Source organism: Flavonifractor sp. An9 (assembly GCF_002161245.1).
Lineage (GTDB): Bacteria > Bacillota > Clostridia > Oscillospirales > Oscillospiraceae > Flavonifractor > Flavonifractor avicola.
The window spans coordinates 1-55,605 of sequence record NZ_NFHC01000015.1 but is presented as its reverse complement, the minus strand read 5'-3'; the positions used below and the strand labels follow the sequence as shown (position 1 = coordinate 55,605).

The following is a 55,605-nucleotide window of genomic DNA, read 5'->3' as shown; positions in this document are numbered from 1 at the left end:
TGGGCTGGAACGAGGCTAGTCAGACCATCGTAGTGGTGCCTACCGTACCTGATCTGTCCGGCTGCGGGGACCCCACCTATTACCGCCGCGCTGAGATCCTGAAGGCCTACCGGAACAAGTATCCCACCGACGCCTTTATCATCTATCCGGACAAGAGAAGCTACATCGGGATCAACGCCTACGACTGGCTGGAGGATGAAAGCCTGTACGTCTATGTGTCCCAGGAGGAGGAACTGAAGGCCTTTACCGACTTCTTCCTTAACCGCTTTGCCACCAAGTGAGGCGTCCCATGCCCCTGATGGAGATTGGCACCATTGTATTGGTGCTTTTGGTTATCGTTATTTTGGGAAATCTGTGGTTTCACTTTGTGGAAGCCATTCTGGAGCGGATCAGGCGGCTGTTTCACCGGAAAGAGGAGCCGCCGGCGTGGCATCCCCTTCCACCAGAGCAGGAGGACCGGGAGGATCGCTGATATCCACAAAAGCCCAATCAATAAAACACCCCCTGACCTGCCCCAGTTCAACGGGCAGGTCAGGGGGTGTTTGTGCAGCGTCAGAATACCGGAATATGAGCCTCCATCATGATGGCTCTCCTCCCTCCAGTTCATCCAGACAATGGAGGCAAAACCATCCCGGACCCGGCTTGCTGGCCGGGTCCGGGATAGCTGGTACGGAGGGGTGGGGCAAAGGTCAGGAGCAGCAGCCCTTCAGCTGAGGATGGCAGTCGCCGCCGGGGGTGGGGCTGCTGGGGGGGAAGAACTCGTTGACGGGGAACTTCACATGGCGGAAGATCTCGCAGGGGTCCTCCTCGCCGCCGCCGCAGGCGCACTCCTTCTCAGGCATACAGTAGTCATACACCGGCATAAGCAGCTGGGAATCCCGCTCCAGCCGGATGATGGAGAACTGGCCCAGGGTGACATAGATCCGCTTGCCCTGGCTGCCGCAGCACAGCTCGCTGTTGAAGCAGCCGCAGATGCAGGGGGGCACGTCGGACAGCTCGCAGTCGCAGGGATGGCACTCGCATACATCCACCAGCTTCATGTTGAGGACGATGGGGTCTACCACCTCCACCACGGCGGTGGGCAGGTTGCTCTGGCGGAGCATCTGCTCATCCAGACCTTCCAGCGAGGTCTGAGAGGAGAAGATCTTGGCGGTGCCTTCACTGCCGAACAGGATCACCCGCTTGTCAAAGACGCACAGGCCGCTGACCTCCACGGGCCGGGCGGCGCCCACAAAGGCGTCGGCGGTGACCCGGTAGAAGTAGCGCACGTCAACGGTGTAAAAGCCCCGGTTGAATCCAACCGGCTCCACATCGATGTACACATAGAGCAGCTCGGCCTTGCCGGCCTTGATGCTGACGGCGCGCTCAATGGCCGCCTGGGAACTCTGGGTGGGATAGAAACGCAGATCTTCGATACAATCCTTATCCTTGCAGGAATCGTAGATCTTTTTCGTGTGTATGCATACGGCCTCCCGGATGCAGGCCGCATCCTGGACCGGACCGGGCATCATCTTGTCGGGCATTGCAATACCTCCTAGCAGATATTGGAGGGACAGTTCCCTTCCGCTCCATTCTATGTTTGCCCGGCCGGTTGGTGCGGAGCAAAAGGCCCGCCGTTTACACGCGGCGGGCCTGTACCTTATTTCTTTCTGCGCAGAAGGTCGGTGAGGATCAGGACGGTACAGCAGGTCAGGAGTACCACCCCAATAAGGATGGCGCAGTTGCAGAAAAACTCCTCCGGCATAACCAGGATGATCTGGTCGGTGGCGGAATCGAAGATCCAGTTGTCCTTGCCGGGGAAGAAAATGGCGTGGAAGATCACAAAGGCCCGGTTAAAATCCAGAGCGGCCAGTCCGGCCAGTATCAGCACAAGCCCACCGGCGGTTACGCCGGCCCAAAAGCCGGGGCCGTGCCCCAGCAGCGGTTTGTAGACCCATTGTTTTCCAAGCCGGAGAATCAAAAGGAGCAGGCAGGCGGCGGCGCTGATGCCCAGTACCCAGAAGTCCAGCAGGAACAGCTCCCGTACATCGGCAAAATGACTGTAGCCGGATTGGGACCAGGCCAGCTGACCGGTGCCGAAGGGCTTGCCAAAGACGCAGAAATCCAGTACCTCATCATAGGCCTCACGGATGGTTTCCTCCGACCAGCCGGTACGTTCAGGCAGATCCAGCATATCGATCTGGATGTAGTAGAACGGACGGAACAGAATGGGGACCGCGATGGAAAAACTGAGAATCAGCAGGGCCAGCAGCAGAGCGGCCAGAGCGGTAACTGCTTTGGGCAGCCGCATGGGATCACTTCCTTTTGACAGACAGAGAGATCAAAACCTGGGAGGGCAGATAGAACAGCCACATCCCCACCCGGGCAAATTCCACCAGGGGACCGCCTGCCGCCGGGAACCAGGCGGACAGGTTTTGCAGCCCCACGCAGAGATCGCAGCCCACAAAGAGAAACAGCCCCAGGGAAAAGCCCCGGAAGGGGGTGCCCAGGCTGAGACTTTCCAGGGCATTGCAAACAAGCTGAGAGAAATAGAAGAGGGAGAGAGCAGTCAGACCGTCCAGTGCCCCCAGCCGCCAGGCTGTTATCAGGGCGGCAACAGCCAACAATCCCCGCAGGGTCAGCCGCAGAGGCAGCTTTTCCGGCCGCAGTTTGGCGATGCGGGTCAAATAGAGCAGCTGCACGACGCAGAAGCAGGCTACCCCTATCAGATACCAATGGTCCAGTACCAGCAGGAACAGGTCGGCCAACAGGGTAAAGCCCAGGGCAGTTTTCATCAGCAGACCGTCCCGCCCCTGTCCAGTCCGGAGGACAAAACAGAAGCACAGCAGGATGGAGAGATATTTGATTGGAATATCCCATCCGCTGTCCGGCCGGAACAGGTCCAGACAGAGAAAGATCAGGTAGAGACAGCCCTCCAACAGCGGAAACCATAGGATACGCTTCATTTCTTAAAGCGCTCCAGCAGCTTCTGCTCCCAGCGGTCGCCGTATTTCATACAGATCAGGAAGACGGACAGTCCCGCAGCGCCCAACAGGGCCATGGCCCAGTAGGGAATGGCCAGCACTGAGCCGCCCACCAGACAGGACACCAGCAGGCCCCAGGGCCGGGCAACCAGCACCAGAACGCAGAACCGCTTCAGGGGGATATCGGTGAGACCGGCCAGGATACACAGCAGATCGTCGGGGAAAAAGGGAAAGAGGAAGGCCAGGAAAAGAAACACATCCCGCTTGCGGCGGATGATGTCCAGATATTTTTCCGACACCTTCTGACTGACCAGCCTATCCACGAACCGCTGGCCCAGCACCCGGGCCAGCCAAAATACCACGACCGATCCCACAACAACTGCTGCCCAAGTAAGGAGAAAGGCGGGCCAGGTGCCGAACAGCAGAGCGCCGGCCAGAGCGGTAACATTGCTGGGGATGGGAGCCACCACCACGCCAAGCAGCTGGATCACAAAATAGAACAGATGAGAAAAGGGTGCAAAACGGGCGATATAGGCCCGCATGGCGTCCAGCGAGCCCAGCGAGGAGAAAAAGCCGGTTTTCCAGAGTAGCAGTCCGCTGCAGCCCAGCAGGAGGATGGCCAGCAGCAGGGCCGGAAGCCATTTTCGGGAATTCTTCAAAGCGCGTCGCCTCGTCTTTCTGTGTTCTGTTCTATAGGCTACCATATGTTACGGCAGACTGTCATTAAAATTTCTTAAATTTTCCCGCAAAACGCAAAAATCCACACCCGAAGGTGTGGTTCTTGTCCGTTGGTGGAAAGGACTTATCGCTCGCTGGAGACAACTTGCTCATTGCTGCCAAAAATCAGCTCATCCACATCATTGTACATAATATTGCTTCACCTCCCTGTCTGTTGTTTGATCTGTGCTTAGTATACGCGCAAGTCTGGTAAAGAACAAGAGGAGGGAGGTAAAGCTTTAATCAAGTTTGGGGATGGATTTGGTCAAAAGCTCCGGAGAGGGATACCTCTCCGGAGCCGAAAACCGTTACATCCGCTTTTTCCGCAGCAGGAAGGTGATGGCAAACCACAGGGCCAGGTACAAAGTGATGGAGGCGCCTGCGGAGGAACTGAGCTCATAGGAGGTCATGAGTCCTGCGATTCCGGCCACCACCGCGGCCAGAATGGAGATCAGATGGAACTGGCGCATATTGCGGGCCAGATTGCGGGCGGCGGCGGCAGGCAGGACCAGCAGGGAGTTGATGACCAACAGGCCTACCCAGGTCATGGACACGGTGACCACCACGGCAATGGCCATGGAGAAGATGGCCTCCTGCCAGAACACCTTGACGCCCCGGCTGTCGGCCAGGGTGGGGTGGATGGAGGAGAGCATCAGGCCGTTGAAGGAGCACAGCCACAGTACCACCACGACCAGCAGGATGACCGCCAGCAGGGCAATCTTTCCCGGTTCCACACTGAGGATATCACCGATGAGCAGACTGTTGAACTTGGTAAAGCTGCCGCTGTCAAAGGTGGCGATAAAGATGCCCAAAGCCACGGCGGTGGAGGAGAACACACCAATCACCGTATCGCTGGCCATGTTGGACTTACGCTGGACGTAGGTAAAGAGCAGGGCAAAGGCGGCGGCCAGCAGAATGGCGGCCCACATGGGGTCGGCCATACCGCACAGAGTGCCGATGGCGATGCCGGTAAAGGCGGAGTGGCCCAGAGCGTCGGAGAAGAAGCTCATTCGGTTGGTGACCACCATGGTGGACAGCAGGCCGAACAGGGGAGAGATCACCAGCACCGCCAGCAGGGCATTTTTCATGAAGTACATGGTGCCGGGGGCTGCCCACTCGAAGGGGAGCAGCTCCACCAGGGAATACCACAGTTCCATCAGGTGCGCCCCCCTTTCCCCAGTGCCAGATGAAAGACCTCCTGAAATTCGGGAGAAGAGAGAACCTCGTCGGGCGGCCCCACTTTGAGCACCTGGCTTTTCAGCAGAATCACCTTGTCGGCGTACTGGTCCAGGGTGGCAAAGTCGTGGGTGGACAGCAGAATGGACAGGTCAAACCGGGTGCGGATTTCGTCCAGCATATCCAGCAGCTGCTTCTCGCCGTCCACGTCCACGCCGGAGAGAGGCTCGTCCAGGATCAGGATATGGGGCAGGGGCTCCAGCGCCAGAGCCAGCAGCACCCGCTGAAGCTCGCCGCCGGACAGGGCTCCCATCCGCCGGTCCAGCAACCCTTCGCCGTGGACCCGTGCCAGACACTGGGATACCCGCTCCCGCAGCTTTTTGGGGGAGGGCAGGAATACCGGCCACTTGGAGATGGCGGCGGAGAAGAAATCAAATACGCTTACCGGGTCCCCACGGTCGAAGCTGGGGGACTGGGGCACATAGCCGATAAGGGGCCGGGTCTTATCGCCGCCGGCTCGCTGAAACTCAATGACGCCGGAGTGAGGGATCTGCCCCAGAATGGTGCGGAACAGGGAACTCTTACCCGCTCCGTTAGGGCCGATGAGGGCCACGATCTCCCCGCAGTGGAGGTGGAAAGATACGTCGTGGAGGACCTCTTCATTGCCAAAGTTGACCCCCAGGTCGGCCACCTTCAGGCAGCAGGAACCGGCGCAGCCGGGGCCGGAAGTTCCGTGTTTGTGTACGCTCATCCAAACGCCTCCACAATGGTATCAATGTTCTTCTGCATGGCATCCAAATAGGGCTGGATGCCCGTGCCTTTGCCGCTCATGATCATATCCAGCTGATAGACCTGACAGCCCACCTCCCGGGCGATGGTGTCAGCGGAGGCAGTAGAACCATTGACCTCGGTAAAGATGGGCATGGTCCCCAGGTCGTATTTCTGGGCAAGCTTGATGGCGTCCACGATCTCAGCCAGCTCCTGGGCGGAGGCGGTAGAACCTTCTTCTTCTTCAATGGCCTTAAAGATGGTCAGGCCCATGGCGTTGGCAAAGTATTGGAAGCCGTCGTGGAAGGTGACAATGGAGCGGCCCTTGTAGGGCGCCAGCGCCTCTCGCCAGCTGAGGTCCGCCTCCGTCAGCGCGGTCTGTGCAGCGCTTTCATTCTGGGCGTAAAGGTCCCCGTTGGCGCTGTCCAATTCGGTCAGAGACTGGGAGATCTGACTCAACATGAGACTGGCATAGGTGGCGTCCATCCAGATATGGGGATCATATTCGGCGTCGTGGTCATGGCCCTCATGGCCCTGGGCAGGCAGCAGATCCATCCCCTCTGAGCAGTCGATGACCTGAGCGGAGGAGGTGGACAGGGCGTCGTCCATAAAATCTTCCAGTCCGGCGCCGTTCATGACGATGACGTCGGCCCCCTCAATGGCCTTCATGTCGGCCACGGTGAGGGTGTAGTCGTGGAGGCAGGAGGTCTGCTGGTTCACCAGCAGGCTTACTTCTACACCCTCCGCGCCCTCCGTCACTGCGGTGGTGAAGAGGTAGACCGGGTAGGTGGTGGCCACGATATGGAGGGTGTTTTCATCCTGGGGCTGGGAGGCGGCGGGCTGTCCGCAGGCGGAGAGCAGCAGGCCAAAAGCGCACAGGGGCGCAAGCAGTTTTTTCATGTGGTTCCCCTTACAGTTGAGTAGTTTTATTATAACATCTTATTATATCGCTTTTTTCTGCCGGTGTAAAATAAAATCTTTATGGACGATTTCAAAAAAGAAACATAACAGCGTTAAAATTACTCTGTTAAGTTAATGCCGGGTGTGATATGATGGAAGTAACAGGCACCGGCGGTTTTTGAGGAACTTGTCGGAGTACATCCAAAGGAAAAGGAGTCCACAGGATGGATTATTACGCGTTTTATACCGGACAGTGCTTTGACGCATACCGCTATCTGGGGGCCCATCGGTCGGGAGAGAAGTGGGTGTTCCGCACCTTTGCACCCTCCGCTGCGGGGGTGGTGCTCCTTCATGGAGGCCGGGAGCTGCCCATGGAGCGAATCCACGACGGCAATTTTTATGAGGTGCGGGCAGAGGGCGTCCAGCCGGGGGACTGTTATCAGTACCGCATCTACCGCCGGGATGGGGGCTATACCGACCACTGCGACCCCTACGGTTACGGCATGGAGCTGCGGCCGGACCATTGCTCGGTGGTGCGGGATCTGGGGACGTATACCTTCCAGGATGAGAAGTGGATGGCGGGACGGACCGACCGTCGGGAGGACCCGCTGAATATCTACGAGCTTCACCTGGGCTCCTGGCGGCGGAAACCGGACGGGAGCTGGTACCGCTATGACGAATTAGCCCAGCCTCTCATCGACTATGTGAGGGAGTGCGGCTATAACTATGTGGAGTTCCTTCCTATCAGCGAGCATCCCTGCGATGAGAGCTGGGGCTACCAGATCACCGGCTTTTACGCTCCCACCAGCCGGTACGGCACCGCAAGGGAGCTGATGATGCTCATTGACCGGCTCCACCAGGCGGAGATCGGGGTCATTTTGGACTTTGTACCCGCCCATTTCGCGGTGGACGACTACGGCCTGGCCAAGTACGATGGTACCGCCCTCTATGAGTACCCCCACCGGGATGTGGAGGTCAGTGAGTGGGGGAGCCACAATTTCATGCACTCCCGGGGGGAGGTGCGCTCCTTCCTCCAGTCCTGCGCCCAGTACTGGCTGGAGGAGTTCCACTTTGACGGCCTGCGGATGGACGCCATCAGCCGGATTCTATACTGGCAGGGGGATGAGGCCCGTGGAGTGAACGGGGACGGCGTAGCCTTCCTGCGTACCATGAACCAGGGGCTGAAGCGCCTGTGTCCCGGCTGCATTCTGGCGGCGGAGGACTCCACCAACTTCCCCAAGGTCACCGCTCCGGCGGAGCAGGGGGGACTGGGCTTCGACTACAAGTGGGACATGGGGTGGATGCACGACACCTTGTCCTATTTCCAGACGCCGCCCGATCAACGGCCTGCCCGGTGCCACCAGCTTACTTTCTCCATGCACTATTTTTCACAGGAGCGCTACCTGCTCCCCCTGTCCCACGACGAGGTGGTCCACGGCAAGGCCACCATTTTGCAGAAGATGTATGGTGATTATGACGGCAAGTTCCCCCAGGCCAGGGCGCTATACCTTTATATGATGGTCCATCCGGGAAAGAAGCTTAACTTCATGGGCAACGAGATCGGCCATTTCCGGGAGTGGGACGAAAAGCGGGAGCAGGACTGGCTGCTGCGGGACTTTCCCATTCACGACGCATTCTACCACTACATGGCGGAACTAAACCACATCTATCTGGACTACCCCGCCTTGTCCCGGTGGGACTATCGGCCTGAGGGTTTTGCCTGGCTGGACTGCGGCCGGGAGGACCCCTGTGTTTTTGCCATCCAGCGTCAGGGAGACGGGGAGCGGCTGGTTGCCCTCTTTAACTTGAGTGACCAGGCCCGGCAGTACCAACTGCCCGCTACGGCAGGAGTAAAGCTGCGTCTCCATACCGATTGGCAGCGCTTCGGCGGTTCTACGCCGGAGGAAGAACAGCATAAACCCACCGGCGGTGTGCTGACGGTATGCCTGCCGCCCTATTCCGGACAGCTATATTGCATGGAATCATACAAATATTCATAAATAAATGAATATTATACACAATACCCAAAATAATACCCAAGGAGCAAGGGAAAAATACGCATATTTATGCGATATAACACTTGCAATTTTATTTAGGCTGTGGTACACTGTGTCCAACATAAACAAACGGAGGTTTTTACCATGGCTGACATTAAAAAAGTGGTACTCGCCTATTCCGGCGGTCTGGATACATCCATCATCATCCCCTGGCTGAAGGAGAACTACGGTAATCCCGAGATCATCGCCGTGGCCGGCGACGTGGGCCAGAACGACGAGCTGGAGGGCCTGGAGGAGAAGGCCATCAAGACCGGCGCTTCCAAGCTGTACGTGATGGACCTGGTGGACGAGATGGTGGACGACGTCATCATCCCCTCCATGCAGATGGGCGCCAAGTACGAGGACTATCTGCTGGGCACCGCCTTTGCCCGGCCCGTCATCGCCAAGGGTCTGGTGGACATCGCCAAGAAGGAAGGGGCCGACGCCATCGCCCACGGCTGCACCGGCAAGGGCAACGACCAGATCCGCTTCGAGCTGGCCATCAAGCGCTTCGCTCCTGAGATGAAGATCATCGCCCCCTGGCGTGAGTGGGACATCAAGAGCCGGAACGAGGAGATCGACTACGCCGAGGCCCACAACGTGCCTCTGAAGATCAACCGTGAGACCAGCTACTCCAAGGATAAGAACCTGTGGCACCTGTCCCACGAGGGCCTGGATCTGGAGGACCCCGCCAGCGAGCCTCAGTACGACAAGCCCGGCTTCCTGGAGATGGGCGTGTCCCCCGTGAAGGCCCCCGACGCCCCCACCTATGTGACCATCGACTTTGAGAAGGGCTGGCCTGTGGCCGTGGACGGCGAGAAGATGAAGGCCTCCGACATCATCCGCAAGCTGAACAAGCTGGGCGGCGAGAACGGCATCGGCCTGCTGGACATCGTGGAGAACCGGATGACCGGCATGAAGGACCGCGGCGTGTACGAAACCCCCGGCGGCGCCATCCTGTACCGGGCCCACGAGGTGCTGGAGATGATCACCATCGACAAGGACACCGCCCACATGAAGAGCAAGCTGGCAGTGGACTTTGCCGACCTGGTATACAACGGCAAGTGGTTCACCCCCCTGCGGGAGGCCCTGTCCGCCTTCGCTACCGAGACCCAGAAGCACGTTACCGGCCAGGTGAAGCTGAAGCTGTACAAGGGCAACATCATCACCTCCGGCGTTACCTCTCCCGAGACCCTCTACTCTGAGGACATCGTTACCTTCCAGGAGAGCGACTACAACCAGAACGATGCCACCGGCTTCATCAACCTGTGGGGCCTGCCTGATACCGTCCTCGCCCTCCGCGACCAGGGCAAGCTGAACAAATAAGAGGCGTCGTTCTGGTCCCCGGCGAAGCCGGGGCGGCGCGGGTGCGCCGCACAAGCGTTTTCGCCCCGCGAAAACCTTGGCGCAAGGGCGAATTCAGTTCGCCCGCGCAAGTGAGATCAAAGGGGTCCCCGGCGGCCCTGCCGCTGGGGAGACGACGCCACCGGCTTCATCAACCTGTGGGGCCTGCCGGATACCGTGCTGGCTCTCCGGGACCAGGGCAAGCTGAATAAGTAATTTGACATTTTCTGCGGGCGGCCGCAGGCCGTTCCTACCATTACCGTAGGGGCGGCCTGTGGTCGCCCGCAATCCAGATAGGGAGCGATCAATTATGAAATTATGGGCCGGACGGTTCCAGAAAGAGACCGATACACTGGTCAACGACTTTAACTCTTCCATCACCTTTGACGCCCGGATGTACAAAGAGGATATCGCCGGCTCCATTGCCCATGCCACCATGCTGGGCAAGCAGGGCATCATTGAGGAGCATGAGGCGGAAAAGATCATCGAGGGTCTGAAGGTCATCCTGGCGGATATCGATGCCGGGCAGGTGGAGTTCTCTCTGGAGAACGAGGACATCCACATGAACATTGAGACCATGCTCACCCAGCGCATCGGGGATACCGGTAAGCGGCTGCACACCGGCCGGTCCCGTAACGACCAGGTGGCGGTGGATTTCCGGCTGTATGTCAAGCAGGAGATCCCCAAGATCATCGACATGGTGCTGGATCTGGAGAAGGTGCTCATCAAGAAGGCGGAGGCAAACCTGGAGACCGCCATGCCGGGCTACACCCATATGCAGCGGGCTCAACCCACCACCTTCGCCCACTACATGATGGCCTACGCCAATATGCTCCGCCGGGACGTGACCCGGTTGGAGGATTGCCTGGAGCGGATGGACGAGTGCCCCCTGGGTGCCGGTGCCCTGGCCACCTCCACCTATCCGGTGGACCGGTTCCAGACTGCTGCCGCCCTGGGCTTCCAGAAGCCCACCGACAACTCCATGGACTCGGTGTCCGACCGTGACTTTGCCATTGAGTTCCTGTCCGCCTGCTCCATTATGATGATGCACCTGTCCCGGTTCTCCGAGGAGATCATCCTGTGGTGTTCCTGGGAGTTCAAGTATGTGGAGCTGGACGACGCCTATTCCACCGGCTCCTCCATCATGCCCCAGAAGAAAAACCCCGACGTGGCCGAGCTGGTCCGGGGCAAGACCGGCCGAGTTTATGGCTCCCTCATCACCCTGCTCACTGTTATGAAGGGCCTGCCCCTGGCCTACAACAAGGATATGCAGGAGGATAAGGAGCCGGTGTTCGACGCCATCGACACCGTGGAGATGTGCCTGCCTGTCTTTACCGCCATGCTGGACACCCTCACCGTCCTGCCCAAGAATATGAGAAACGCGGCCTCCGGCGGCTTCATCAACGCCACCGACTGCGCCGACTACCTGACCAAGAAGGGAATGCCCTTCCGGGAGGCTTACATGATCGTGGGCCGGCTGGTCAACCTGTGCATCAAGGCAGGCGAGACTTTGGATACCCTGCCTCTGAAGGACTTCCGTTCCATCTCCAACCTGTTTGACGCCGATGTGTACCAGGCCCTGGAGCTCAAGACCTGCGTCAACGGACGTAAGGTCTACGGCGGCCCCGCCAAGGAGGCTGTGGAGCAGCAGATTGCCAACATCAAGGACTTTGTGAAGGAGCGAACCCATGGTTAATTGTGCCGCCGCAGACCGCCGCGCCAAGTGGCGCGTACAAGCGTTTTGCCAAGGGCAAAACCTTGGCGCAGGCGGAATTCACTTCCGCCGAGCATGGAACGAAAATAGGGGCCCCCACGGGGCCAGCCCCGTGGGGAACTACGGCGGCCCCGCCAAGGAGGCTGTGGAGCAGCAGATCGCCAACATCAAGGCCTTTGTGGAGGAGAGAACCCATGAGTAAGCCCAAGGTATTTATCGACGGCCAGGAGGGTACCACCGGTCTCCAGATCCATCAGCGGCTGGCAGACCGGGATGACATCGAACTGCTGGTGATCGACAGTGACAAGCGAAAAGACTTGACAGAAAGAAAGCGCCTGATCAATGAGGCAGACCTGGTTTTCCTCTGCCTGCCTGACGCTGCGGCGGTGGAGTCGGTGGGTCTCATTGAGAACTCCCGCACCCGGGTTATCGATGCATCCACCGCTCACCGCACAGCTCCCGGCTGGGTATATGGTTTCCCGGAATTGTACAAAAATCCGAAGGAAATCATCGGAAATGCCCGATTCGTGGCCAATCCGGGTTGCCATGCCACCGGCTTCCTGGCTTCGGCAGCTCCGCTGGTCTCCATGCGTATCCTGCCCAAGGACTACCCTATGACCTGCTTTTCCCTCACCGGATACTCCGGCGGCGGCAAGAAGATGATCGCCCAGTATGAGGAGGGGGAGAAAGGGAAAGAGCTTTACAGTCCGAGAGTGTATGGAACCACCCTTCGGCACAAGCATCTGCCCGAAATGCAGAAGATTTCCGGCCTGGATACCCCGCCGGTCTTTACCCCCGTGGTGGACGACTACTACAAAGGCATGGCTACCACCATCTTCCTCCACAACCGCTACCTGGTGGGCCAGCCCACCGCCAAAGAACTGAGCCTGATTCTGATGGCCTACTATGCCGGCCAGCCCCTGGTGACGGTGGCCCCCTATTCTGAGGAGCCGGCCTATCTGGCGGCCAATACCCTGGCGGGCACCGACAAGCTGGAGCTCACCGTCAGCGGCCACGAGGGACAGTCCATCGTTACAGCACGGTTCGACAACCTGGGCAAGGGCGCTTCCGGCGCGGCAGTGCAGAACATGAATCTGATGCTGGGCTTCGATATGACAGCCGGCCTGGCGCTGTGAGAAACGCAACGGCGGGGGCAAGCCCTCGCCCTCCTGTAGGGGCCGATGCCCACATCGGCCCGCGATTCCAATTTGAGGAGTGAACGATATGAAACAGATCCCCGGCGGCGTGACCGCCCCCAAGGGTTTTACCGCGTCCGGTGTCCACTGCGGCGTGAAGAAGGGCAAGGGGGACGGCAATCAGCCCCCCATGAGCAAGATGCCTGAGGTGCTGGAGGGCAAGAAGGACCTGGCCCTCATCGTATCTGAGCAGCCCTGTGTGGCGGCTGCTGTGTACACCATGAACCGGGTGAAGGCCGCTCCCCTCTATGTCACCATGGACCACCTGGAGAACGGCGAGGCCCAGGCTATCGTGGCTAACTCCGGCAACGCCAACGCCTGCGCCCCTAACAGCCACGAGCACGCCGAGACCATGTGCCAGCTGGCCGCCCAGGCCACCGGCCTGAAGGCCTCCGACTTTGTGGTGGCTTCCACCGGCGTCATCGGTCAGGAGCTGAACATCGATGCCATTGCCAAGGGCCTGCCCGCTGCCGCCGCCGCCCTGTCCAAGGACGGCTCCGACGCCGCGGCCAACGCCATTATGACCACCGACACCGTGAAGAAGGAACTGTCTGTTACCTGCTCCGTGGGCGGAAAGACCGTGACCATCGGTGCCATTGCCAAGGGCTCCGGCATGATCCACCCCAACATGGGCACCATGCTGTGTTTTGTTACCACCGACTGCGCCATTACCCACGAGATGCTCACCGATGCTATCCATGAGATCGTTCCCCGCACCTTCAACCGGGTGACGGTGGACGGGGACACCTCCACCAATGATATGTGCGTGGTGCTGGCCAACGGCATGGGGGGCAACGAGCTGGTGGAGTGGAAGGACGACAACTATACCGTCTTCTACAAGACCCTCTACTATGTATTTGAACAGCTGGCCCGCAACATCGCCGCCGACGGCGAGGGCGCCAGCAAGCTGATTACCTGCACCGTGGCCAATGCCCGCAGCGAGGAGAGCGCCGAGCGCCTGGCCAAGGCGGTGGTGGGTTCCTCCCTGGTGAAGGCCGCCATGTTTGGCTCCGACGCCAACTGGGGCCGTGTGCTGTGCGCCATGGGCTACTCCAAGGCCCCCTTCCGCCCTGAGTTTGTAGATGTGAAGTTCTCCTCTGCCGTGGGGGAGATCCTGGTGTGTGAGAAGGGCGCCGGGGTGGACTTCGACGAGGAGAACGCCAAGAGCATCCTGTCCCAGGACGAGGTGGTCATCCATGTGGACCTCCACGAAGGCGAGCATGAGGCCACCTGCTGGGGCTGTGATCTGACCTACGACTACGTCAAGATCAACGGCGACTATCGCACCTGACCAAAGGCAATATGGAGGCGATTCCCATGTCATTCAGCGAGGTGGACCGGGCCAAGGTACTGGCCGAGGCCCTGCCCTACATTCAAAAATACTACGGCAAAACCGTAGTGGTGAAATACGGCGGCAACGCCATGATCTCCGACGAGCTGCGCCAGGCCGTCATCTCCGACATCATCTTGCTCCACCTGGTGGGCATTCGGGTGGTGGTGGTCCACGGCGGCGGTCCGGAGATCACCGAGATGCTGAACAAGATCGGCAAAGAGTCTAAGTTTGTGGACGGACTGCGCTACACTGATGAGGAGACCATGGAAGTGGTCCAGCAGGTGCTGTGCGGCAAGGTGAACAAGAACCTGGTGGCCACCCTGAACCGGATGGGCGGCAAGGCTGTGGGCCTGTGCGGCATGGACGCCGGGATGTTCCAGGCCAAAAAGCTGGACGAGAAATACGGCCTAGTGGGTGAGATTACTGCCGTGGAGCCCCAGATGGTGGAGGACGCCCTGAAGGACGGCTATATCCCGGTGGTGTCCACCGTGGCTCAGGGCATTGACGGCGAGAACTCCTATAACATCAACGCCGACACCGCCGCCGCTAAGCTGGCCACCGCCCTGAAGGCGGAGAAGCTGATCCTGCTCACCGATGTGCGGGGCCTGATGATGGACCCGAAGAACGACAATACACTGCTGCCGGTGGTGCGGCTGTCCCAGGTGCCGGGCCTGGTGCAGGACGGCGTCATCAAAGGCGGCATGATCCCCAAGGTGGAGTGCTGCGTGGAGGCGGTGCGCTCCGGCGTGGAGAACGCCATCATTCTGGATGGCCGCATCCCCCACTCCATCCTCATTGAGCTGCTGTCCGATGAGGGCATCGGCACCATGCTGATGTGAGGTGATAGTATGGACCATAAAGAATTGGTGGAACTGGACCACCAGTATATGATGCAGACCTACGGCCGGTTCGATGTAGACATCGACCACGGCCAGGGGGCTACCCTGTACGACCTGGCAGGGAAGGAGTACATCGACTTCTCCTCCGGTATCGGCGTCAACTCCATTGGTTACGCCAATCCCAAGTGGGTGGAGGCCATCACCAACCAGGCCATGAAGCTGGGTCATATCTCCAATCTGTTTTACTCCCAGCCCTACGCCAAGCTGGCCCAGCAGCTGTGTGAGCGCTCCGGCATGGCGGCCGCCTTCTTCGGCAACTCGGGCGCCGAGGCCAACGAGGGCATGATCAAGCTGGCCCGGAAATATTCTTTTGACAAGTACGGCAAGGGACGGGGCACCATCATCACCCTGAAGAACTCCTTCCACGGCCGTACCATTACCACCCTGACCGCCACCGGCCAGGATGTATTCCACCAGTATTTCTTCCCCTTCAACGACGGCTTCCGGTATGCCCTGGCGGGTGATATGGATTCCCTCCAGGAGGTGGCAGGCCACGACGTGTGCGCCGTCATGCTGGAGCTGGTGCAGGGCGAAGGCGGCGTGCTCCCCATGGACCCGGAGTACGTCCACGACCTGGCGGTGCTGTGCGCCGAGCGGGACTGGCTGCTGCTGGTGGATGAGGTGCAGACCGGCGTGGGCCGCACCGGCACCCTGTTTGCCTTCCAGCAGTACGGCATCATTCCCGATGCGGTGTCCTTCGCCAAGGGTATCGCCGGCGGCCTGCCTATGGGCGGCTTCCTGGCCAACGAGCGCTGCCGGGATGTGCTGGGCCCCGGCACCCACGCCTCCACTTTCGGCGGCAACCCCATCTGCGCCGCCGCCGCTCAGGTGGTACTGGACACCCTGGACGAGGACGCTCTGGCCCAGGTGAAGGAGAAGGGCCACTACATCCGCACCCGTATCGAGCATATGGGCCTGTCCAGCCTGGGAGAGACCCGTGGCCTGGGCATGATGATTGGCGTGGAGGTGAAGGGGGAGGAGAGCAACAAGGTGCTGGCCGCCCGGCTGATCCGCAACGGCCTGCTGGTGCTCACCGCCGGCTCCGCCTTGCGGCTGCTGCCCCCGCTGACCATCTCCATGGCGGAGATCGACAAGGGCCTTGCCATTATGAAGGAGACCCTGCTGTAAGCAAACCGAAACAATGAGGTGAATACGATGAAAAAAGACCTGCTCAAGCTGCTGGACCTGACCAAGGCCGATATCGTGAAGATTCTGGATACTGCCGACCAGATGAAATACAACCAGAAGCATGGCCTGACCCACCACTATCTGGAGGGCAAGACCCTGGCCATGATCTTTGAGAAGAACTCCACCCGTACCCGTGTGTCCTTTGAGACCGGTATGTTCCAGCTGGGCGGCCACGCCCTCTTCCTCTCCGGCAAGGAGAGCCAGATTGGCCGGGGCGAGCCCATCGAGGACACTGCCCGGGTGCTCAGCCGCTACTGCGACGGCATCATGATCCGCACCTTCGGCCAGGCCGAGGTGGAGACTCTGGCCAAGTATTCCTCTATCCCCGTGATCAACGGCCTCACCGACTTTGCCCACCCCTGCCAGGTGCTGGCCGACCTGATGACCATCCGTGAGCACAAGTCCCGGCTGGAAGGCCTGAAGCTGTGCTACATCGGCGACGGCAACAACATGGCAAACTCCCTCATTGTGGGCGGCCTGAAGGTGGGCATGGAGGTGTCCGTGGCCTGCCCTGAGGGCTATGATCCCGATCCCCAGGTGCTGGAATTTGCCCAGAACTGCGGCGGCAAGTTTACCCTGTGCCGGGACCCCAAGGAGGCGGCTGCCGGAGCCGACGCCCTGTTCACCGACGTGTGGGCATCCATGGGCCAGGAGGGCGAGGCCCAGAAGCGCCGGGCTGTCTTTGAGGGCATCTACCAGATCAATGACGAGCTGATGGCAGTGGCCAACCCCGGCTGCATGGTGCAGCACTGCCTGCCTGCCCACCGGGGCGAGGAGATCACCGCTGAGGTCTTTGAGGCCCACGCCGGTGAGATTTTTGACGAGGCGGAGAACCGCCTCCATGCCCAGAAGGCGGTCATGTACCTGCTGATGAAGGGCGACAACTGAAGTGTCTGAACAGACCGGCCCCGATGGTACGGGGCCGGTCTGCCTTTTCTTACGCACCAGTATGTTTTCCTTGACGGAGGAGCGGTTCGGTGTTATAGTATTCTGGTAGTCTAAATGTACGGCCTGAACTCACATTTTTGTAGTCATCGTCGCTTCTGCAGACGATGCCCCAAAGATGTGAGTTTTCTTGTCATTTAGCGCGAAATTTTTTGCAGGAGGTACCATCATTATGTATCACGGTACTGTCAAGTGGTTCAACGAGACCAAGGGCTTCGGCTTCATCTCCAACGACGAGGGCGGCGACGACGTGTTCGTGCACTTCTCCGCCATCGTGTGTGACGGCTTCAAGACCCTTCAGGAGGGTCAGAAGGTGACCTACGACGTGGAGCCCGATCCCAAGAACGCTGACAAGCTGCGCGCTGTCAACGTGGTGGCCGCTTGATCGTAAGGATATAAAGCCACACAAAGCAGACCGACAAAACCTGTCGGTCTGCTTTTTTTCATTTCCGTTGACAAGCCGGGGAAAGAATGGTACATTTTATAGGATGAAACAGCGGAAATGAACTGAAACGCCGGTTTGCCAAGGATGGCTGAGCCGGCGCGTTTTCGTTGCTAAGCGGAAGGATGAAGGAGTGAAGGTCCATGAAAACGGATATCGAGATCGCTCAGGCCTGTGAAATGAAGCACATCCGGGACATCGCCGCCCTGGCCGGGGTGGACGAGGAGTACCTGGAGTACTACGGCAAGTACAAGGCCAAGATCGACCTGAAGCTGCTGTCTGATCGGGAAGGCAGGCCCGACGGCAAGCTGGTGCTGGTCACCGCTATCAACCCTACCCCCGCGGGCGAGGGCAAAACCACCACCACTGTGGGTCTGGCCGACGGGATGCGCCGGCTGGGCAAAAACACCGTGGTGGCCCTGCGGGAGCCCTCCCTGGGTCCTGTGTTCGGCGTCAAGGGCGGCGCTGCCGGCGGCGGCTACGCCCAGGTGGTGCCCATGGAGGATATCAACCTCCACTTTACCGGCGATTTCCATGCCATCGGCGCGGCCAACAACCTGCTGGCCGCTATGCTGGACAACCACATCCAGCAGGGCAATGAGCTGGACATCGACGTCAAGCGCATTACCTGGAAGCGGTGCGTGGATATGAACGACCGCCAGCTGCGCAACATCGTGTGCGGTCTGGGTGGCCGGATGCAGGGTGTGCCCCGTGAGGACGGCTTCGATATCACCGTGGCCTCTGAGATCATGGCGGTGCTCTGTCTGGCCACCGGGCTGGGCGACCTGAAGGCCCGGCTGGGCCGCATGGTGGTGGGCTATTCCCGCTCCGGCGCTCCCATCACCGCCCACGACCTGAAGGCCGAGGGCGCTATGGCCGCCCTGCTGAAAGATGCCATCAAGCCCAACCTGGTCCAGACTCTGGAGGGTACTCCCGCCTTCATCCACGGCGGTCCCTTCGCCAACATCGCCCACGGCTGCAACTCTGTCATGGCCACCCGGGTGGCCCTCAAGATGGGAGACTACGCCATCACCGAGGCTGGCTTCGGCGCTGACCTGGGTGCGGAGAAGTTCCTGGACATCAAGTGCCGTCTGGCCGGACTGAAGCCCTCCGCTGTGGTGGTGGTGGCCACTGTCCGTGCCCTGAAGCATCACGGCGGCGTGGCCAAGGCCGATCTGAACAACGAAAACCTGGAGGCGCTGGAGAAGGGCCTGCCCAACCTGCTGCGCCATGTGGAGAACATTACCACCGTGTACGGTCTGCCCTGCGTGGTGGCCATCAACCGGTTCCCTACCGACACCGAGGCCGAGCTCAAGCTGGTGGAGGACAAGTGCAAGGCCCTGGGCGTCAACGTGGCCCTCAGCGAGGTGTGGGCCAAGGGCGGCGAGGGCGGCATCGCTCTGGCTCAGGAGGTCATCCGCCTGTGCGAGGAGCCCAACCACTTTGCCTTCGCCTATGAGCTGGATCAGCCCATCGAGGCCAAGCTGGCCGACATCGTGAAGAAGGTGTACCACGGCGACGGTGTGGTGCTTACCCCCGCCGCCAAGAAGCAGGCAGCGGAGCTTACTGCTCTGGGCTTCGGCGGCCTGCCCATCTGCATGGCCAAGACCCAGTATTCCTTCTCTGACGACCAGAATCTGCTGGGTGCTCCCGAAGGCTTTACCGTCACGGTGCGCAACATCAAGGTGTCTGCCGGCGCCGGCTTCCTGGTGGCCCTCACCGGCGACATTATGACCATGCCCGGCCTGCCGAAAGTACCGGCAGCGGAAAAAGTGGACGTGGACGAGAACGGCCGGATCTCCGGCCTGTTCTAAAAGAAAACGCGGGCGGGTGGCAACACCCGCCCGCTGCAATGAGGAGTTGATTGCGATGAATACCGCCAACCAGACCTGCGGCGATTTTCTGGACGCCCTTGCCTCCAAAGCGCCTGTTCCTGGCGGCGGCGGCGCCTCCGCCCTGGTAGGCGCTCTGGGAGCGGCCCTGTGTACCATGGTGGGCAACTACACCGTAGGCAAGAAGAAGTATGCCGAGGTGGAGGAGGACGTGAAGGCCCTGATGGCCAAAGCAGAGGACCTGCGGGCTCGCCTGCTGGCTCTGGTGGACGCTGACGCTGCGGCCTTCGAGCCCCTGTCCAAGGCCTACGCCATTCCCAAGGATGCCCCCGACCGGGAGCAGGTGATGGAAGAATGCCTCCGGAATGCCGCTGCCACACCCATGGAGATCCTGCGCCTGAGCTGTGAGGGCATTGACCTTCACAGTGAGATGCTGGAGAAGGGGAGCGTGATGATGCTCTCCGATGTAGGCACCGGGGTGGTTTTCTGCTGGAGTGCCCTGTACGGCGCTGCCCTCAACGTGAAGGTCAACACCAAGAGTATGGCTGACCGGGCCTATGCTCAGGCTATGAATGAAGAAGTGGACAGTCTGGTGGAGCGGTATTGGAAGATCGCAGAGCGCGTTTATGAAGCAGTTCTGGGGAGGTTTGCCTGATGGCGGAACATTGGAAGGGGGCCCCTGTGGCCCAGGCTCTGACAGAGCGGCTGATCGTCAAGGCCAACCAGCTGAAGGTCCAGGGCATCGTTCCCACCCTGGCCATCGTGCGGGTAGGGGAGCGCCCTGAGGACCTGTCCTACGAGCGAGGAGCCCTGAAGCGGTGCGAAAAAGTGGGCATCCGTGTCAGGCAGTTTACCTTGCCAGAGGAATCCAGCCACGGGGACCTGATGGCGATCATTGAGCAGATCAACGCGGACCGGGAGATCCACGGCTGCCTGCTGTTCCGGCCCTTGCCGCCGCAGATCGATGAGGCGGCCATCTGTGCTGCCCTGGACCCGGCCAAGGACGTGGACGGTATTACCGCCGGTTCGCTGGCGTCGGTGTTCACCGGCGGCGGTGCGGGCTATCCGCCCTGTACCGCTCAGGCCTGCATGGAGATTTTAAACTACTATGGCTGTGACCTCACCGGTAAGCGGGCGGTGGTGGTGGGCCGAAGTCTGGTGGTGGGCAAGCCTCTGTCTATGCTGCTGCTGGGGAAAAACGCCACCGTCACCCTCTGCCACACCCGTACCGCCGACCTGGCCGCCGAGTGCCGTCGGGCGGAGGTGCTCATCGCCGCCGCCGGACGGGCCAATATGATAGGCCGGGATCATCTGGCCCCCGGCCAGTTGGTGCTGGACGTGGGCATCAATGTGGATGAGAACGGCAATCTGGTGGGTGATGTGGATTTTGCTGCTGCCGACGAGATCGTAGGCGCAGTGACGCCGGTGCCCGGCGGAGTGGGGGCCGTGACCACCTCGGTGCTGGCGGCCCATGTGCTCCAGGCTGCGGAACAAGCAAGATAATAAAAACAGGCGCTGCCAGCGGCAGCGCCTGTTTTTCATTATAGTCCGCCCATTAAGAAACTGGCGGCGTGTTCCATGGCCTCGTTGGCCTTTTTCATAGGGAAGGTCTGAAAGACGTGCCACATCTTGTCCCACACTTCCAGCTTGCAGGGCACGGAGGCCTTGAGCATCCGGTTGCGCAGGCGCACCGAGTCGGAGAGCAGCAGCTCGTTGGTGCCAGCTTGGATCAGGGTAGGGGGGAACCCGGTGAGATCGGCAAACAGAGGGGACAGACAGGGATCGGTCAGGTCCTCTCCCCGGGCATAGGCGTCCCGGGTGGCGTAGATATAGTTGAGGGTGAGCACGGGGTCGATGTCAGCCCGCTCCTGATAGGACTTGCCGCTGGCCGTCATGTCGGTCCAGGGAGAGAAGAGGAGAAGTGCCCGGGGAAGCAAACGGCCCGCCTCTTTCAGCTTGTGGGTAAGCACCAGTGCCAGGTTGCCCCCTGCAGAATCGCCCGCCACAATGATGTCCCGGGCGCCGTAGCCCAGATACATCAGGTGGTCCCAGGCCTGGAGGGCGTCCTCCACAGCGGCGGGATAGGGGTGTTCAGGGGCCAGGCGGTACTCAAAGCTCATCACCTGCAATCCTGTGACCAGGGACAGCTTGGAGCCTAGGATGCGGGAGTAGCCCAGGGTGCCACTGGTATAGCCGCCGCCGTGGCAATAGAGAATGGCCTTCCTGCGGTCATAGCTCCGGTGAGGCCTGATCCAGGCACAGTTCATCTCGCCCAGGGAAAAGGGTTCCCAGCTCATACCGCCCATAGGAGCCACTAGTCGGCCCAGCAGCTCCTGGCTTTTCCGCTGGCGGGCCAGATCTTCCACGTTCATGACCTCGGGGGTGGCGGCGCTGTGGATCGCCTTCAGTGCGCGCATGAAAGGGGCCAGACGCTGCTTTTCCGCCCGCTGTCCGGCCAGCTCCTGACGCTTGCTGTGGTGGCTCATAATGCCGTCTCTCCTTATTTCATGGTAATTCGATAAACTGCATTATACCACAGGGGAGAATGAAAGAAAAGAGGCGGGCGGGGCCTCTTTTTTGTGGAGAGATTCACTTTCCCTTGTGAGCGACAGAGGAATGTGGTATCCTTTTTTCAGGAAAGGGGGGGGGAGCCATGGCGGCAGCTCAGTCTGAACGCGGAGAAAAGAAGCACAAAGAGTGGTACCGGCTGGACAATGCGGCGGTGGTCTACTCCGCCATCCAAAAGGAACGGTATTCCGCTGTTTATCGCTTTTCCGCCGTGATGGATCAGCCGGTGGACCCGGAGGCCCTTCAGCGGGCGGTGGACAAGACCATGCCCCGCTTCCCCGGCTTCCGGGTGCGGATCAAGCCGGGGATCTTCTGGTACTACTCGGAATTCAACGACGCTCCCGGCCCCTTTGTACAGAAAGATATCTCCAATCCGTGCCAACCCATACGTTTTGATCAGGGGGACGGATGGCTGGTGCGCTTTTTCTACTATGAGCGGCGTATTTCCCTGGAAGTCTTCCACGCCATCAGCGACGGCGGAGGCGCTATGACCCTGCTGCGGACCTTGCTGGCGGTCTACCTGCGGGAGCTGGGCTACCAGATCCCCAATACCTGCGGGGTGCTGGATGTGGAGCAGCCCCCCAGGCCGGAGGAGCTGGAGGACGCCTACGCCCGGTACGCTACCGTAAAGGCCAGAAGCTTTACCACGCTGAAAAAGGCATATGCCAACGCCGGTACGCCGGAGCCCTTCTATACCCTCAATGTAACCATGGGCTTTTGCTCGGTGCGGCAGCTGAAAGAGAAGGCCAAGGAGCACGGGGCATCCATTACGGAATATCTGACGGCGGTGCTGCTGAAGGTTCTGGTGGACAAGCAGCACCGGGAGGGGCCCAAAAAGGAATTGCCGGTGGCCCTGGCCATCCCCATCAACCTGCGGCCCTGGTTTCCCACCGAGAGCCTGCGAAACTTTATTCTGACCGTCCGGCCCTGCATCGATCCAAGCCTGGGGGAGTATACCTTTGAGGAGATTGTCAGCCAGGTCCATCACTATCTGCGGCTGAACATCAACCGGCAGCAGATGCAGGCAGAGCTGGCGGGCAATGTGAAGTTTGCCAGGAACAAATTCATTCAGATCATACCCATTGCACTGAAGAAGCCGGGTATCGCTTTCGGGTACTGGATGGCAGGAGTGCGGCCCTATTCCGGTACCTATACCAACCCTGGGCCCTTCCAGGTGCCGGAGGAGATGAAGTCCCATATCCGTCGGATGGAGGTGATCCTGGGGCAGGCTACCATGCCCCGGGTCCACTGTGCCTCCATCAGTTACGGGGACGAGATGGAAATTACCTTTGCCGGGACCCAGAGGGAGACGGATACGGAGCGGGAGTTTTTCCGCTTTTTGGTGCGGGACGGCGTCCATGTCAAAGTGGAGAGCAACCGTACCCAATAAGGAGGAAGCACCATGTCCTATTGTGTTCATTGTGGAGTGGAACTGGACGCCACTGCCACGTTCTGCCCGCTGTGCCAGACAAAGGTGATAGACCCGGGCCGTCCGCCCGACACCACATCTCCCAAGCCCTTTCCCACTGAGCGGGGAGAGGTGCCGCCCATCCCTAAGGGGGCGGTGGCGGCGGCCATTACCGCTATGCTGGCCTGTGTGGCGGTGGGATGCGGTCTGCTCAACCTGTTTCTGAAACCGGGGCGGGCCTGGTCTCTCTATGTGATTGGGGCCACCATCATGCTGTGGCTGTGGATTGTGCTGCCCCTCCTCTTCAGACGATTGCCTCTGCTGGTCCGCAGCGTCATCAATGTGGCGGCGGTGGCCCTGTATGTCTACCTGATGTCGGTGGACCTGAATGGCCGGGACTGGTATCTGGGGCTGGCGGTGCCCATTATCCTGTGGGGAGGCGCGGTATGGCTGCTGCTCTCCCTGATGCTGCGGGTGTACCACCGCTCGGTCATCAGTACTGTCGCCATTCTCATCGGCAGCCTGGGGGTATTTCTCCTGGGTGTGGAATTTTTCATCGACCGCTGGCTTACTGGCCGGTGGGACCCCTCCTGGTCGTTGGTAGTACTTACTATATGTGTGTGTACTGTGATCCCCCTGGTGATTATCCGGCGTATTCCCGCTGTCCGGGAAGAGGTACGCCGCCGGTTCCATACCTGAATTCAAATAGCAAGAAAGGCCGCCCGACAGGGCGGCCTTTCTTACGTAAAAATCAAGCTATTCAGCGAGACTCCCGGTGGAAGAGACGGTGGAAAAATCCCCCTCGCTTCTCCTGGGGAGCCGGGGCATTGGCAACGGCCCGGGCCTCCCGCACAGCTTGCTCCATCAGCGCCGCCTGGGCGTTGACAGCGGGGGCGCCCTCCTGGCGGGGCACCGGCGTGTAGCTGCCGTCGGGACCCATGTTGCGGGCCTTCACGTTGTCGGAGCAGAATAGCTCCACATACTGCCGGATCTGACGGCGCACGTCCGGGTCTACTACCGGGCAGGCGATCTCCACCCGGCGCTCGGTGTTGCGGGTCATCAGGTCGGCGGAGCCGATGTAGAGGCGGGTACCCTCTCCTACGCCGAAGGCGTAGATCCGGGGGTGTTCCAGATAGCGGCCCACGATGGAAAAGACCCGGATACGGTCGGTGAGGCCGGGTACGCCGGGCCGCAGGCAGCAGATGCCCCGCACGTTGAGGGTCACGGGTACGCCGGCCTGGCTGGCCTCGGCCAGTTTGTCGATGAGCTCCCGGTCGGTGACCGAGTTGACCTTGAAGAAAATACGGGCGGGCTGGCCCTGGCGAGCCTTTTCGATTTCCCGGTCCATCAGGGCCAGAATGCGGTTTTTCAAACTGTGGGGGGCCACCAGCAGCTGGTGATACTCGCCGTGGAGGTTGGAGGTGGCCATATTCTGAAAGAACGCCGCGCCATCGCCGCCGATGGCGGGGCTGGCGGTCATAAGGCAGAAGTCGGTATAAAGCTTGGCCGTCTTTTCGTTGTAATTGCCGGTGCCGATCTGGGTGATGTACTGGATGCGGCCCTTGTCCCGGCGGGTGATGAGGCAGATCTTGGAGTGGACCTTGTAGTGCTCAAAGCCGTAGAGGATGGTACAGCCCGCCTCCTCCAGCCGCTGGGCCCAGGCAATGTTGTTCTGCTCGTCGAACCGGGCCCGCAGCTCCATGAGCACGGTCACGTCCTTGCCGTTTTCCGCCGCCGCCGCCAGATATTCCACCAGCTTGGCGGTGGAGGCCAGCCGATAGATGGTGATCTTGATGGACAGCACAAACGGATCGTTGGCAGCCTCCCGCACCAGCTGGAGGAAGGGCTCCATGGAGTGGAAGGGATAGAAGAGCAGCATATCCCGCCGTAAAATCTGGGGGATCAGCTTCTCGCCCTTGACCAGACCGGCGGGCCACTGAGGGGTATAGGGAGGATAACACAGGGCGGCGGCGCTCTCCTCGGGCAGTTTGCCTTCCAGGGAGTAGACATAGCCCATAATGAGGGGGCTTTTGGACCGGAACACCTGCTCGGCGGTCAGATTGAGCCGCTGGCAGAGGAACTGCTGCAGTTCAGCGGAGGCCTCTCCCTGGATCTCCAGCCGCACGGGGGCCAGTCGGGCCCGCTTCTTCAGCACCTTCTGCATATGGGCCCGGAAGTCCTCACCCACATCGTAGTCCTCGTCCTCGGGGCTGATGTCGGCGTTGCGGGTTACCGAAATAACGCACTTCTCCTCCACCTGGTAGGTCTCAAAGAGCTGATCGGCAAAGTGAAGGACCACCTGTTCGGTGAGCAGGTAACGCAGGCCCTGTTCCTCCAGCTGGAAGTAGGGAGGAAGGGCCTTGGGAATGGGTACCAGGCCGAAGCAGCGGGTGTTGCCCAGCCGCAGGGTGAGGGCGATGGTCAGGCTGTTGGAGGGCAGGTGAGGGAAGGGGTGGTGGCTGTCTACCACCATGGGGGACAGGATGGGCTGCACATAGTCCCGGAACCACCGCTCCACCTGCTTGCGCTCCTTGCCATCCAGCTCCCCGGGGGTCAGGTTGCAGATGTTGCAGGTCCGCAGCCGCTTCTCCAGCTGGGAGACGATCTTGTCCTTCTGCTTGTACAGACCGGGTACCGTCTTGAAGATGGCCTGGAGCTGCTCAGTGGGGGTGAGGCCGCTCTTGCTGTCCACATGGGTCTGCTTGGACAGAGTCATGTCGTAGATGGACCCAACCCGGATCATGAAGAACTCGTCCAGGTTGCTGGTGAAAATAGCGGCAAATTTCAGCCGTTCGAAGAGAGGGACGCTCTCGTCCTTGGCTTCCTCCAGCACCCGCTCGTTGAAACGCAGCCAGGACAGTTCCCGCTCCTGGGTATAGCGTGTGTCGATCTCTTTATGCATCATGGCTTGTTCCCTCCATCACGCGGCGGAGCAGATAGCCCTCCCGGACGCCGCAGGCGCTGACCGATACGGTGGATACCTCATAGGCGTCCAGAATGGCGGTGAGGATGGCCAAACCGGGCAGAATGGTGTGGACCCGGTCGGGTACCGAGCGCAGGATCTGCCGCAGGGTATCCTGATCGCCCTTTTTCAGCCCCTTGTACAGGGCGTGGATCTCCCCGGCGGGGATGATCCGGTTGTCCGGATCGGCGCCGGACAGGTCGTTGCACAGCTTGGCGGCGGCCCGGAAGGTGCCGCCCACGCCGGTCAGGTGACTGCACCGCAGACCGGCGGTTTTGGCCTTTTCCAGCTCCTCCCTCACGTCGGAGCGGATGGCCTTCCGCTCCTCCTTGGTGGGGAAAAGGCCGGAGACGTGTTTGGTGAAGAGGGACAGGGAGCCCATGGGCAGGGAGCAGCCTGAGGTGATGGCCCCGTCCTGGTAGGCCACCAGCTCGGTGGAGCCGCCGCCCACGTCGGCCAGCATCCCGGAGCCCGGCGCGCCGCCGCCTACGGTGGCTCCCAGGAAGGAGAAGGCGGCCTCATCGGCCCCTGACAGCACCTCTACCTTGATCCCGGTCACCGCCTCAATGGTCTCCAGGGCCTCCTCGGTATTGACGATGTTGCGCAGGGAGGCAGTGCCGAATACATAGAGGTCGGCAATGTCAAAATTGCGTAGCAGGGCCTTGAAGCCCGCCAGCACCCGGCAGGCCACCAGAATGCCGCTGTCGGAGAGCAGGCCGTTTTTGATGTAGCCGGCCAGGCCGGCCATCTCCTTTTTATTCATGAGGAGCTTGAACTTCTGCCCCTCCCAATGATAGATGGACAGGCGGATGGTGTTGGAACCCACATCCACGATCCCGCATTTCATGTGATGATACACCTCTCTTTAGAAGTCTAGTTTACGCGATTTCCGTAGCATTATCAATGGGATTTACAGAAGATTTACAAGCCTCATCCATGGTCCGGCGGGCGGCCACCAGAGCTAGGCCGTCCCCCAGGGTACAGAAAAAAGCGGACAGAACGGCAAGTTCCTCGGCGGAGCGGTTGTGAGCCAGCCGGGCGGCGGCCAGCGCGGCGGCAGCAAGCAGGGTTTCTCCGGAAGGCGGTGTGTACACGGGCCTCATCTCCCTTCTTTCCAATGTATGGCGGCGGGAGATGCGGGTTGACGGCGGAGGCGGATGTGGATACAATGAAAGGAACGAAAGGGGAAGAACCGTATGAATATGCCTCTCATTCTGCTTTATAATTTGGATACCCCCAAGGGGGCCAAGATCCGGCGGATGTGCCTGCCTCTGGGTCTGCGGACCCGGCTTGTGACGCCGGAGGAGTATGGCCTGCCTCTGGGCGATCTGGTGGACGGCGCCGCGCCGGAGACGCCCTGGACCGGAGAGACCTTTGGGGACGAGATGCTGGTGCTGGTCAACTGCACCGGCCCCCTGCTGGACCGGTTCCTCCAGGGCTTCCGGCGGAACAAGATCCCGGCGGTCTATCTCAAGGCAGTGCTGACCCCCACCAACCGGACCTGGAACTCGGTGGCCCTCCACGGTGAGCTGGTCAAGGAACGGCAGGCCATTGCCCAGGGCCAGGGAGCTCACGCTGGGCAGACATCTGGGGAAGAGGGGAACTGACGTGCACAACGAACTGACCAAAAAGGACATTCAGATGATGCGGGAGGAGCTGGATTACCGCCGTATCCAGCTGCGCCCCCAGCTGCTGGAGGCGGTGAAGGAGGCCCGGGCCTTCGGTGACCTCAGCGAGAACTTTGAGTACAAGGCCGCCAAGCAGGAGAAAAACCGGAACGAGGGCCGCATCCGCTACCTGGAGAATATGATCCGCACCGCCAAGGTGCTGCCGGACGAGCCGGTGACCGACGGGGTAGGACTCTATGATAAGGTGACCGTGTTTCTGGAGGATGAGGGGGACACCGAGACCTACCAGATCGTCACCACCATGCGGCAGGACGCCCTCCACGGGCTCATCAGCAAGGAGTCGCCCATGGGCAAGGCCCTGCTGGGCCGCAAAGTGGGAGAGACCTTCCGCATCCAGGTCAATGACAGCTACGGCTATGATGCTAAGGTATTGGCCATTGAGAAGGGAGAGGACGACGGTTCCGCTCCACTCACCGGATTTTAACGAAAAAAAGGACGCATTGCACAGGCAATGCGTCCTTTTTTGTTTAAAAGCCCCAGGCGGATTTCAGCAGGGACAGGGCGGGGGCCATGTCCTCGGCAGCCACCCGGGTATAGCCCATGATGAGGGCTGGCGGCCGGTCTATGGGGGGCGGAGTCAGGTCGCAGATGGACAGGGGAGACACTCCAACACCTACCTCCGCCGCCCGGGCGGCCAGCTCCTGTTCATTCCACCGCCGGTCCATCCACAGCAGCAGGTGGAGGCCGGCGTCGCCTCCGTCAAAGGAACCCACCTGGGTCAGGCCGGTGTCCCGGGCGGCGGCCAGCAGGGCCTCCCGCCGGGCTTTGTACCGGGTGCGGGTGCGGTTCAGGTGACGCTCAAAGTGGCCCCGGTCCATGAACCGGGCCAGGGCGTACTGCTCAAAGGAGGGGACGGTGGAGGAGTAGAACCAGAACTCCCGCCGCCACCGCTCCAGCAGATGGGGGGGCAGCACCATATAACTGATGCGCAGGGAGGGAGCCAGACTCTTGGCAAAGGTATTGAGGTAGATGACCCGCTCTCCGTTGTCCAGACTTTGCAGCGCCGGAATGGGCCGGCCGGAGAAACGGAACTCGCTGTCGTAGTCGTCCTCCAGAATATAGCGCCCCGGCTGCTGGGCGGCCCAGCGCAGCAGGGCTTGACGCCGGGTCACCGGCATGATGATGCCCAGAGGAAAGTGGTGGGAGGGGGTGACGTGGACCACCTGTACTTTGTGACGGTCCAGCTCCTCCACCACCAGGCCCTGGTCGTCCAGGGGGATGGGTTCCACCTGGGCCCCGCAGCTGCCCAGGATGCGGTGGGTCTTGGTGTAGCCGGGGTTTTCCACCCCGTAGCGTCCCTCCCGGCCCAGCAGCTGGACCAGCAAGCTGGTGAGTACCTCCGACCCTGCGCCCACCACGATCTGGGCCGGGTCCGCCCGGATGCCCCGGAAACGATAGAGGTGGGCGGCAATGGCCTCCCGCAGCTCGGGCACCCCCTGGGGATGGGGAGTGTTGAGCAGGGTGTCCTCCTGCTGAGACAGCACCTCCCGCATCAGCTTGGCCCAGGTGGCGAAGGGAAACAGGGCGGTGTCCACGGCGCTGGTGGAGAAGTTGTAGCGGAAGGTGGGCCGGGCGGGTTCTTCCGGCGGGGGCAGAGGACCGGGGGAGGTTCTGGCGGGCGTGGCCTCCGCCGCCTGCACGAAGAAGCCCCGCTTGGGTTGGGAGCGGAGGTAGCCCTCCGCCAGCAGCTGATTATAGGCTCCCTCCACCGTTACCACGCTGATTTTCAGGTGGGCGGCCAGGGCCCGCTTGGAGGGCAGCCGCTCCCCGGCGGCCAACCGCCCGGCCTCGATCTCCCCCCGGATGTGGCGGTAGAGCTGCTCATACAAGGGCATGGAAGCGCTGCTGTCCAAAATAGGCGTGAGCATAGAGATCCTCCTGTCTGACCTGATTCTTCTTTTTGTTCAGTATAGCGGAAATAAGGTCAGAACACAAGAGACACCGAAGTCCATCGAAAGCGGTCCCACGATAAAAAAGATTGCCGCAGGGGCCGCCGTATGAAAGGAACCGTCGGGGACATACTGAACACAGACACAGAGAAGGAGGCAGGGGCCATGCAGGGAAAGGTTGAGATCTGCGGCGTCAACACGGCAAAGCTGAAGGTACTGAAAAACGAGGAGACCATGGAACTGCTCCGGCGGGTGAAGCAGGGGGACATGGAGGCCCGGGAACAGCTTATCGCAGGCAACCTGCGGCTGGTGCTGTCGGTGATTCAGAAGTTTTCCGGCCGGGGTGAGAACGCCGACGATCTGTTTCAGGTAGGGTGCATTGGCCTCATTAAAGCCATTGATAATTTCAACACCGATCTGGACGTGCGTTTTTCCACCTATGGCGTGCCGATGATAGGTATTTTGGGGAAATAGAAATACTTGAATTCAAACTCCAGGTTTCAGAATCTTGATTCTTGAGTAGGTTGGTGGTAAAATAAAGAAAACAAACCGCGGACCGCGGGCGGTCAGGAGGAGAGGATCTTATGAATACCACCATGTCAAAGCTGAGCGTGGCCGTGCGTAAACCGGTCATCAAAATCGTCAGCAAACCTACCCCTGTGACCTACATTGGGCCGGGCCGTGCCAAAGAGGCAGGCCGCCTGCTGAAAATGCTGGGCGCCAAGAAGGCCCTGGTGATCACTGATTCCTTCCTCCACCAGTCCGGCCTGCTGGATGGGGTGGAAGAGAGCATCCGGAACGCCGGAGTGGAGCATAGCGTGTATGACGGGGTGCAGCCCGATCCCACCTTTGCCATTGTGGCCGAGGCCAAAAAGGCCTGCTCCGGCTGCGACGCCGTGGTGGCAGTAGGCGGTGGATCGGTGATGGACACTGCCAAGGCGGTGGCTGCCGCCGTGGCCAACCACACCAGCGCCGAGGCTCTGGCCGGGATGCTGAAGGTGCGCCGCCGGCCCCTGCCCCTCATCGCGGTGCCCACCACCGCCGGTACCGGCAGCGAGACCACCGTGGCCGCCATCATCTCGGACTCCGCCACCCACAGCAAGAAGCAGCTGCTGGACCCCAAGCTGGTGCCCATGTTTGCCATTCTGGACCCGGAGCTGACGGTGGGCCTGCCCAAGCACACCACCGCCCACACCGCTCTGGATGCCCTGACCCACGCCCTGGAGGCCTATGTGGCTGGCTACGCTGACGAGGAGACCGACCGTCAGGCCCGCATCGCCGTTCGGCTTATCTTCCAGTACCTGCCCAAGGTCCAGGAGAATCCGGCGGACCTGGAGGGCCGGGAGGCCCTGCTTACCGCCTCCTTCTTCGCGGGCATGGCCTTTACCCGTACCTATGTGGGCTACGTCCACGCTTTTGCCCACACCATCGGCGGCAAGTTCGGCGTGCCCCACGGTCTGGCCAATGCGGTGCTGCTGCCCCACATCATGCGCTACTACCTGCCGGTGAGCTATAAGCGGTTTGCCGAGCTGGGCCGGATGCTCAAGCTGGGGATGCCGGGAGACAGCGACCAGATCAAAGCCACCCGCTTCGTAAAGCTGCTCTACAAGCTCAACCGGCAGATGGGCATTCCCACCCGGTTTGAAAAGTTCCCCGCCTCCGCCATCGAGGAGGTTATCGACATGGCCTTCCAGGAGTGCCACGGTACCTATCCGGTGCCCCGGTACTTCACCCGGGAGCACGCCCGCAAGCTGATGGAGGCGGTGTGCGCCAAGGAAGAGGCCTGAGTTCAGGCAGTCAAGCCCGCCCCGGCTGCGGGGCGGGCTTTTCTATGATGCGTGAAGGAGGGGTCTGGATGCCGTACCAGATCACAGAAAACTGTGTGGGCTGTACTCTGTGCGCTAAAAACTGCCCGGTGGGGGCCATCACCGGGACGGTCAAGCAGGTACATACCATCGATCCCGTCCGCTGTACCCAGTGCGGGGTGTGCGGCCGGGTGTGCCCGAGAGGGGCCATCGAGGGGCCCCTGCCCGGCCTCTACAGCCATAAAGTACCCAAAGAAAAGTGGCCCAGACCGGTCATTGACACCAAGCTGTGTACCGCCTGCTCCATGTGCGTGCTTGCCTGCGGCTTCTCCTGCCTGTCCATCAGCCTGCCCCGGCAGAAGGGGGATCTGGAGGTATTTGCCCAGCTGAGCGCTCCGGACAAATGCGTGGGCTGCGGTCTGTGCGCCCGGGCCTGCGGTATCGGGGCCATCACCATGAAGGAAGGGGTGGGAGCATGATCCTGCCGGTCTATGCCCAAGTGGACCTGACAAACGGCCGGTGGCGGAAGTGTACCATCTCTGCCAGGCTGTTTGAGCAATATCTGGGTGGCAAGGCCCTGGGGGCCCGGCTGCTCACCGATCTGACGACCGCGGGGCTGGACCCCCTCAGCCCGGAGGCGGTGCTTATCGTCAACACCGGACCCATGAACGATACCGGCGCCCCCAGCTCCAGCCGGTTCAACATGACCTTTAAAAACGTCCTCACCGGCGGTATCGCCTCCTCCAACTGCGGCGGACCCTTTGGGATGCTGCTGAAGAAGGCGGGCTTTGACGGACTCATTCTGTGCGGAAAGGCCCCGGAGCTGAGCATGGTGGTGGTGGAGGACGGCAAGATCCGCATCGAGGCCTGTCCCCAACTCCAGGGCCTGGACACTGAGCGCACCCAGGAAGAACTGCCGGAGCGGTACGGCAAGCTGGTCATCGGCCCGGCCGGAGAGAACGGGGTACGCTTTGCCTGCGCCGCCAGCGGCGAGCGAGTGGCCGGGCGCTGCGGGGCCGGGGCGGTCATGGGCAGCAAGAATCTGAAAGCGGTCATTGCCTACGGCACCCGTGAGGTGGTGAAGGCCAATCCCGAGGGCTTCGAGGCCCACACCCGCAAGTGGGTCAAGCTGCTGAAAAAGCACCCCATGACGGGGGACAGTCTGCCTCGATACGGCTCGGCGGGTCTGGTGAGCAAGGCCAACGCCTCCAGTGTGCTGCCCACCCACAACTTTACCCGGGGCCGGTACGAGCACTACGAGGAGGTCAGCGGCGAGACCCTGGCGGATACCAGGCTCACCCGCAACAGCAGCTGCGTCAGCTGCCCCATCCGCTGCGAGCGGCGGGTGAAGGTAAAAGGCAAGGAGGTCAAGGGGCCGGAGTACGAGACCCTGGGCCTTTTTGGACCCAACCTGGAGAACCGGGACCTGGACCTTATCAATGAACTCAACTACAAGTGCGACCTGCTGGGCATGGACACCATCTCCCTGGCGGGCACCATCGCCTTTGCCATGGAGCTCCAGGAGAAGGGGATGGGAGACTTCGGCCTGAAGCCGGGCCAGCCCGAGGACCTGCCCCGGGTGGTGGAGGATGTGGCCTACCGCCGGGGTCCCGCCGGAGAACTGTCCATCGGCAGCAAGGCCTTGAGCGAGAAGTACGGCGGCGCCGACTTTGCCATCCACGCCAAGGGGCTGGAGTTGGCCGCCTATGAACCCCGGAAAAGCGTGGGTATGGGTCTGGGCTACGCCACCGCCAACCGGGGCGGCTGCCACCTGAATGGCGGTTATCTGGCCCTTCTGGAGTCGGTGGGTGTTATCAGCATGGACGCCCAGACCCCCAAGGGCAAGCCGGAGCTGACGGTGTTCTTCCAGAACGGTATGGAGGCGGCCTCCGCCGCCGGGTTCTGCCTGTTTACCATGCAGGCCATGATCCCCGGTATCCTGTTCAAATTTGGACCTGCCAGCTTTGCCTGCCGGGCGGCGGGCAAGGTGATGCTGTCCGCCCGGCCCCTGCTGGGGCAAATCTGGAAGTTCATGCCCTGGATCATGCCCATCAACTGTATGCTGGTGCCCCACAGCAAGTCCATTGCCCTGGTCACCGGCCTGCCCATGACCATCGGTAAATTCTTTACCGTGGGGGAGCGCAGCTACAATGTGGAGCGGCTGTACAACCTGCGGGAGGGTCTGACGGCGGCGGACGACGCCCTGCCCGGACGGCTCACTAAAACGCCCCAGGACCCGGACCGGCCGGACACGGTGGTGCCTCTGGATAAGATGCTGCCGGTGTACTACAGGGTCCGGGGGTGGGACGCCCACGGCGTGCCCACCGCCAAGCGGCTGAAACACCTGGGCATCCCCCTGCCGGAGGGGGGATAATATGGCGTTGGTGCGCTATCACGGCCGGTTGGCCGACCTCACCGGCTGCCGGGAGGAAACAATGGACGGGAACAATGTGTCCCGGCTGCTGGATCAGATCAAGAAGTACCGCGGGGTTGAGGCTTACCGGCTGGCCAAGCGGAGCCACATCATTGTGGACAAACGCTCCGCTGGGGCGGAGAAGGGCTTCCGTACCCCCACGGGACCGGACAGCGTGGTGGAGTTTATCCCCGTGTGCGGCGGCGGTTAGGAGGGTGCTGTGGAACTGGAGCGATACCGACGGCAGCTAACTATCCCGGAGATCGGAACGGAGGGCCAGCGCAGGCTGGCCGCCTCCTCGGTGCTGGTGGTGGGAGCCGGGGGCCTGGGAGGCCCGCTGCTCTATGCCCTGGCCGGTGCTGGGGTGGGGCGGCTGGTGGTGGTGGACGGGGATACCGTCTCCCTCAGCAACCTGAACCGGCAGTTCCTCTTTGACCAGGCCGACCTGGGCCGCCCCAAGGCGGAGGCGGCCGCCCGGCGGCTGTCCGCCTTCAACCCGGACCTGCGGGTGGAGGGGGTGGAGGCTTGGCTGGACGAGAAAACTGGAATGGAGCTGCTGGCAGACTGCCAGCTGGCAGTGGCGGCGGTGGACAATCTGCCTGGCCGGCTTGCCCTCAATGCCGCCTGCGCTCAGAATAATATTCCTCTGGTCAATGGTGGGGTGGAGGGCTGGTACGGCTCGGTGATGGCGGTGGAGTTTGGGAAAACTCCCTGCCTGTCCTGCTGCTATGCCGGGACCGCGCCGGAGGAGGGTGGTCAGGCCCTGGGGGCAGTTACCGGAGCGGTGGCCTCCCTGATGGCTACCGTTGCCCTCCAGATGCTGCTGGGGCACAATCCCATCCCGGGAGAAATGTTGCTCTACGACGGCAAGCGGCTGGAGCTGGATCGTGTGCCGGTGGAGCGGGGCACGGGCTGCCCCGTCTGCGGAAGATATTGATGGAAGGACCTGCTGTGAAAACGGCAGGTCCTTTTGTCTGCCTTCGGACAAAAGCGGGCACACTGAAAGCGGAGGCGATATCATGGAAGTGCGACGCTATGTGAACGGCAAGCCGGTGTCCGGCAAGGATTTGCCGCCCCAGCAGGTGGAAAATCCGGTGCTGGTCCGTCTGCTGCGGCAGGCCAGGGCCAGAGGACGGAAACGGTGATGGCAGAAAAAGGAATTGCAGCGAATAGGGACAATCCGGTACAATGGACCCCATGACACAGCATCAGGAGAGAAATATGACGGAACTTGTGGAAAACCAGCCCCTGCGGGCCCTCTATATCCGGGTATCCACCGAGGCCCAGGCGGAGGAGGGCTACTCCATCCAGGCCCAGACCGAGCGGCTGGAGGCCTACTGCAAGGCCATGGGGTGGGACAACTATCGCTGTTACACCGACGGCGGCTACAGCGGCAGCAATCTGGACCGGCCGGAGATGACCAGGCTCATCGCCGATGCCCGAGGCGGGCAGGTGGCCACGGTGGTGGTGTTCAAGCTGGACCGGCTGTCCAGAAGCCAGAAAGATACCCTCTACCTCATTGAGGACGTATTTCTGCCCCACGGGGTGGATTTTATCTCCCTCAATGAGAGTATCGACACCTCCACCCCCTACGGCCGGGCCATGATCGGGATTCTATCCGCCTTTGCCCAGCTGGAGCGGGAAAACATCTACCTGCGTACCCGAATGGGCATGGTGGAGCGGGTGCGGCAGGGCTACTGGATGGGGGGCGGCGGGGTACCCTTTGGCTACGACTACGACCGGAGCACCGGCATCCTGGTGCCCAACGCCGACGCCCCCCGGGTGCGGCAGATGTACGAGCTCTACCTGAAGGGATGGTCCGCCCAGCGGATCGCCCACAGAATGGGGCTGAAATACGACAAGCTGGTGACCCAGATCCTCACCCGCAAAAGCAACATCGGCCTCATCACCTACAAGGGGGAGGAGTACCAGGGCCTTCACCAGCCCATCGTGCCCGAGGAACTATTTTATCTGGTTCAGGACCGGATGAAGGAGCGGGCTACCAAGCACCGGGCCGCCGGAGGGGGTCACCTGCTCACCGGACTGGTGTACTGTGGCGCCTGCGGCGCCCGGATGCGATACATTCGCTGGGGCAAGAATGGCTATAAGCTGCGCTGCTATGGCCGGGACCCCTCCAAGCCCCATATGAAGAAGGGCGACAACTGCCAGGCTGAGGCGGTGTGGGCGGAGGAACTGGAGGAGCAGGTGCTTCACGATCTGTTCCAGGTGTCCGCCCGGCTGGGGGAGGAGATTGACCCCGTCCCCGATCCCCTGACCCAACTGGAGGGGGAGATGAACAAGCTGGAGAGCAAGCTGCGGCGGCTCTACCAGCTCTTTGCCGAGGGGGAGGACCCGGTGCTGCTGGACGAGGTGCGGGAGGTGCGCCGGCAGCTGGAGATTCTGCGGCAGGACTATGAGACCGAGCAGGCCACCTGCCGCCGGGCTGCCCGGATGGAGGACCTGCGGGAGCAGGCGGCGGGCATCAAAGATAGCTGGCCCAATCTCACCCCGGAGGAGCGGCAGGCGGTGATCCGGGACTGCGTGGAGCGCATTGTGGTGGACGGACCCAAAGTGGAGATTTATTACACCTTTTTGAAGCATGGGGCGGAGTCATAGAGAATTTTCCCTAATAGCAGTATCATGCCGATGATTATTGGGGAAATCCGCCGCTACCTCCGGGACAACTCCTCTCTCCGGGTGTCCCGGTCCATGCGGGACACCGCCTACCGGGTGCTCCAGGCTAAAGAGAAATTCATGAACGAGCACCAGCGGGAGCCCAGCATGGAGGAGATCGCCAGGATGCTGGAACTGAAGCGGGAGGACGTGGTATTTGCTCTGGATGCCATCGTGGACCCGGTGTCCCTCTACGAGCCGGTCTACGAACACGGCGGGGATACCATCTGCGTCATGGACCAGGTAAAGGACTCCAAAAACACGGATGATAGCTGGCTGGAGCACATTGCTCTGAAGGAGGCCATGGAGCGGCTCACCGACCGGGAGAAGCGGATTTTACGGATGCGCTTTTTTGAGGGCAAGACCCAGATGGAGGTATCCGCCGAGGTGGGCATCTCCCAGGCTCAGGTTTCCAGACTGGAAAAAAGTGCAATAAACCGGATGAAAAAGGATCTCTGAAGAACAGATTGCGGATTTGGGGCCGTCATGATACAATGGAGGTGACAAAACGACGGAAAGGAGTTCTGATTCCCATGAGCTTTGTACTGCCTGAGTATCATGCCCCTGATTTTACCCAGCCCATGTTCCAGAACGCCCCCAGCGTAACCTTCCACCCCGCCCCCCGGGACGGTGTGGCGCCCGAAGGCTACCACGCCACCAGTATTTTCCCGGAATACTTCAAAGTCAACGAAGACTGGCTGCTGGCCGAGGAGAGCCGCATGGACTGCGTGGCCGTCCTGCGGGATGGCAAGATTGCCGTGGTAGAGTTCCGCAACCTGAAAGAGGGCGAGCCGGTGGTAGTAGGCCGGACGGAGGATGCCTCGGAGGGCATCTATATCTACGCCGATGGCTTTGAGACGGAAAAAGGGGAGCAGGAGACCTTCTCCTTCCGTCAGGGCCGCTCCAGGGAGACCGCCTACTCCATGGATTACGACTCCATCTATGAACTGCTCCGCCATGAGAAGGACCACGGGCGCATTTTGTGGGTCATGGGCCCCGCCTGCGCCTTTGACCACGATGCCCGGGACGCCTTTGCCGCTCTGGTGCGGGGTGGCTATGTCCACGGCCTGCTGGCGGGCAACGCCCTGGCTACCCACGATCTGGAGGCGGGCTATCTCCGCACTGCCCTGGGCCAGGACATTTACACCCAGAAGAGTATGCCCAACGGCCACTACAACCACATTGACACCATCAACGCTGTCCGGCTGGCGGGGTCCACCGCCGCCTTCGTCCATTCCGGCAAGGTGAAAGACGGCATCATCTACGAGTGCGTCAACCACAACGTGCCCTTTGTGCTGGTGGGTTCCGTCCGGGACGACGGCCCCCTGCCTGAGGTGTACGGCAACGTGTATGAGGGCCAGGACGCCATGCGGGCGCTGGTGAGAAATGCCACCACCGTGATCTGTATGGCCTCCACCCTCCATACGGTGGCCACCGGCAACATGACCCCCTCCTACCGGGTGGTGGACGGGGTGGTGCGCCCGGTCTATTTCTATTCCGTGGATATTTCCGAGTTTGCGGTGAACAAGCTGCGGGATCGGGGCAGCCTGTCGGTACGCACCATTGTTACCAACGTGCAGGACTTTGTGGTCAACGTCCGCAAGGGAGTGCTGTAACGCAAGCACATGAGGCCTCGGGGCTAAAAAGCCCCGGGGCCTGTCTTTTTGCATGGAAATGTAAGACAGACAGCCCTTGAAGTTTCCATCTGTACTCTTGTATTTCTGAAACCGTCCGTATATAATATCATATAATAGGCCTTTCTACAGACCTGTGTGAATCGCTGATAAGAAGAAGGAGGGAGCACAGCCATGAAATTGCTCCAGCTTTTGGAACAAGACTGCACTCTGACCCCCGAACAGCTTGCATCTATGGCCGATATGTCCGTGGAGGACGTGAAGGCGGAGATCAAGCGGTACGAGGATGAAAAAATTATTTTGGGCTATAAAGCCATTGTGGACTGGGACCGCACCGACCGGGAGGCGGTTACCGCCCTGATCGAGGTCAAGGTGACCCCCCAGCGGGGCGAGGGCTTCGACCGGGTGGCCGAGCGGATCTACCAGTACGACGAGGTGGAGAGCGTCTACCTGATGAGCGGCGCTTTTGACCTGACCGTTATCATCTCCGGCCGCACCCTGAAGGAAGTGGCCCAGTTCGTGGGGGAGCGTCTGTCCACCCTGGAGGACGTGACCGGCACCGCCACTCACTTTATCCTGCATAAATATAAGGAAAAGCACCTGATCTTTGAAAAGCAGGAGAAGCAGCCGAAGGAGTGGATTTTCTCATGAACTACGACGAGATACTGTGTAAGCGCATCCAGGATGTGAAGCCCTCCGGCATCCGGCGCTTTTTTGACATTCTGGAGGAGATGAAGGACGCCATCTCCCTGGGCATCGGTGAGCCCGATTTCGTTACCCCCTGGCACATCCGGGACGCCGGCATCTACTCCCTGGAGAAGGGATTTACTAAGTATACCGGCAACGCCGGTATGGCGGAGCTGCGGCGGGAGATTGCCGCCTATCTGGCCCGCCGGTTCGACCTGCACTACAATTTTGCCGACCAGATCGTGGTCACCGTAGGCGGCAGCGAGGCCATTGACCTGACTCTGCGCTGCCTGCTTAACCCCGGCGACGAAGTCATCGTGCCTGTGCCCTCTTTCGTGTGCTACGGGCCTCTGGCTTCCATGGCCGGCGGTACCCCGGTGTATGTGGAGCTGAAGGCGGAGAATGAGTTCCGCCTCACTCCCGAGCAGCTGAAGGCCGCCATTACCCCCCGCACCAAAGTGCTGGTGCTGCCCTTCCCCTCCAACCCCACCGGCGGCATCATGGGCCGGGAGGATCTGGAGGCCATTGCCGAGGTGCTGCGGGGCACCAACATCATGGTGCTCTCCGACGAGATCTACGCCGAGCTGACCTACGGCCAGCACCACGTCTCCATGGCCAACCTGCCTGATATGTACGACCGCACCATCGTGGTCAACGGCTTCTCCAAGAGCCATGCCATGACCGGCTGGCGGATGGGTTACGTTTGCGGGCCCGCCCCGGTCATCAAGCAGATGCTGAAACTCCACCAGTTCGGCATCATGTCCGCCCCCACTGTCAGCCAGTACGCCGCCATTGAGGCCATGCGCAACGGCGACGGCGACATCGAGCATATGCGGGACGAGTACGACGGCCGCCGCCGCTATCTGGTGGAGGGTCTGCGCCGCATTGGCCTGCCCTGCTTTGAGCCCAGAGGGGCCTTCTATGTGTTCCCCGACATCCGGGGCACCGGTCTGACCTCTGATGAGTTCTGTGAGCGCTTCCTGATGGAGGAGAAGGTGGCCGTTATCGCCGGTTCCGCCTTCGGCCCCGGCGGCGAGGGCTTCGTCCGCTGCTGCTACGCCACCTCCATGAAGGATATTGCCGAGGCCCTGACGCGTATGGACAACTTCCTGACCAACCTGAAGAAAAAGCAGGCCAGAGAGCAGGAATAAGAAAAGGAGGAGAGGATATGTACATCACCTGTCTGGATATGGAGGGCGTTCTGGTCCCTGAGATCTGGATCGCCTTTTCCGAGGCCACTGGTATCCCGGAGCTGCGCCGCACCACCCGGGACGAGCCTGACTACAACAAGCTGATGCAGTTCCGTCTGAATATTCTGAAAGAGCATGGACTGGGCCTGAAGGAGATCCAGAATACCATCGCTACCATCGATCCCTTGCCCGGGGCCAAGGAATTTCTGGATGAGCTGCGCTCCTTCAGCCAGGTGATCATCCTCAGCGATACCTTTGAGCAGTTTGCACAGCCCCTGATGAAAAAGCTGGGCTGGCCCACTCTGATGTGCAACACCCTGGAGGTGGCCGACGACGGTACCATCACCGGCTTCCAGATGCGCTGCCCCCAGTCCAAGCTGACCACGGTGAAGGCCCTCCAATCCATCGGCTACGACACCATCGCCGCTGGGGATAGTTTCAACGACCTGGGCATGATCCAGGCCAGCAAGGCGGGCTTCCTCTTCAAGAGCACCGACCAGATCAAGGCCGATCATCCGGAGCTGCCCGCCTACGAGGAATTCCCCGATCTGCTGGCCGCCATCCGGAACGCGATAGACTGAGTACCACCCAAACTTCATGTCTGGAAGTGAGTGAGCAATATGCTGCGGCAATTTGAGGGACTGGCCTTCCGGCCGGCCGATATCCTGCTGCCCCGGGACTGCGAATACTGCAAGTGGTCGGTGGTGGCCTGCGATCAGTATACCTCCCAGCCGGACTACTGGCAGCGGGTGGAGGAGTATGTGGGCTCCGCCCCCTCCGCCCTGCGGCTCATCCTGCCGGAGAGCTGCCTGGACGGTCCCAATGTAGAGACCGATATTATGGAAGTCAACAACACCATGACCCGCTACCTGCGGGAGGAGCGCTTTCAGGAGTTCCCCAACGCCCTCATCTATGTGGAGCGGCGGCTGGACAACCTGAAGGTGCGCCGGGGCCTGGTGGGCATGGTGGATCTGGAGCAGTACGACTATGAGCCCGGCTCCGGCGCCGCCGTGCGGGCCACCGAGGGTACCGTCATGTCCCGCATTCCGCCCCGGGTGGCGGTGCGGAAGAACGCCCCCCTGGAGCTGCCCCACGTTATGCTGCTGACCGACGATCCCCAGAAAACGGTCATTGAGCCTCTGGCCCAGCGGAAAGACAGAATGCAGAAGGTGTATGACTTTGACCTGATGGAGCGTGGGGGACACATCACCGGCTGGCTGCTGGATGAAGAGAGTATGGCCCTGGTGGCCGACGCACTGTCCACCCTGGCTGACCCCGCCGCCTTCCGGGCCAAATACGGCACGGAGGAGGTCATGGCCTTTGCCGTGGGTGACGGCAACCACTCCCTGGCCACAGCCAAGGAGTGCTATGAGCGTCAGAAGCGACTGACTCCCAAAGAGCAGTGGAGCCGTCTGCCTGCCCGCTTCGCCCTGTGCGAACTGGTGAACCTCCACGACCCGGCCCTGGAATTTGAGGCCATCCACCGGGTGCTCTTCGGCGTAAAGCCGGAGCAGGTGGTGGATGCACTGGTAAAGAACTTCCCCGGCGCTTTCCGGGGTGAGGGGGAGGGCCACGTCCTCCGCTATGTCCACGCAGGCGGGCAGGGCGCGGTCACCGTGCCCAACCCCACTGCGCAGATGGAGGTGGGCACCCTTCAGCCCTTCCTGGATACCTATGTGAAGGAACAGGGCGGGCGTATCGACTACATCCACGGGGCTGATGTGGCCCGTACCCTGGCGGCCCGGCCGGGCAACCTGGCCTTCCTGCTGCCTGCCATGGGGAAGGACCAGCTGTTCCCCACTGTGATCCACGACGGGGCCCTGCCCCGCAAGACCTTCTCTTTGGGCGAGGCCCATGACAAGCGCTTTTATCTGGAGGCGCGCAAGATCCGATAAGGAGGAGTCTCATGGCAGTCCTGGAGGTCAAGGCCTACGCCAAACTGAATCTGTCCCTGGATGTGCTGGGAAAGCGGCCTGACGGCTACCACGATATGCGGATGGTGATGCAGACGGTGGGCCTTACCGATACCCTCCGGCTGGAGACCGGCACCGGGCAGCCCCTGCGCATGGAGAGTAACCTGGGCTTTTTGCCGGCGGACGAGAGTAATCTGGCCGCCGCTGCCGCCCTACGGCTGTGCGAAGCGGCAGGGGTGGACCACGGCGGACTATCCATCAAGCTGGACAAGACCATCCCGGTGTGTGCCGGAATGGCGGGGGGCAGTGCTGACGCCGCTGCTGTGCTCCGGGGGCTGAACAAGCTGCTGGGCCTGGGCCTGTCCTGGGAGCGGCTGGAGGAGATCGGCGCCCTGGTGGGCTCTGATGTGCCCTACTGCGTCCGGGGAACCACCGCCCTGGCCGAGGGCAGGGGAGAGGTCCTCACCGATCTGCCACCGCTGCCGTCCTGTCTGGTGGTGCTGTGCAAGCCCGCTTTCTCGGTGTCCACGCCGGAGCTGTTCCGTACGTTGGACGGCTGCCGGATTCGCCGGCGGCCCGATACGGCCGGATTGATCGCGGCGCTGAAGAGCGGCGACCTGCCCGGGGTGTCCCGGCGGATGTATAACGTCTTTGAGGACGCTCTGCCCAGCCGCCGTGCCCAGGAAATTGACGCCATTAAAAATGTGATGATCCAGCATGGAGCCCTTGGCTCCTCCATGAGCGGCACCGGTCCCACTGTGTTCGGACTTTTTGACCACGAGGAACGGGCACAAAGTGCTTTTGATGCACTGCAGGAGCAGTACCAAGAGACATTTCTGGCTCAGACCGTGGAAAATCTGCTGGAACAGGTATAAAATCAAAAATCACCGTCCACAATGGAGACAAACCAATGTGGACGGTGATTTTTTATGAAACAGAGCAAGACCCTGCGGCGCTGGGAATTGGCTCTTTTGCTGGGTGTGGCTATTGCGGCTCTGGCAGGGGTCTGGCTGGACCGGAGTCAGGCGGCCCTGTCCGATCAGGTGATCCGGCTCCATGTGCTGGCTAACTCCGACTCGGAGGCTGACCAGGCCCTGAAGCTGAAGGTGAGGGACCGGGTGCTGGGCGCGGCGTCGGATTATTTTGTGCCTGGGGCCACCTTGGAAGAGACCAGAGAGGTTCTGACAGAGCATTTGGCCGACATAGCAGCTGCCGGAGCAGATCAGGTGGCGGAGGAGGGATATCAGTATCCGGTGACGGTCTCCCTGGAGGACAACTACTGGTTTCCCACCAAGCAGTACACAGACTTTGCCCTTCCCGCCGGAGAGTATACCGCCCTGCGGGTGGTGATCGGCGAAGGCGCCGGTCAGAACTGGTGGTGCGTGGTCTTTCCCCCCTTGTGCCTGGGTTCGGTCAGTGAGACGGCGGCCCAGACCGCCCTCAGCGACGGCTTTACCCAGGACCAGGTGTCCCTCATCACCGGAGAGGACGAGGGGTATGTGGTGAAGTTCAAGGCCATTGAGCTGTGGGAGGGCTTCCAGCACTGGATCACAGGCGGATAAAAAGACAGGCTCGGCTGTAAGCCGAGCCTGTCTTTTTATATGAGATCAGCCAATGCCGCCGTAGTAGATGCCCAGCACCCACACAGCTGCCGCCACCAGCACATAGAAGCGGGCGGTAACGGTGAAGAACGTGCCGGGGCGGCCCTTTCCGCCCAGAGCCAGCTCGTCCTTAATGGTGTCTACCCGCAGTACGAAGTAGATGAACACCGCCACCAGCAGGGCGCCGAAGGGGGAGACGTAAATGGTGATCAGGTCCATCCAGCCGCCCATGCCGGCCAGGGACTCCAGGAACAGGCCGGGCACGAAGGTAACCACGCCAACAATGAGCGTGGCGGCCCGGCGGGAGAGCTTGACGGTGGAGCTGAGGGCCTCGCCGCAGGCCTCCAGCATATTCATCAGAGAGGTGATACCTGCGAAGAACACCGACACGAAGAAGAGCAGGGCGAAGATCTGGCCGCCGGGCATTTGAGTAAAGACCTGAGGCAGGGTGACAAACATGAGGGAGGGGCCGCTGGTGGGATCAATGCCGAAGGCAAAGACGGCGGGGATGATGGCAAAGCCCGCCAGCAGGGCGGCCAGAGTATCCAGCAGGGCGGTCATGCCCGCGTGGCGCAGAATGCTCTCGTCCTTCTTCATATAGCTGCCGTAGATCAGCATACCGGCACCGTTGATGGACAGGGAGAAGAAGGCCTGTCCCATAGCCATGACCCAGGTCTCCGGCTTAAGCAGGTAGCTCCAGTCGGGCCGGAGCAGGTAGAGGTAGCCCTCCGCCGCGCCGGGAAGGAAGGCTACCCGGACGGCAATGATGAGAAACAGAATAAAGAAGGCGGGCATCATGAACTTGCTCAGCTTCTCAATGCCGGAAGCCACGCCGAAAATCAGAATGACCACCGTAAAGACCACCGCGATCAGGTGCCAGGGCACGGAACCGAAGTTGACAGCCAGCGCGTCAAAAAAGCTCTGAGAATCCCCGGCCAGAATGGAGCCGGTGACAGAGCCGGCGGTATACCGCAGGACCCAGCCCACCACCACCGAGTAGCCGATGGCGATGCCCAGCACGCCCAGCAGGGGAATGATGCCCAGGATCTTGCCGCCCTTCTTGCCCCGGGATTTCATGACGTAATCCAGAGAGCCCATGGCGCCGGTGCCGGTGAGCCGGCCCAAAGCAAACTCGCCGGACAGGCCTACATAGCTGAACAGGGCCACAAAGATGAAATAGGGGATCAGAAAGGCGCCGCCGCCATACTGTCCCATGCGATAGGGGAAAAGCCAGATGTTGCCCATGCCAACGGCGGAGCCTACCGCTGCCAGGACAAATCCCAGTGAGCTGGTAAACTTACCGCCGGATTTGTTGTGTTCCATTCAGAGATCCTCCTCTTCGTTTCTGCGTACCATGTGGATATGGTCCTCCCATACCCCGTTGATCTTGAGATAGCGTTTGGCCAGTCCCTCCTCCTCAAAACCGGCTCTGGCCGCCGCTCGGCGGGAGGGAAGATTGCGGGGCATGATGTTGGCCTCCACCCGGTGGAGCCCCAGATTGCGGAAGCCCCACTCCGTCAGAGCGGCGATGGCTTCCGAGCCGTAGCCCTGTCCCCAGAGGGTGTGGTCCAGCTTGTAGGAGATGAAGCAGGACTGGAAGGCCCCGCGCACGATCTCGTTGAGACCAGCCAGCCCGATGATTTTACCGGGATGCCGGGGCTGGACCAACAGGAAGCGGAAACAGCGGCCCGCCTCCGCCTGCTCCAGGTCGAAGGCAAGACGCTCTGCCTGGCCCTCTGCTGTAAAGAATTCCTCGGGCTGGACCGGATCAAAGGGGGCAAAAGCTGCCCGATTGCGTCGGTAGAATGCTGCCGCCGGACCTGCCAGCGCCGGATCACAGGCCAGAAACCCCAGCCGGAGGGAACGAAAAACAAAACGGCGCATCCCAACCCTCTCCCTTCCGATGCATTGCACGCGAGGCACATTATATCACATCCTTAAGACTTTTGCACTATAAAGTTATAGCACTTTAAAGAGTCCATCACGGTAAAAAGAATCCCCTGGGGGTGGTTGACCTGGCCGCCGCTTTTCGATACAATAGAGATACCAAAAAAGGGAGCCGTCCACCTGTGGGCGGCTCTCCCATTGCCAAGGAGACAGGAAAACGATATGTTGAATACCCAAGAGGAACTGCGCTTTTGCAAGGCCCGGCGGGCGGCCATCGAACTGGAGTTTGGAAATCTGAATCCGGAACAGCGGAAAGCGGCTCTGGCCACTGAAGGGCCTCTGCTGCTGCTGGCAGGAGCGGGCAGCGGAAAGACTACGGTGCTCATCCACCGCATCGCCAACCTGATGAAGTACGGTCGGGGCTCCGATTCCAACGAAGTGCCTGCCTGGGTGACGCCGGAGGATCTGGCCTTCCTGGAGGAGTATGTGGCCCGCCCCGATCCGGAGAAGAAAGGAGAGCAGGAGCGGCTGTGCCGCCTGGACCCGGCGGTGCCTTGGTCCATCCTGGCCATCACCTTCACCAACAAGGCTGCCGGAGAGTTGAAAGAGCGGCTGGAGCGGATGCTGGGCCCCGCCGCCAACGACGTGTGGGCCTCCACCTTCCACTCCGCCTGCGTGCGTATCCTGCGGCGGGACATCGACCGACTGGGCTTTACCAGCTCCTTCACCATTTACGACACCGCCGACTCCGAGCGGGTCATCAAGGATATTGTGAAGGACTTCAACCTGGATGATAAGACCTTCTCTGCCCGCACGGTGCTGGGCTACCTGTCCCGTGCCAAGGACGCCATGCTGTCCGGGGCGGACTATCTGGCCCAGTGCGAGAAGGCGGGAGACTTCCGCCTGGTGAAGATGGCCAAGATCTATGTGGAGTATGAGCGGAGGCTGAAGGAAGCCAATGCCCTGGACTTCGACGACATTATCCTGGATACGGTGCGCCTGCTCCAGCGGTTTGAGGAGGTACGGACCTACTACCAGAAGAAATTCCGCTACGTCCTCATTGACGAGTATCAGGATACCAACAATCTGCAGTATCTGTTGGCCTCCACTCTGGCGGGAGGTTATGAGAACATCTGCGTGGTGGGTGACGACGACCAGTCCATCTATCGCTTCCGGGGCGCCACCATTGAGAACATCCTCTCCTTTGAAAGCCAGTATAAGGGCGCCCGGGTGATCCGGCTGGAGCAGAACTACCGCTCCACCAAGAACATTCTGGAGGCTTCCAACGCAGTTATCAAGAACAACGAGGGCCGCAAGGGCAAGGAACTGTGGACTCAGCACGAAGAGGGCGAGAAGATCCAGTGCTATACCGCCATGAATGAGCACGACGAGGCCCAGTATGTGGCGGCTCAGATCCTGGCAGGCTTTTCCGCCGGGCGCAGCTGGAAAGATCACGCGGTGCTCTACCGTATGAACGCCCAGTCCAACCAGATCGAGCAGGCCTTCAAGCGCAACGGTATTCCCTACCGCATCATCGGTGGCATCCGGTTCTTTGACCGTGCCGAGGTCAAGGATATGCTGGCCTACCTGAGCGCCGTGAACAACCCCGGCGACGATCTGCGGCTCTCCCGCATTATCAACAATCCGCCCCGCGGTATCGGCGCCACCACCGTGGACCGGGCGCAGAACATTGCCCAGGCTGAGGGCAGGTCCCTGTGGGAGGTCATCAGCCACGCCAAGGATTGGCCGGAGCTGCAGAAGGCGGCTCCCAAGCTGGGCCAGTTTGTGGAACTGATGGACGATCTGCGAAAGCTGTCCCGGGAGCTGCCTCTGCCTGCCTTCTACGAAGAGGTAGTGGCACGCACCGGTTATGCCGTCATGCTGGAGCAGAAAAAGACCATTGAGGATCGCACCCGACTGGAGAACGTGCGGGAGCTGGCTACCTCCATCCAGAATTACCTGGACAATGCGGTGGAGGAGCCCTCTCTGGCAGGCTTCCTGGATGAGATCGCCCTCTATACCGATATTGACAGCCACGACTCCAGCGAGGACTGCGTGGTCATGATGACCATGCACTCCGCCAAGGGCCTGGAGTTCCCGGTGGTCTTTGTGGTAGGCGTGGAAGAGGGTATTTTCCCCGGCATCCGTGCCATCGGTGAGCCAGAGGAGATGGAGGAAGAGCGGCGGCTATGCTATGTGGCTATGACCCGGGCCAAGGAGAAGTTGTATATGACCTGTGCCTCCCAGCGTATGCTCTTCGGCCGCACCAATTCCAACCGTCCCTCCCGCTTTTTGGGGGAGATTCCACCGGAACTGGTGGAGAAGTCCGGCCGCCTGCCCTACGGCGAGCGGGGTGAGGGGGAGCGGCCTGCCCGCAAGACCGCGCCAGTGCGTCGCACTTTCGACCACGGCTTCTCCCTAGGCCATACGGCTCCGGCGGCCCAGCCTGCCCCGGCGCCTGCGGCAAGCCAGGCCGCTCCGTCCGGCGGAGCCTTCCGCATGGGCGATACGGTGCGGCACAAGGCCTTCGGTCAGGGCCTGATCACCAAGGTGACTCCCATGGGCGGCGACGCCCTGGTGGAGATCGCCTTCGACAGCGTGGGTACCAAAAAGCTGATGCTGAAATCTGCCTCCCAGTATATGACCAAGGTATAAGAAAACCGGGCCGCCGGAAGGTGGCCCGGAGAAATGCTACGGCTGAAGCAATTCCGTAAAGCTGTAAATGTATTGATGGCACAGCTCCTTCAATTCGCCCTCGTACCGGGCGTAAAAAGGGTCGTACACCCCTACTACGGTCAGCCCCGCCTTCTTGGCGGCAGCGCAGGCGCCGGGAGAGTCCTCGTAGAGGGTACTATCTTCCGGCGTGGCTCCCAGCTCTTTCAGTACATGGACGAAGGTGGCCGGGTCCTTCTTCAGCATACCCAGCTCCTGGACGAAGATGAGGCGGGAGAAGTAGTTCTCCATATTGAGCCGCTTCAGGGCGGCCTGGCAGAATTCGGGCACGCAGGCGGTGAGCAATACCATGGTCTGCCCCTGCCGCCGGCACTGGTCCAGAAAGGCCAGAGCTCCCGGTTTGGCGGGGACCTGAGATAGGTAGGCCTCCCGGCCCAGCTGGGTCCACTCGTCCATGATGGCCTGAGGCGTGGTGTCTAGGTGGTAGTAATCGATGGTGAACTGGGCAGCCAGAGGGAAGATGGAGTGGCCCACCGTCTCGCTGTACTCCTGGGTGGGGGTCAGCCCCCGGCGGGTCAGGAAGGTGTTGTCCACCTCCTCCCACACACCGTTGGAGTCCACCAGGGTGCCGTCAAAGTCAAACAGGATCATACATAAAACCTCCAGGGGAATTGAACGGCCTCCTCAGCGTAATCGATGCCGATGCGGGGGCCGGTATGGATGACAGCGGGTGTTTCGCCTGCATCACAGAGAAACAACTCCTGGCCGCACAGGTCCAGACCGTTTTGGGCACGGGTAAGAGCCAGGGCCTTGCACACCTTGCCCGGTCCATCCAGAAAGTGCTTCTTTTGATAGGAAGTCAGCTCTCCGGGCATTTTGCCGAAGCGGTTGAGGCTCATACGAGCCAACCCATCCACCGGTTCCAGACCCCGCAGCAGGACGGCAGCAGGTTCCCCTTCCGCCTCGGTCACGAAGTTGAGACAGTGGTACATCCCGTAGATCAGGTAGATGTATGCGGTGCCAGGCGGGGCAAAGAGAGTCTCGGTCCGGGCGGTTCGGCGGTAGCCATAGGCGTGGCAGGCCTTGTCGCACCGGCCAATATAGGCCTCGGTCTCTGTAATGCGACCCACCAGCGTTTCCCCGTTCCATATCCGGACCAGGTGTTTTCCAAGCAGATCTCGGGCCACATCCAAGGTGTCCCGGGCAAAAAAGGTCCGATCCAGCGGTTTCATTTGGATGCCCCCCTTTGTTGGGATTACATTTTATTTTACCATAGGTAAAGGAGAGGTACAACCATGAGCCAAACCAATGAAAGCAGTGTCCTGGCCAAGTTCGCCACCCCGCTGATTATCCTCGCTACGATTATTTGGGGTAGTTCCTTTGTAGTGATGAAGAGCAGCGTGGATGTGCTGCCCACCTTCTGGCTACTGGCCATTCGATTCAGTTTTGCCGCTCTTGTGCTGGCGGTGGTCTTTATCAAACGATGGAAGGTGATGGACCGCCACTACCTGATTGGCGGCACAGTAATGGGCTTCTGTTTGTTTGTGGCCTACGCCTTCCAGACCTACGGCCTGGAACAGACGACCCCCGGCAAAAACGCCTTCCTTACTGCGGTCTACTGCGTCATTGTCCCCTTCCTCTACTGGATCGTGGCCAAGCGCCGGCCGGACAAGTTCAATGTGATCGCAGCCTTGCTGTGCATCATTGGCATCGGCTTGGTGTCAGTTACCGGCGATAACGCCTCCGCTTTCAATATGGGTGATGTACTTACCCTTATCGGCGGCTTCTTCTTTGCCGCCCATATCGTGGCGGTGTCCAAGTTCTCCGAGGGCCGGGATATCTTCATCCTGACCACCCTCCAGTTTGCCAGCTTTGCCGTGTTTTCCTGGATCGGCGTGCTGGTTACCAGAACTTCGGTGAGCCCCGAGGTGTTCAACGGCGATCTGATCTTTGGCCTTGCCTACCTGGTGATTTTCGCTTCCTGCGGCGCGCTGCTTTTCCAGAACATCGGGCAGAAATACACCGCCCCCTCCACCGCGGCGGTCCTCCTGTCCCTGGAAGCTCCCTTCGGCGTAATTTTCTCCATGATTTTCGCCAACGAGCAGCCTACTGCCCTGATGCTGGTGGGCTTTGCCCTGATCTTTGTGGGCGTGATCTGCTCCGAGACCAAGTTCTCTTTCCTGCGGAAGAAATAAGAACCAGATAGAAAGACAGCCCCTGCCCTAGAAGGGCGGGGGCTGTTCTGCATTTTTTGTGACTGTGCATGGAGTCATGTCTTGCGCTGTATGGCTCAGTTTGGTATCATGGATAAGGTGATGACCATGTATGTTCAGTCTATTCGCTGCATGGCTGGGATGCCCTATGCGTAAGCTGGCCTGGTTTGCCGCAGCCTTTTCCGGCGCGGTGTTTCTGGCGGTTTATCTGCTGCCGGAAGCCATACTGGTGCCGGCGGGGGCGTGCTGTGGTTTGGCAGCCCTGGCCGGACTGTTCCTTCGGGGCAAAGCCCGTCTGCGGACGCTGCTGATCTGCTTCGGTTTGGCGGCGGGCCTATGTTGGACGGGAGTATACTGTGCTCTGGTACGGGTACCTGCTCTGCGGCTGAACGGCACAGAGACGACGGTTACGGCTCTGGTCACCGATTGGCCTCAGGAGAACAGCTACAGCACTTCTGTTATGTCGGAGGTCTATGGGGACGATGGAAGTCCGGTCAAGACCTTGCTCTATTTGAATGGGGAAGAGGCCATGGGTTTGCGGCCTGGCGACCGGCTGACAGTGACCGCCTCCTTCCGTATGGCAGACACTATGGCGGGGGAGACTACCAGCTACTATTATGCCAAAGGGGTACTCCTCATCGGCAGCGGCGGGAAGGAATGGACGGCGGAACGGCCGGAACAGACTCCGGTGGGCTGCTGGCCCGCCCTGTTCAGTGGGGCGCTGAAGGACAGCGTGGACCGAGCTTTTCCGGATAGTACCGCGCCTTTGGTCACCGCGTTGCTGACGGGAGACAAGACGGAACTGCCTGAGGCGGTGTACAGTGCCCTGCGCCGGTCTGGACTGGCCCATGTGATCGCAGTCTCCGGCCTCCATGTCTCTTTTTTGGCCGGACTGATTACTACTCTGTTGGGCCGCCGCAGGCGGCTGTCGGCAGTGGTGGGCATCTGCCTGCTCTTCTTTTTCAGCGCCGTGGCAGGCAACACCCCCTCGGTGCAGCGGGCGGCGTTGATGCAGGCTTTGCTCCTGATTGCCCCGCTGGTGGACCGGGAGAATGATCCGCCTACCAGCCTCAGTACCGTGCTGATGATACTGCTGGCGGTCAATCCCTATGCTGCCGCCAGCGTGTCCCTCCAGCTGTCCTTTGCCGCCGTGGCCGGTATCTTTCTGTTTACCGGGCCTTTGTGTGAGAAGTGGGAGAGCAGACTGCCCCGCAAGCCCCAGAACTTTTGGCTCAAACTGGGCTGCCGGGTGGCCCGGGTGATTATCGCCACTGTTGCCACCACGTTGGGAGCCATTGTGTTCACCACGCCTCTGATGGCCTTCTATTTTGGCAGCGTAACGCTTATTTCACCTCTTACCAATCTGCTCTCCCTGTGGGCGGTGTCCGATGCCTTCCTGGGTGGGCTGGTGACGGCGCTGGTGGGGCTTGTGCTGCCTGCCGTGGCCACGGTGATGGCCTGGGTGGTCTCCTTGCCGGTGTGGTATCTCCAGTGGCTCACTGCTGCCCTGGCGAGCCTGCCCTTTGCCTCGGTGGCCGTCCATTCCGTCTATCTGGTTCTGTGGATGGCTCTGACCTATGGACTTATTTTCCTGTGGGTGCTTTGGCGGGGCCCCAGAGGCCGGGTGGCGGTGCCGGTGTGCCTCAGCACGTCCACCCTCTGCGGAGCTCTGATCCTCCAGGCCGCCGCCCTCACCGGCGGGAGGCTTACTGTGTCGGTGTTGGATGTGGGTCAGGGGCTCAGCGTGGCCCTCTATTCCCGGGGACAGACTGCGTTGGTTGACTGCGGCGGCTACGATGCGGGGGATACGGCTGCGGATTATTTCCAGTCCCTGGGCCTGAGCCACATCGACCTGGTGATCCTCACCCACTATCACGACGACCACGCATCCGGAATTCCTCAACTACTGGAGCGGATGGACGTTGGACTGCTGATTCTGCCTGACGTGGAGCCGGACAGTGCCCTGCGGGCAGAGGTGGAGGCTGCCGCCCAAGCCCATGGAGTGGAGACTTTGTTGGTCACCGACGGGGCCACCGCCGAGCTGGGAGAGACGAGCCTGAAGATCTACCCGCCCCTGGGCAGCGGCAGCAGCAATGAAGAAGGCCTGTCGGTGTTAGGCAGCGCAGGGGACTTTGATGTGCTCATTACGGGAGATATGGATACCACGGTGGAGGGGCGGCTGGTGAAATACGGAGACCTGCCGGATACAGAGCTGCTGGTAGCAGGCCACCACGGCTCCAAATACGCCTCGTCGGACGAATTGCTCCAGGCCATACAGCCGGAATGGGCTGTTATATCAGTTGGATACAATACTTACGGTCACCCGGCGGCGGAGACTCTGGCCCGGCTGTCCCAACACGGATGCCAGATCTACCGCACTGACTGGTCGGGGACCGTTACCATTACTGCGGAATAAGGAGAAGATACCATGCCGCCAAAGGGAAAACCAGATACTGCTGCCTATCAGAAGCTGAAACAGGATCTGAAAAGCGGCACGTTGGGCAGCCTTTATGTGTTTCACGGCGAGGAGGCCTATCTGCGGGACTACTATCTGGGACAGATGAAGCAGAAATTGCTGCCTCCGGGAATGGAGACCTTCAACTACCATGTGATCCAGGGTAAGGAGTTTGATTTGAAGGCTCTGGCCCAGACGGTGGACTGCCTGCCTATGATGAGTCCCCGCACCATGATCGTAGTCAATGATTACGATCTCTTCAAGGGAGACAAGGAGGGGCTTACCGCCATTTTGAAGGATCTGCCCGACTATGTGTGCCTGGTCTTTGTGTATGACCTGATCGAATATAAATCAGATGCTCGTACCAAGCTGGCCGGTGTTATCAAGGAGAAGGGCAGTGTAGTGCCCTTCAACCGGCAGGAGCAGGGGGACCTGGTGGACTGGATCGCCCGGCGTTTCCGGGCCATGGACCATGATATCGGTACTGAGGACGCCAAGTATCTTATCTTCCTGTGTGGAGATCTGATGCACACTCTGATTTCGGAGATCGGCAAGATTGGTGCCTACGCCTCTCACCGGCGGGTCACCCGACAGGATATCGACGCGGTAGCCACACCCCAGCTGGATGCGGTGGTGTTCCAGATGACCGATGCCATCTCCGCCGGAGACTTTGACAAGGCGGCCTCAGTGCTGGGGGACCTCTATCATATGCAGGAGCCTCCCATCAAACTGCTGGCGGCCCTGGGCAAGCAGCTGCGGCAGCTCTATACAGCCCGGCTGGCCCTGGAACACAGGAAGGGAAGCCGCTATTTGATGGAGCTGTGGGGACTGCGCTCGGCTTATCCGGCGGAACGGATGATGCAGTCAGCCCGGCGGTTTTCTCTGGGTTGGTGCCGCCGGGCGGTGATCCGCTGTGGCGAAGTAGATCTGGCCATGAAATCCACTGGCGCGGATGGAGAAGAACTGTTGACTGGCCTGCTGATGGAGCTGGCCGTAAAGAAAGGAGCCTGATGATAATGAAAAAGCGTGCGATCTTTGGCGTGGTGCTTGCCGCCGGCGCGGCGGGGTGGTATCTGACCGCCAATCGCAGAAAGAATCAGATGGAGATCATCCGTGAGCAGGTCCGCAAGCTGCTGGCGGTGCGGAGGGACGAGCTGCAGCTTCTGCGGAAGGCGGCCCAGGCGGGGGAACTGCCCTCGGAGGGATTGAGTACCCAACCGCTGGATGGCCTGGAGGTGGAGGCGGTTCGCCTGGAGGACGGGGCGCTGACCGTGTGCCTCTGCAACGGTGCAGCCCGGGCGTGGCTGTCCGATCAGCCTCTGGATCGCCTGAATGTCCATCAGCAACCCTGGCGGGGCAGTGCCCGGCCCGGTGTTCTGTACACGGAAAACTTGGGTGACGGCTGGCACGTCGGATACGCCTGCCTGCACTGGAGCTGAGTATGCTGCGGATCAAAGAGGCTATTGTGGTAGAGGGGCGTTATGATAAGAATACCCTCTCTCAGATGGTGGATACCATTATTGTGGAGACCTCCGGCTTTGGTGTATTTAAAAACAGTGAGAAACTGGCCCTGTTCCGCCGCTTGGCGGCGGAGCGGGGCCTTATCATCCTCACCGATCCGGATGGGGCTGGTTTTGTCATCCGCAATTTCCTCAAGGGCAGCATTCCGCCGGAACAGGTGAAGCACGCCTATGTGCCTGATATCCTGGGTAAGGAACGACGGAAGCGTACGCCGGGAAAAGAGGGGAAGCTGGGCGTGGAAGGGATGCGTCCCCAGGTACTGGAACAGGCTCTCCGCCGGGCGGGGGCTACCTTCTTGGAGGAAGATGCTCCGCCGGTGCGGTGTGGACGAGTCATCACCAAGGCGGACCTGATGCTGCTGGGGCTGTCTGGAGGGGCTGGATCAGCCGAGCGCAGACAGACCTTGATGAAGCAGCTGAAGCTGCCGGGACATCTGTCTCCCAATGCCATGCTGGAGGTGCTTAATGCGCTCTTCTCCTATGAGGACTTGGCGGCTGCTGTCCAAAAATCCGGGACGGGAAAAGAAAAAGAAGAAAAGTGAAAAAAGGTGTTGACAAACGGGGGCAGGGGTGGTATTCTAACTGAGCACCTTGCGAGAGGGCATGAAAATCTGACCAAAACCGGAAGAAACCGAGGGGAACCTGGACAGCCTTGCGGAAAGGGATCAGAAAAAAGTGCTTGACAAACGCGAGCGTGCATGGTAAACTAAATAAGTTCGCGCCGGAAGGTACGAACCAGCTTGAAAAAGAACCGAAACAAGCGGTTCGGGGCTAAAAAGCCCTGAAAAAACTTGAAAAAAGTTCTTGACAAGCGAAACAGAGTGTGCTAAAATAAATAGCACGTCAGCCCGAGCGGCTGGCAAGAGCGTGTACCTTGTAAATTAAACAACGTGAAAGAAACACGAAGCACCAGAAAGGACGAGAAGTCCTTCTGACAAGCAAAGCTTGAAAGAAGGCTCTTGAATTAATTTCT

General features: G+C 60.6%; 54 protein-coding genes and 2 pseudogenes (1 of these 56 only partly in view). 40 read left to right on the top strand and 16 right to left on the bottom strand.

Going from position 1 to position 55,605, the window contains the following annotated elements; all coding sequences use genetic code 11:
* Both B5G40_RS10580 and B5G40_RS10575 read left to right on the top strand, forming a co-directional pair.
* Positions 1-281, top strand: partial view of a hypothetical protein gene (locus B5G40_RS10580; RefSeq protein WP_087188727.1) — the 3' portion only. The gene continues 205 nt to the left of window position 1, outside the view; 281 of the gene's 486 nt are visible here — the last part of the coding sequence; the start codon falls outside the window, past its left edge; the stop codon is at positions 279-281.
* Positions 282-289: 8 nt separating this feature from the next.
* Positions 290-472 carry a hypothetical protein gene (locus tag B5G40_RS10575; protein WP_087270496.1) on the top strand — a complete coding sequence of 61 codons (183 nt, stop codon included), beginning with the start codon at positions 290-292 and terminating at the stop codon, positions 470-472.
* 217 nt (positions 473-689) lie between these two features.
* Here the strand turns inward: B5G40_RS10575 and B5G40_RS10570 are convergent, their stop codons facing one another.
* From B5G40_RS10570 to B5G40_RS10540, 7 genes are all read right to left on the bottom strand, one after another.
* Entirely contained in the window at positions 690-1,523 is an 834-nt protein-coding gene (locus B5G40_RS10570) for a hypothetical protein (protein ID WP_087330146.1), read from the bottom strand.
* Positions 1,524-1,639: 116 nt separating this feature from the next.
* Positions 1,640-2,290 (bottom strand): TIGR01906 family membrane protein, encoded by a 651-nt coding sequence (locus B5G40_RS10565; protein WP_087188724.1) that lies wholly within the window; start codon positions 2,288-2,290, stop codon positions 1,640-1,642.
* Positions 2,291-2,294: 4 nt separating this feature from the next.
* Positions 2,295-2,945, bottom strand: coding sequence for a lysoplasmalogenase family protein (locus B5G40_RS10560; RefSeq protein ID WP_087399582.1), 651 nt, complete (start codon positions 2,943-2,945; stop codon positions 2,295-2,297).
* Positions 2,942-3,622, bottom strand: a complete 681-nt coding sequence (locus B5G40_RS10555; RefSeq protein ID WP_242959389.1) for a TVP38/TMEM64 family protein — start codon at positions 3,620-3,622, stop codon at positions 2,942-2,944. Before B5G40_RS10555 ends, B5G40_RS10560 begins: the two co-directional genes overlap by 4 nt.
* A 366-nt stretch (positions 3,623-3,988) precedes the next feature.
* Positions 3,989-4,837: a metal ABC transporter permease gene (locus B5G40_RS10550; protein ID WP_087188721.1), complete on the bottom strand. Its 849-nt coding sequence runs from the start codon at positions 4,835-4,837 to the stop codon at positions 3,989-3,991.
* Positions 4,837-5,607 (bottom strand): metal ABC transporter ATP-binding protein, encoded by a 771-nt coding sequence (locus B5G40_RS10545; RefSeq protein ID WP_087330152.1) that lies wholly within the window; start codon positions 5,605-5,607, stop codon positions 4,837-4,839. Before B5G40_RS10545 ends, B5G40_RS10550 begins: the two co-directional genes overlap by 1 nt.
* The gene (locus B5G40_RS10540) at positions 5,604-6,524 is read right to left on the bottom strand and encodes a metal ABC transporter substrate-binding protein (protein ID WP_087399580.1); all 921 of its coding nucleotides are present in this window, start codon (positions 6,522-6,524) and stop codon (positions 5,604-5,606) included. The genes B5G40_RS10545 and B5G40_RS10540 overlap by 4 nt, the downstream gene beginning before the upstream one ends.
* Before the next feature lie 224 nt (positions 6,525-6,748).
* Here B5G40_RS10540 and glgB point away from each other — a divergent pair, with 224 nt between their 5' ends.
* The 12 genes from glgB (at position 6,749) to B5G40_RS10480 (ending at position 20,956) form a co-directional block, all read left to right on the top strand.
* On the top strand, positions 6,749-8,524 hold the full coding sequence (glgB, locus tag B5G40_RS10535) for a 1,4-alpha-glucan branching protein GlgB (protein ID WP_087399579.1): 1,776 nt from the start codon (positions 6,749-6,751) through the stop codon (positions 8,522-8,524).
* A 141-nt stretch (positions 8,525-8,665) separates the two neighbouring features.
* Positions 8,666-9,886 (top strand): argininosuccinate synthase, encoded by a 1,221-nt coding sequence (locus B5G40_RS10530; RefSeq protein ID WP_087399578.1) that lies wholly within the window; start codon positions 8,666-8,668, stop codon positions 9,884-9,886.
* Between the two features lie 328 nt (positions 9,887-10,214).
* Positions 10,215-11,600 (top strand): argininosuccinate lyase, encoded by a 1,386-nt coding sequence (argH, locus tag B5G40_RS10525; protein ID WP_087399577.1) that lies wholly within the window; start codon positions 10,215-10,217, stop codon positions 11,598-11,600.
* Positions 11,601-11,812: 212 nt separating this feature from the next.
* On the top strand, positions 11,813-12,754 hold the full coding sequence (gene argC, locus B5G40_RS10520) for an N-acetyl-gamma-glutamyl-phosphate reductase (RefSeq protein ID WP_087399576.1): 942 nt from the start codon (positions 11,813-11,815) through the stop codon (positions 12,752-12,754).
* Between the two features lie 88 nt (positions 12,755-12,842).
* The gene (gene argJ / locus B5G40_RS10515; RefSeq protein WP_087399575.1) at positions 12,843-14,105 is read left to right on the top strand and encodes a bifunctional glutamate N-acetyltransferase/amino-acid acetyltransferase ArgJ; all 1,263 of its coding nucleotides are present in this window, start codon (positions 12,843-12,845) and stop codon (positions 14,103-14,105) included.
* Between the two features lie 26 nt (positions 14,106-14,131).
* A complete protein-coding gene (gene argB, locus B5G40_RS10510; RefSeq protein ID WP_164496949.1) occupies positions 14,132-14,986 on the top strand; it encodes an acetylglutamate kinase in 855 nt (284 codons plus the stop codon).
* A 9-nt stretch (positions 14,987-14,995) separates the two neighbouring features.
* Complete coding sequence (locus B5G40_RS10505; RefSeq protein WP_087188712.1) at positions 14,996-16,174, top strand: aspartate aminotransferase family protein; 1,179 nt, start codon at positions 14,996-14,998, stop codon at positions 16,172-16,174.
* Positions 16,175-16,201: 27 nt separating this feature from the next.
* Complete coding sequence (argF, locus tag B5G40_RS10500) at positions 16,202-17,122, top strand: ornithine carbamoyltransferase (protein WP_087399574.1); 921 nt, start codon at positions 16,202-16,204, stop codon at positions 17,120-17,122.
* Positions 17,123-17,351: 229 nt separating this feature from the next.
* Positions 17,352-17,564: a cold-shock protein gene (locus tag B5G40_RS10495; RefSeq protein ID WP_009259878.1), complete on the top strand. Its 213-nt coding sequence runs from the start codon at positions 17,352-17,354 to the stop codon at positions 17,562-17,564.
* A gap of 200 nt (positions 17,565-17,764) precedes the next feature.
* On the top strand, positions 17,765-19,435 hold the full coding sequence (locus B5G40_RS10490; protein WP_087399573.1) for a formate--tetrahydrofolate ligase: 1,671 nt from the start codon (positions 17,765-17,767) through the stop codon (positions 19,433-19,435).
* 55 nt (positions 19,436-19,490) lie between these two features.
* On the top strand, positions 19,491-20,108 hold the full coding sequence (locus B5G40_RS10485) for a cyclodeaminase/cyclohydrolase family protein (protein ID WP_087399572.1): 618 nt from the start codon (positions 19,491-19,493) through the stop codon (positions 20,106-20,108).
* Complete coding sequence (locus B5G40_RS10480; protein WP_087399571.1) at positions 20,108-20,956, top strand: bifunctional 5,10-methylenetetrahydrofolate dehydrogenase/5,10-methenyltetrahydrofolate cyclohydrolase; 849 nt, start codon at positions 20,108-20,110, stop codon at positions 20,954-20,956. The genes B5G40_RS10485 and B5G40_RS10480 overlap by 1 nt, the downstream gene beginning before the upstream one ends.
* A 38-nt stretch (positions 20,957-20,994) precedes the next feature.
* Here the strand turns inward: B5G40_RS10480 and B5G40_RS10475 are convergent, their stop codons facing one another.
* A complete protein-coding gene (locus tag B5G40_RS10475; RefSeq protein ID WP_087271124.1) occupies positions 20,995-21,939 on the bottom strand; it encodes an alpha/beta hydrolase in 945 nt (314 codons plus the stop codon).
* Between the two features lie 167 nt (positions 21,940-22,106).
* On the opposite strand from B5G40_RS10475, the gene B5G40_RS10470 reads away from it, so the two are divergent.
* Together B5G40_RS10470 and B5G40_RS10465 are read left to right on the top strand one after the other, a co-directional pair.
* On the top strand, positions 22,107-23,411 hold the full coding sequence (locus B5G40_RS10470) for a hypothetical protein (RefSeq protein ID WP_087399570.1): 1,305 nt from the start codon (positions 22,107-22,109) through the stop codon (positions 23,409-23,411).
* A gap of 12 nt (positions 23,412-23,423) precedes the next feature.
* Positions 23,424-24,128, top strand: a complete 705-nt coding sequence (locus tag B5G40_RS10465; protein ID WP_087271130.1) for a DUF6320 domain-containing protein — start codon at positions 23,424-23,426, stop codon at positions 24,126-24,128.
* Positions 24,129-24,189: 61 nt separating this feature from the next.
* Here B5G40_RS10465 and ppk1 read toward each other — a convergent pair whose 3' ends face one another.
* Genes ppk1 through B5G40_RS10450 form a run of 3 tightly spaced genes read right to left on the bottom strand, consistent with a single transcriptional unit; the run spans position 24,190 to position 27,485 of the window.
* On the bottom strand, positions 24,190-26,334 hold the full coding sequence (gene ppk1, locus B5G40_RS10460; protein ID WP_242959387.1) for a polyphosphate kinase 1: 2,145 nt from the start codon (positions 26,332-26,334) through the stop codon (positions 24,190-24,192).
* Positions 26,324-27,238 (bottom strand): hypothetical protein, encoded by a 915-nt coding sequence (locus B5G40_RS10455; protein ID WP_087399569.1) that lies wholly within the window; start codon positions 27,236-27,238, stop codon positions 26,324-26,326. Before B5G40_RS10455 ends, ppk1 begins: the two co-directional genes overlap by 11 nt.
* A 31-nt stretch (positions 27,239-27,269) precedes the next feature.
* On the bottom strand, positions 27,270-27,485 hold the full coding sequence (locus B5G40_RS10450; RefSeq protein WP_087330178.1) for a hypothetical protein: 216 nt from the start codon (positions 27,483-27,485) through the stop codon (positions 27,270-27,272).
* A gap of 102 nt (positions 27,486-27,587) precedes the next feature.
* On the opposite strand from B5G40_RS10450, the gene B5G40_RS10445 reads away from it, so the two are divergent.
* Both B5G40_RS10445 and B5G40_RS10440 read left to right on the top strand, forming a co-directional pair.
* Positions 27,588-27,998, top strand: coding sequence for a DUF3783 domain-containing protein (locus B5G40_RS10445; protein WP_087188702.1), 411 nt, complete (start codon positions 27,588-27,590; stop codon positions 27,996-27,998).
* Position 27,999: 1 nt separating this feature from the next.
* Positions 28,000-28,503 carry a GreA/GreB family elongation factor gene (locus tag B5G40_RS10440; RefSeq protein ID WP_087399568.1) on the top strand — a complete coding sequence of 168 codons (504 nt, stop codon included), beginning with the start codon at positions 28,000-28,002 and terminating at the stop codon, positions 28,501-28,503.
* Between the two features lie 43 nt (positions 28,504-28,546).
* On the opposite strand, the gene B5G40_RS10435 is transcribed toward B5G40_RS10440, so the two are convergent.
* The gene (locus tag B5G40_RS10435) at positions 28,547-29,947 is read right to left on the bottom strand and encodes a PLP-dependent aminotransferase family protein (protein ID WP_087399567.1); all 1,401 of its coding nucleotides are present in this window, start codon (positions 29,945-29,947) and stop codon (positions 28,547-28,549) included.
* A 186-nt stretch (positions 29,948-30,133) separates the two neighbouring features.
* Between B5G40_RS10435 and B5G40_RS10430 the strand changes: the two are divergent.
* The 16 genes and pseudogenes from B5G40_RS10430 to spoIIR all read left to right on the top strand — a co-directional run.
* A pseudogene (locus B5G40_RS10430) lies at positions 30,134-30,439 on the top strand (sigma-70 family RNA polymerase sigma factor); the annotation flags it as partial.
* Between the two features lie 113 nt (positions 30,440-30,552).
* Positions 30,553-31,755, top strand: a complete 1,203-nt coding sequence (locus B5G40_RS10425; RefSeq protein WP_087399566.1) for an iron-containing alcohol dehydrogenase — start codon at positions 30,553-30,555, stop codon at positions 31,753-31,755.
* Positions 31,756-31,823: 68 nt separating this feature from the next.
* Entirely contained in the window at positions 31,824-32,252 is a 429-nt protein-coding gene (locus tag B5G40_RS10420) for a 4Fe-4S binding protein (protein ID WP_087399565.1), read from the top strand.
* Positions 32,249-34,147: an aldehyde ferredoxin oxidoreductase family protein gene (locus B5G40_RS10415; RefSeq protein ID WP_087399564.1), complete on the top strand. Its 1,899-nt coding sequence runs from the start codon at positions 32,249-32,251 to the stop codon at positions 34,145-34,147. The genes B5G40_RS10420 and B5G40_RS10415 overlap by 4 nt, the downstream gene beginning before the upstream one ends.
* A gap of 1 nt (position 34,148) precedes the next feature.
* Entirely contained in the window at positions 34,149-34,397 is a 249-nt protein-coding gene (locus B5G40_RS10410; RefSeq protein WP_087399563.1) for a MoaD/ThiS family protein, read from the top strand.
* Positions 34,398-34,406: 9 nt separating this feature from the next.
* The gene (locus B5G40_RS10405) at positions 34,407-35,123 is read left to right on the top strand and encodes a HesA/MoeB/ThiF family protein (RefSeq protein WP_087399562.1); all 717 of its coding nucleotides are present in this window, start codon (positions 34,407-34,409) and stop codon (positions 35,121-35,123) included.
* An 82-nt stretch (positions 35,124-35,205) separates the two neighbouring features.
* Positions 35,206-35,331 carry a hypothetical protein gene (locus B5G40_RS17470; protein ID WP_275532452.1) on the top strand — a complete coding sequence of 42 codons (126 nt, stop codon included), beginning with the start codon at positions 35,206-35,208 and terminating at the stop codon, positions 35,329-35,331.
* 76 nt (positions 35,332-35,407) lie between these two features.
* On the top strand, positions 35,408-36,802 hold the full coding sequence (locus B5G40_RS10400; protein ID WP_158099517.1) for a recombinase family protein: 1,395 nt from the start codon (positions 35,408-35,410) through the stop codon (positions 36,800-36,802).
* A 24-nt stretch (positions 36,803-36,826) separates the two neighbouring features.
* A pseudogene (locus B5G40_RS10395) lies at positions 36,827-37,318 on the top strand (sigma-70 family RNA polymerase sigma factor); the annotation flags it as partial.
* A gap of 74 nt (positions 37,319-37,392) precedes the next feature.
* The gene (locus B5G40_RS10390; protein ID WP_087399560.1) at positions 37,393-38,475 is read left to right on the top strand and encodes a hypothetical protein; all 1,083 of its coding nucleotides are present in this window, start codon (positions 37,393-37,395) and stop codon (positions 38,473-38,475) included.
* Positions 38,476-38,667: 192 nt separating this feature from the next.
* A complete protein-coding gene (locus B5G40_RS10385; RefSeq protein WP_087331250.1) occupies positions 38,668-39,144 on the top strand; it encodes an Lrp/AsnC family transcriptional regulator in 477 nt (158 codons plus the stop codon).
* Positions 39,141-40,331, top strand: coding sequence for a pyridoxal phosphate-dependent aminotransferase (locus B5G40_RS10380; RefSeq protein WP_087188691.1), 1,191 nt, complete (start codon positions 39,141-39,143; stop codon positions 40,329-40,331). Before B5G40_RS10385 ends, B5G40_RS10380 begins: the two co-directional genes overlap by 4 nt.
* Positions 40,332-40,348: 17 nt before the next feature.
* Positions 40,349-40,951, top strand: a complete 603-nt coding sequence (gene thrH / locus B5G40_RS10375; RefSeq protein WP_087399559.1) for a bifunctional phosphoserine phosphatase/homoserine phosphotransferase ThrH — start codon at positions 40,349-40,351, stop codon at positions 40,949-40,951.
* 39 nt (positions 40,952-40,990) lie between these two features.
* Complete coding sequence (locus B5G40_RS10370) at positions 40,991-42,265, top strand: DUF1015 domain-containing protein (protein ID WP_087399558.1); 1,275 nt, start codon at positions 40,991-40,993, stop codon at positions 42,263-42,265.
* Between the two features lie 11 nt (positions 42,266-42,276).
* Entirely contained in the window at positions 42,277-43,158 is an 882-nt protein-coding gene (gene ispE, locus B5G40_RS10365) for a 4-(cytidine 5'-diphospho)-2-C-methyl-D-erythritol kinase (protein WP_087399557.1), read from the top strand.
* Between the two features lie 54 nt (positions 43,159-43,212).
* On the top strand, positions 43,213-43,845 hold the full coding sequence (gene spoIIR / locus B5G40_RS10360) for a stage II sporulation protein R (protein WP_087271178.1): 633 nt from the start codon (positions 43,213-43,215) through the stop codon (positions 43,843-43,845).
* A gap of 45 nt (positions 43,846-43,890) precedes the next feature.
* Here the strand turns inward: spoIIR and B5G40_RS10355 are convergent, their stop codons facing one another.
* Positions 43,891-45,207, bottom strand: a complete 1,317-nt coding sequence (locus tag B5G40_RS10355; protein ID WP_087399556.1) for a sodium-dependent transporter — start codon at positions 45,205-45,207, stop codon at positions 43,891-43,893.
* Positions 45,208-45,768, bottom strand: a complete 561-nt coding sequence (locus B5G40_RS10350) for a GNAT family N-acetyltransferase (protein WP_087271183.1) — start codon at positions 45,766-45,768, stop codon at positions 45,208-45,210.
* A gap of 225 nt (positions 45,769-45,993) precedes the next feature.
* Between B5G40_RS10350 and B5G40_RS10345 the strand changes: the two genes are divergently transcribed.
* Positions 45,994-48,426 carry an ATP-dependent helicase gene (locus B5G40_RS10345; protein WP_087331066.1) on the top strand — a complete coding sequence of 811 codons (2,433 nt, stop codon included), beginning with the start codon at positions 45,994-45,996 and terminating at the stop codon, positions 48,424-48,426.
* 36 nt (positions 48,427-48,462) lie between these two features.
* Here the strand turns inward: B5G40_RS10345 and B5G40_RS10340 are convergent, their stop codons facing one another.
* Positions 48,463-49,095 (bottom strand): HAD family hydrolase, encoded by a 633-nt coding sequence (locus tag B5G40_RS10340; RefSeq protein WP_087399555.1) that lies wholly within the window; start codon positions 49,093-49,095, stop codon positions 48,463-48,465.
* The gene (locus B5G40_RS10335) at positions 49,092-49,676 is read right to left on the bottom strand and encodes a DNA-3-methyladenine glycosylase (RefSeq protein ID WP_087188682.1); all 585 of its coding nucleotides are present in this window, start codon (positions 49,674-49,676) and stop codon (positions 49,092-49,094) included. Before B5G40_RS10335 ends, B5G40_RS10340 begins: the two co-directional genes overlap by 4 nt.
* Before the next feature lie 63 nt (positions 49,677-49,739).
* Here B5G40_RS10335 and B5G40_RS10330 point away from each other — a divergent pair, with 63 nt between their 5' ends.
* From B5G40_RS10330 to B5G40_RS10310, 5 genes are all read left to right on the top strand, one after another.
* The gene (locus tag B5G40_RS10330) at positions 49,740-50,639 is read left to right on the top strand and encodes a DMT family transporter (protein ID WP_087188681.1); all 900 of its coding nucleotides are present in this window, start codon (positions 49,740-49,742) and stop codon (positions 50,637-50,639) included.
* Positions 50,640-50,805: 166 nt separating this feature from the next.
* A complete protein-coding gene (locus B5G40_RS10325) occupies positions 50,806-53,073 on the top strand; it encodes a DNA internalization-related competence protein ComEC/Rec2 (protein ID WP_087399554.1) in 2,268 nt (755 codons plus the stop codon).
* 12 nt (positions 53,074-53,085) lie between these two features.
* A complete protein-coding gene (gene holA, locus B5G40_RS10320) occupies positions 53,086-54,123 on the top strand; it encodes a DNA polymerase III subunit delta (protein ID WP_087399553.1) in 1,038 nt (345 codons plus the stop codon).
* Positions 54,124-54,128: 5 nt separating this feature from the next.
* On the top strand, positions 54,129-54,551 hold the full coding sequence (locus B5G40_RS10315; RefSeq protein ID WP_087399552.1) for a toxin-antitoxin system antitoxin subunit: 423 nt from the start codon (positions 54,129-54,131) through the stop codon (positions 54,549-54,551).
* A gap of 2 nt (positions 54,552-54,553) precedes the next feature.
* A complete protein-coding gene (locus B5G40_RS10310; protein WP_087271197.1) occupies positions 54,554-55,174 on the top strand; it encodes a toprim domain-containing protein in 621 nt (206 codons plus the stop codon).
* Positions 55,175-55,605 lie beyond the last annotated feature (431 nt).

What these genes read in the sequence shown, in the direction of transcription:
- B5G40_RS10575 (WP_087270496.1), top strand. Translation starts at nt 290, where the DNA reads ATGCCCCTGATGGAGATTGGCACCATTGTATTGGTGCTTTTGGTTATC.
- B5G40_RS10570 (WP_087330146.1), bottom strand. Translation starts at nt 1,523, where the DNA reads ATGCCCGACAAGATGATGCCCGGTCCGGTCCAGGATGCGGCCTGCATC.
- B5G40_RS10565 (WP_087188724.1), bottom strand. Translation starts at nt 2,290, where the DNA reads ATGCGGCTGCCCAAAGCAGTTACCGCTCTGGCCGCTCTGCTGCTGGCC.
- B5G40_RS10560 (WP_087399582.1), bottom strand. Translation starts at nt 2,945, where the DNA reads ATGAAGCGTATCCTATGGTTTCCGCTGTTGGAGGGCTGTCTCTACCTG.
- B5G40_RS10550 (WP_087188721.1), bottom strand. Translation starts at nt 4,837, where the DNA reads ATGGAACTGTGGTATTCCCTGGTGGAGCTGCTCCCCTTCGAGTGGGCA.
- B5G40_RS10545 (WP_087330152.1), bottom strand. Translation starts at nt 5,607, where the DNA reads ATGAGCGTACACAAACACGGAACTTCCGGCCCCGGCTGCGCCGGTTCC.
- B5G40_RS10540 (WP_087399580.1), bottom strand. Translation starts at nt 6,524, where the DNA reads ATGAAAAAACTGCTTGCGCCCCTGTGCGCTTTTGGCCTGCTGCTCTCC.
- glgB (WP_087399579.1), top strand. Translation starts at nt 6,749, where the DNA reads ATGGATTATTACGCGTTTTATACCGGACAGTGCTTTGACGCATACCGC.
- B5G40_RS10530 (WP_087399578.1), top strand. Translation starts at nt 8,666, where the DNA reads ATGGCTGACATTAAAAAAGTGGTACTCGCCTATTCCGGCGGTCTGGAT.
- argH (WP_087399577.1), top strand. Translation starts at nt 10,215, where the DNA reads ATGAAATTATGGGCCGGACGGTTCCAGAAAGAGACCGATACACTGGTC.
- argC (WP_087399576.1), top strand. Translation starts at nt 11,813, where the DNA reads ATGAGTAAGCCCAAGGTATTTATCGACGGCCAGGAGGGTACCACCGGT.
- argJ (WP_087399575.1), top strand. Translation starts at nt 12,843, where the DNA reads ATGAAACAGATCCCCGGCGGCGTGACCGCCCCCAAGGGTTTTACCGCG.
- argB (WP_164496949.1), top strand. Translation starts at nt 14,132, where the DNA reads ATGTCATTCAGCGAGGTGGACCGGGCCAAGGTACTGGCCGAGGCCCTG.
- B5G40_RS10505 (WP_087188712.1), top strand. Translation starts at nt 14,996, where the DNA reads ATGGACCATAAAGAATTGGTGGAACTGGACCACCAGTATATGATGCAG.
- argF (WP_087399574.1), top strand. Translation starts at nt 16,202, where the DNA reads ATGAAAAAAGACCTGCTCAAGCTGCTGGACCTGACCAAGGCCGATATC.
- B5G40_RS10495 (WP_009259878.1), top strand. Translation starts at nt 17,352, where the DNA reads ATGTATCACGGTACTGTCAAGTGGTTCAACGAGACCAAGGGCTTCGGC.
- B5G40_RS10490 (WP_087399573.1), top strand. Translation starts at nt 17,765, where the DNA reads ATGAAAACGGATATCGAGATCGCTCAGGCCTGTGAAATGAAGCACATC.
- B5G40_RS10485 (WP_087399572.1), top strand. Translation starts at nt 19,491, where the DNA reads ATGAATACCGCCAACCAGACCTGCGGCGATTTTCTGGACGCCCTTGCC.
- B5G40_RS10480 (WP_087399571.1), top strand. Translation starts at nt 20,108, where the DNA reads ATGGCGGAACATTGGAAGGGGGCCCCTGTGGCCCAGGCTCTGACAGAG.
- B5G40_RS10475 (WP_087271124.1), bottom strand. Translation starts at nt 21,939, where the DNA reads ATGAGCCACCACAGCAAGCGTCAGGAGCTGGCCGGACAGCGGGCGGAA.
- B5G40_RS10470 (WP_087399570.1), top strand. Translation starts at nt 22,107, where the DNA reads ATGGCGGCAGCTCAGTCTGAACGCGGAGAAAAGAAGCACAAAGAGTGG.
- B5G40_RS10465 (WP_087271130.1), top strand. Translation starts at nt 23,424, where the DNA reads ATGTCCTATTGTGTTCATTGTGGAGTGGAACTGGACGCCACTGCCACG.
- ppk1 (WP_242959387.1), bottom strand. Translation starts at nt 26,334, where the DNA reads ATGATGCATAAAGAGATCGACACACGCTATACCCAGGAGCGGGAACTG.
- B5G40_RS10455 (WP_087399569.1), bottom strand. Translation starts at nt 27,238, where the DNA reads ATGAAATGCGGGATCGTGGATGTGGGTTCCAACACCATCCGCCTGTCC.
- B5G40_RS10445 (WP_087188702.1), top strand. Translation starts at nt 27,588, where the DNA reads ATGAATATGCCTCTCATTCTGCTTTATAATTTGGATACCCCCAAGGGG.
- B5G40_RS10435 (WP_087399567.1), bottom strand. Translation starts at nt 29,947, where the DNA reads ATGCTCACGCCTATTTTGGACAGCAGCGCTTCCATGCCCTTGTATGAG.
- B5G40_RS10425 (WP_087399566.1), top strand. Translation starts at nt 30,553, where the DNA reads ATGAATACCACCATGTCAAAGCTGAGCGTGGCCGTGCGTAAACCGGTC.
- B5G40_RS10420 (WP_087399565.1), top strand. Translation starts at nt 31,824, where the DNA reads ATGCCGTACCAGATCACAGAAAACTGTGTGGGCTGTACTCTGTGCGCT.
- B5G40_RS10415 (WP_087399564.1), top strand. Translation starts at nt 32,249, where the DNA reads ATGATCCTGCCGGTCTATGCCCAAGTGGACCTGACAAACGGCCGGTGG.
- B5G40_RS10410 (WP_087399563.1), top strand. Translation starts at nt 34,149, where the DNA reads ATGGCGTTGGTGCGCTATCACGGCCGGTTGGCCGACCTCACCGGCTGC.
- B5G40_RS17470 (WP_275532452.1), top strand. Translation starts at nt 35,206, where the DNA reads ATGGAAGTGCGACGCTATGTGAACGGCAAGCCGGTGTCCGGCAAGGAT.
- B5G40_RS10400 (WP_158099517.1), top strand. Translation starts at nt 35,408, where the DNA reads ATGACGGAACTTGTGGAAAACCAGCCCCTGCGGGCCCTCTATATCCGG.
- B5G40_RS10390 (WP_087399560.1), top strand. Translation starts at nt 37,393, where the DNA reads ATGAGCTTTGTACTGCCTGAGTATCATGCCCCTGATTTTACCCAGCCC.
- B5G40_RS10385 (WP_087331250.1), top strand. Translation starts at nt 38,668, where the DNA reads ATGAAATTGCTCCAGCTTTTGGAACAAGACTGCACTCTGACCCCCGAA.
- B5G40_RS10380 (WP_087188691.1), top strand. Translation starts at nt 39,141, where the DNA reads ATGAACTACGACGAGATACTGTGTAAGCGCATCCAGGATGTGAAGCCC.
- thrH (WP_087399559.1), top strand. Translation starts at nt 40,349, where the DNA reads ATGTACATCACCTGTCTGGATATGGAGGGCGTTCTGGTCCCTGAGATC.
- B5G40_RS10370 (WP_087399558.1), top strand. Translation starts at nt 40,991, where the DNA reads ATGCTGCGGCAATTTGAGGGACTGGCCTTCCGGCCGGCCGATATCCTG.
- ispE (WP_087399557.1), top strand. Translation starts at nt 42,277, where the DNA reads ATGGCAGTCCTGGAGGTCAAGGCCTACGCCAAACTGAATCTGTCCCTG.
- spoIIR (WP_087271178.1), top strand. Translation starts at nt 43,213, where the DNA reads ATGAAACAGAGCAAGACCCTGCGGCGCTGGGAATTGGCTCTTTTGCTG.
- B5G40_RS10355 (WP_087399556.1), bottom strand. Translation starts at nt 45,207, where the DNA reads ATGGAACACAACAAATCCGGCGGTAAGTTTACCAGCTCACTGGGATTT.
- B5G40_RS10350 (WP_087271183.1), bottom strand. Translation starts at nt 45,768, where the DNA reads ATGCGCCGTTTTGTTTTTCGTTCCCTCCGGCTGGGGTTTCTGGCCTGT.
- B5G40_RS10345 (WP_087331066.1), top strand. Translation starts at nt 45,994, where the DNA reads ATGTTGAATACCCAAGAGGAACTGCGCTTTTGCAAGGCCCGGCGGGCG.
- B5G40_RS10340 (WP_087399555.1), bottom strand. Translation starts at nt 49,095, where the DNA reads ATGATCCTGTTTGACTTTGACGGCACCCTGGTGGACTCCAACGGTGTG.
- B5G40_RS10335 (WP_087188682.1), bottom strand. Translation starts at nt 49,676, where the DNA reads ATGAAACCGCTGGATCGGACCTTTTTTGCCCGGGACACCTTGGATGTG.
- B5G40_RS10330 (WP_087188681.1), top strand. Translation starts at nt 49,740, where the DNA reads ATGAGCCAAACCAATGAAAGCAGTGTCCTGGCCAAGTTCGCCACCCCG.
- B5G40_RS10325 (WP_087399554.1), top strand. Translation starts at nt 50,806, where the DNA reads ATGCGTAAGCTGGCCTGGTTTGCCGCAGCCTTTTCCGGCGCGGTGTTT.
- holA (WP_087399553.1), top strand. Translation starts at nt 53,086, where the DNA reads ATGCCGCCAAAGGGAAAACCAGATACTGCTGCCTATCAGAAGCTGAAA.
- B5G40_RS10315 (WP_087399552.1), top strand. Translation starts at nt 54,129, where the DNA reads ATGAAAAAGCGTGCGATCTTTGGCGTGGTGCTTGCCGCCGGCGCGGCG.
- B5G40_RS10310 (WP_087271197.1), top strand. Translation starts at nt 54,554, where the DNA reads ATGCTGCGGATCAAAGAGGCTATTGTGGTAGAGGGGCGTTATGATAAG.